General features: G+C 61.3%; 53 protein-coding genes (2 of these 53 running past the window's edge). 36 read left to right on the plus strand and 17 right to left on the minus strand.

What is annotated here, in order from left to right:
- The 10 genes from ACRESH_RS05740 to ACRESH_RS05785 form a co-directional block, all read left to right on the plus strand.
- Window positions 1–613: the end of a hybrid sensor histidine kinase/response regulator gene (locus ACRESH_RS05740; protein ID WP_431741054.1), read on the plus strand. It extends 1,679 nt beyond the left edge of the window; 613 of the gene's 2,292 nt are visible here — the last part of the coding sequence; its start codon lies beyond the left edge, outside the window; the stop codon is at window positions 611–613.
- Entirely contained in the window at window positions 610–1,623 is a 1,014-nt protein-coding gene (locus ACRESH_RS05745; RefSeq protein ID WP_431741055.1) for a chemotaxis response regulator protein-glutamate methylesterase, read from the plus strand. Before ACRESH_RS05740 ends, ACRESH_RS05745 begins: the two co-directional genes overlap by 4 nt.
- A gap of 51 nt (window positions 1,624–1,674) precedes the next feature.
- A complete protein-coding gene (locus ACRESH_RS05750) occupies window positions 1,675–2,679 on the plus strand; it encodes a diguanylate cyclase (RefSeq protein ID WP_431741056.1) in 1,005 nt (334 codons plus the stop codon).
- Window positions 2,680–2,834: 155 nt separating this feature from the next.
- Window positions 2,835–3,930 (plus strand): peptide chain release factor 2 gene (gene prfB, locus ACRESH_RS05755; protein ID WP_431741057.1). Its coding sequence is split into 2 segments (ribosomal slippage): window positions 2,835–2,906 and window positions 2,908–3,930, totalling 1,095 coding nucleotides; the frame shifts between segments, so codons are not numbered across the junction.
- Window positions 3,931–4,037: 107 nt separating this feature from the next.
- A complete protein-coding gene (gene lysS / locus ACRESH_RS05760) occupies window positions 4,038–5,540 on the plus strand; it encodes a lysine--tRNA ligase (RefSeq protein ID WP_431741058.1) in 1,503 nt (500 codons plus the stop codon).
- Window positions 5,541–5,640: 100 nt separating this feature from the next.
- Complete coding sequence (locus ACRESH_RS05765; RefSeq protein ID WP_431741059.1) at window positions 5,641–6,345, plus strand: TetR/AcrR family transcriptional regulator; 705 nt, start codon at window positions 5,641–5,643, stop codon at window positions 6,343–6,345.
- Window positions 6,346–6,373: 28 nt separating this feature from the next.
- On the plus strand, window positions 6,374–6,919 hold the full coding sequence (locus ACRESH_RS05770) for a hypothetical protein (RefSeq protein ID WP_431741060.1): 546 nt from the start codon (window positions 6,374–6,376) through the stop codon (window positions 6,917–6,919).
- Between the two features lie 24 nt (window positions 6,920–6,943).
- Window positions 6,944–8,221, plus strand: coding sequence for a flavohemoglobin expression-modulating QEGLA motif protein (locus ACRESH_RS05775; protein ID WP_431741061.1), 1,278 nt, complete (start codon window positions 6,944–6,946; stop codon window positions 8,219–8,221).
- Window positions 8,193–9,116 carry an alpha/beta hydrolase gene (locus ACRESH_RS05780; RefSeq protein WP_431741062.1) on the plus strand — a complete coding sequence of 308 codons (924 nt, stop codon included), beginning with the start codon at window positions 8,193–8,195 and terminating at the stop codon, window positions 9,114–9,116. The genes ACRESH_RS05775 and ACRESH_RS05780 overlap by 29 nt, the downstream gene beginning before the upstream one ends.
- A complete protein-coding gene (locus tag ACRESH_RS05785; RefSeq protein WP_107026051.1) occupies window positions 9,113–9,442 on the plus strand; it encodes a hypothetical protein in 330 nt (109 codons plus the stop codon). Before ACRESH_RS05780 ends, ACRESH_RS05785 begins: the two co-directional genes overlap by 4 nt.
- A gap of 11 nt (window positions 9,443–9,453) precedes the next feature.
- Here ACRESH_RS05785 and ACRESH_RS05790 read toward each other — a convergent pair whose 3' ends face one another.
- A complete protein-coding gene (locus ACRESH_RS05790) occupies window positions 9,454–9,798 on the minus strand; it encodes a pilin assembly protein (RefSeq protein WP_431741063.1) in 345 nt (114 codons plus the stop codon).
- Between the two features lie 135 nt (window positions 9,799–9,933).
- Here ACRESH_RS05790 and ppc point away from each other — a divergent pair, with 135 nt between their 5' ends.
- From ppc to ACRESH_RS05820, 6 genes are all read left to right on the plus strand, one after another.
- A complete protein-coding gene (ppc, locus tag ACRESH_RS05795; RefSeq protein WP_431741064.1) occupies window positions 9,934–12,561 on the plus strand; it encodes a phosphoenolpyruvate carboxylase in 2,628 nt (875 codons plus the stop codon).
- A 253-nt stretch (window positions 12,562–12,814) separates the two neighbouring features.
- Window positions 12,815–13,465 (plus strand): adenylate kinase, encoded by a 651-nt coding sequence (adk, locus tag ACRESH_RS05800; protein ID WP_431741065.1) that lies wholly within the window; start codon window positions 12,815–12,817, stop codon window positions 13,463–13,465.
- 87 nt (window positions 13,466–13,552) lie between these two features.
- The gene (gene tsaB, locus ACRESH_RS05805; protein ID WP_431741066.1) at window positions 13,553–14,227 is read left to right on the plus strand and encodes a tRNA (adenosine(37)-N6)-threonylcarbamoyltransferase complex dimerization subunit type 1 TsaB; all 675 of its coding nucleotides are present in this window, start codon (window positions 13,553–13,555) and stop codon (window positions 14,225–14,227) included.
- A 130-nt stretch (window positions 14,228–14,357) separates the two neighbouring features.
- Complete coding sequence (locus ACRESH_RS05810; RefSeq protein ID WP_431741067.1) at window positions 14,358–14,645, plus strand: hypothetical protein; 288 nt, start codon at window positions 14,358–14,360, stop codon at window positions 14,643–14,645.
- Between the two features lie 3 nt (window positions 14,646–14,648).
- Window positions 14,649–15,518, plus strand: coding sequence for a DUF72 domain-containing protein (locus tag ACRESH_RS05815; protein WP_431741068.1), 870 nt, complete (start codon window positions 14,649–14,651; stop codon window positions 15,516–15,518).
- Between the two features lie 33 nt (window positions 15,519–15,551).
- The gene (locus ACRESH_RS05820) at window positions 15,552–16,382 is read left to right on the plus strand and encodes an isocitrate lyase/PEP mutase family protein (protein ID WP_431741069.1); all 831 of its coding nucleotides are present in this window, start codon (window positions 15,552–15,554) and stop codon (window positions 16,380–16,382) included.
- Window positions 16,383–16,400: 18 nt separating this feature from the next.
- Here the strand turns inward: ACRESH_RS05820 and ACRESH_RS05825 are convergent, their stop codons facing one another.
- Entirely contained in the window at window positions 16,401–17,021 is a 621-nt protein-coding gene (locus ACRESH_RS05825) for an energy transducer TonB (protein ID WP_431741070.1), read from the minus strand.
- 95 nt (window positions 17,022–17,116) lie between these two features.
- Here ACRESH_RS05825 and ACRESH_RS05830 point away from each other — a divergent pair, with 95 nt between their 5' ends.
- The gene (locus ACRESH_RS05830; RefSeq protein WP_431741071.1) at window positions 17,117–17,899 is read left to right on the plus strand and encodes a class I SAM-dependent methyltransferase; all 783 of its coding nucleotides are present in this window, start codon (window positions 17,117–17,119) and stop codon (window positions 17,897–17,899) included.
- Here ACRESH_RS05830 and ACRESH_RS05835 read toward each other — a convergent pair whose 3' ends face one another.
- Window positions 17,900–18,535, minus strand: a complete 636-nt coding sequence (locus ACRESH_RS05835) for a TetR/AcrR family transcriptional regulator (RefSeq protein WP_431741120.1) — start codon at window positions 18,533–18,535, stop codon at window positions 17,900–17,902. It abuts the gene before it with no gap.
- Window positions 18,536–18,728: 193 nt separating this feature from the next.
- Here ACRESH_RS05835 and ACRESH_RS05840 point away from each other — a divergent pair, with 193 nt between their 5' ends.
- On the plus strand, window positions 18,729–19,829 hold the full coding sequence (locus tag ACRESH_RS05840) for an efflux RND transporter periplasmic adaptor subunit (protein WP_431741072.1): 1,101 nt from the start codon (window positions 18,729–18,731) through the stop codon (window positions 19,827–19,829).
- 6 nt (window positions 19,830–19,835) lie between these two features.
- On the plus strand, window positions 19,836–22,904 hold the full coding sequence (locus ACRESH_RS05845; protein ID WP_431741073.1) for an efflux RND transporter permease subunit: 3,069 nt from the start codon (window positions 19,836–19,838) through the stop codon (window positions 22,902–22,904).
- Between the two features lie 79 nt (window positions 22,905–22,983).
- Here ACRESH_RS05845 and ACRESH_RS05850 read toward each other — a convergent pair whose 3' ends face one another.
- Genes ACRESH_RS05850 through plsB form a run of 3 tightly spaced genes read right to left on the minus strand, consistent with a single transcriptional unit; the run spans window position 22,984 to window position 26,603 of the window.
- Window positions 22,984–23,673 (minus strand): DUF4197 domain-containing protein, encoded by a 690-nt coding sequence (locus tag ACRESH_RS05850; protein ID WP_431741074.1) that lies wholly within the window; start codon window positions 23,671–23,673, stop codon window positions 22,984–22,986.
- A 33-nt stretch (window positions 23,674–23,706) separates the two neighbouring features.
- The gene (locus tag ACRESH_RS05855) at window positions 23,707–24,105 is read right to left on the minus strand and encodes a YbaY family lipoprotein (protein ID WP_431741075.1); all 399 of its coding nucleotides are present in this window, start codon (window positions 24,103–24,105) and stop codon (window positions 23,707–23,709) included.
- An 11-nt stretch (window positions 24,106–24,116) separates the two neighbouring features.
- A complete protein-coding gene (gene plsB / locus ACRESH_RS05860; protein WP_431741076.1) occupies window positions 24,117–26,603 on the minus strand; it encodes a glycerol-3-phosphate 1-O-acyltransferase PlsB in 2,487 nt (828 codons plus the stop codon).
- A 221-nt stretch (window positions 26,604–26,824) separates the two neighbouring features.
- Between plsB and ACRESH_RS05865 the strand changes: the two genes are divergently transcribed.
- On the plus strand, window positions 26,825–27,034 hold the full coding sequence (locus tag ACRESH_RS05865; RefSeq protein ID WP_431741077.1) for a cold shock domain-containing protein: 210 nt from the start codon (window positions 26,825–26,827) through the stop codon (window positions 27,032–27,034).
- An 81-nt stretch (window positions 27,035–27,115) separates the two neighbouring features.
- Here ACRESH_RS05865 and ACRESH_RS05870 read toward each other — a convergent pair whose 3' ends face one another.
- The 4 genes from ACRESH_RS05870 to ACRESH_RS05885 all read right to left on the minus strand — a co-directional run bounded on the left by ACRESH_RS05870 (window position 27,116) and on the right by ACRESH_RS05885 (window position 32,168).
- On the minus strand, window positions 27,116–27,493 hold the full coding sequence (locus tag ACRESH_RS05870) for a hypothetical protein (RefSeq protein ID WP_431741078.1): 378 nt from the start codon (window positions 27,491–27,493) through the stop codon (window positions 27,116–27,118).
- A gap of 18 nt (window positions 27,494–27,511) precedes the next feature.
- Window positions 27,512–28,324 (minus strand): putative RNA methyltransferase, encoded by an 813-nt coding sequence (locus ACRESH_RS05875; RefSeq protein ID WP_431741079.1) that lies wholly within the window; start codon window positions 28,322–28,324, stop codon window positions 27,512–27,514.
- The gene (gene dapE, locus ACRESH_RS05880) at window positions 28,324–29,475 is read right to left on the minus strand and encodes a succinyl-diaminopimelate desuccinylase (RefSeq protein ID WP_431741080.1); all 1,152 of its coding nucleotides are present in this window, start codon (window positions 29,473–29,475) and stop codon (window positions 28,324–28,326) included. Before dapE ends, ACRESH_RS05875 begins: the two co-directional genes overlap by 1 nt.
- Window positions 29,476–29,576: 101 nt before the next feature.
- On the minus strand, window positions 29,577–32,168 hold the full coding sequence (locus ACRESH_RS05885) for a glycosyltransferase (RefSeq protein WP_431741081.1): 2,592 nt from the start codon (window positions 32,166–32,168) through the stop codon (window positions 29,577–29,579).
- A 289-nt stretch (window positions 32,169–32,457) separates the two neighbouring features.
- Here ACRESH_RS05885 and tcdA point away from each other — a divergent pair, with 289 nt between their 5' ends.
- The gene (gene tcdA / locus ACRESH_RS05890; protein ID WP_431741082.1) at window positions 32,458–33,279 is read left to right on the plus strand and encodes a tRNA cyclic N6-threonylcarbamoyladenosine(37) synthase TcdA; all 822 of its coding nucleotides are present in this window, start codon (window positions 32,458–32,460) and stop codon (window positions 33,277–33,279) included.
- Here the strand turns inward: tcdA and ACRESH_RS05895 are convergent.
- The 4 genes from ACRESH_RS05895 to ACRESH_RS05910 are packed head-to-tail and all read right to left on the minus strand — an operon-like array spanning window position 33,258 to window position 36,364.
- Window positions 33,258–33,668 carry a SufE family protein gene (locus tag ACRESH_RS05895; RefSeq protein ID WP_431741083.1) on the minus strand — a complete coding sequence of 137 codons (411 nt, stop codon included), beginning with the start codon at window positions 33,666–33,668 and terminating at the stop codon, window positions 33,258–33,260. The two genes, tcdA and ACRESH_RS05895, sit on opposite strands and share 22 nt — an antisense overlap.
- Window positions 33,665–34,870, minus strand: coding sequence for a cysteine desulfurase (locus ACRESH_RS05900; protein ID WP_431741084.1), 1,206 nt, complete (start codon window positions 34,868–34,870; stop codon window positions 33,665–33,667). The genes ACRESH_RS05895 and ACRESH_RS05900 overlap by 4 nt, the downstream gene beginning before the upstream one ends.
- 54 nt (window positions 34,871–34,924) lie before the next feature.
- Window positions 34,925–35,959: a 2,3,4,5-tetrahydropyridine-2,6-dicarboxylate N-succinyltransferase gene (gene dapD / locus ACRESH_RS05905; RefSeq protein WP_431741085.1), complete on the minus strand. Its 1,035-nt coding sequence runs from the start codon at window positions 35,957–35,959 to the stop codon at window positions 34,925–34,927.
- A 42-nt stretch (window positions 35,960–36,001) separates the two neighbouring features.
- Entirely contained in the window at window positions 36,002–36,364 is a 363-nt protein-coding gene (locus ACRESH_RS05910) for an ArsC family reductase (protein WP_431741086.1), read from the minus strand.
- Between the two features lie 230 nt (window positions 36,365–36,594).
- Here ACRESH_RS05910 and ACRESH_RS05915 point away from each other — a divergent pair, with 230 nt between their 5' ends.
- Window positions 36,595–38,241, plus strand: a complete 1,647-nt coding sequence (locus ACRESH_RS05915) for a Na+/H+ antiporter (RefSeq protein WP_431741087.1) — start codon at window positions 36,595–36,597, stop codon at window positions 38,239–38,241.
- 55 nt (window positions 38,242–38,296) lie between these two features.
- On the opposite strand, the gene dapC is transcribed toward ACRESH_RS05915, so the two are convergent.
- From dapC to map, 3 genes are read right to left on the minus strand one after another with little or no spacing between them, the layout of a single operon-like run.
- Window positions 38,297–39,490: a succinyldiaminopimelate transaminase gene (dapC, locus tag ACRESH_RS05920; RefSeq protein ID WP_431741088.1), complete on the minus strand. Its 1,194-nt coding sequence runs from the start codon at window positions 39,488–39,490 to the stop codon at window positions 38,297–38,299.
- Window positions 39,491–39,512: 22 nt separating this feature from the next.
- Complete coding sequence (locus ACRESH_RS05925; RefSeq protein ID WP_431741089.1) at window positions 39,513–42,212, minus strand: [protein-PII] uridylyltransferase; 2,700 nt, start codon at window positions 42,210–42,212, stop codon at window positions 39,513–39,515.
- 21 nt (window positions 42,213–42,233) lie between these two features.
- Window positions 42,234–43,016, minus strand: a complete 783-nt coding sequence (map, locus tag ACRESH_RS05930) for a type I methionyl aminopeptidase (RefSeq protein WP_431741090.1) — start codon at window positions 43,014–43,016, stop codon at window positions 42,234–42,236.
- Between the two features lie 342 nt (window positions 43,017–43,358).
- On the opposite strand from map, the gene rpsB reads away from it, so the two are divergent.
- The 14 genes from rpsB to lpxB form a co-directional block, all read left to right on the plus strand.
- Entirely contained in the window at window positions 43,359–44,093 is a 735-nt protein-coding gene (rpsB, locus tag ACRESH_RS05935) for a 30S ribosomal protein S2 (protein ID WP_431741091.1), read from the plus strand.
- 189 nt (window positions 44,094–44,282) lie between these two features.
- The gene (gene tsf / locus ACRESH_RS05940; protein WP_431741092.1) at window positions 44,283–45,146 is read left to right on the plus strand and encodes a translation elongation factor Ts; all 864 of its coding nucleotides are present in this window, start codon (window positions 44,283–44,285) and stop codon (window positions 45,144–45,146) included.
- 183 nt (window positions 45,147–45,329) lie between these two features.
- The gene (gene pyrH, locus ACRESH_RS05945) at window positions 45,330–46,073 is read left to right on the plus strand and encodes a UMP kinase (RefSeq protein ID WP_016392310.1); all 744 of its coding nucleotides are present in this window, start codon (window positions 45,330–45,332) and stop codon (window positions 46,071–46,073) included.
- Window positions 46,070–46,627: a ribosome recycling factor gene (frr, locus tag ACRESH_RS05950; RefSeq protein ID WP_431741093.1), complete on the plus strand. Its 558-nt coding sequence runs from the start codon at window positions 46,070–46,072 to the stop codon at window positions 46,625–46,627. The genes pyrH and frr overlap by 4 nt, the downstream gene beginning before the upstream one ends.
- A gap of 18 nt (window positions 46,628–46,645) precedes the next feature.
- Window positions 46,646–47,401 (plus strand): polyprenyl diphosphate synthase, encoded by a 756-nt coding sequence (gene uppS, locus ACRESH_RS05955; protein ID WP_431741094.1) that lies wholly within the window; start codon window positions 46,646–46,648, stop codon window positions 47,399–47,401.
- The gene (locus ACRESH_RS05960) at window positions 47,401–48,216 is read left to right on the plus strand and encodes a phosphatidate cytidylyltransferase (RefSeq protein ID WP_431741095.1); all 816 of its coding nucleotides are present in this window, start codon (window positions 47,401–47,403) and stop codon (window positions 48,214–48,216) included. The genes uppS and ACRESH_RS05960 overlap by 1 nt, the downstream gene beginning before the upstream one ends.
- A complete protein-coding gene (ispC, locus tag ACRESH_RS05965) occupies window positions 48,213–49,403 on the plus strand; it encodes a 1-deoxy-D-xylulose-5-phosphate reductoisomerase (protein WP_431741096.1) in 1,191 nt (396 codons plus the stop codon). The genes ACRESH_RS05960 and ispC overlap by 4 nt, the downstream gene beginning before the upstream one ends.
- 42 nt (window positions 49,404–49,445) lie before the next feature.
- On the plus strand, window positions 49,446–50,798 hold the full coding sequence (gene rseP, locus ACRESH_RS05970; RefSeq protein ID WP_431741097.1) for an RIP metalloprotease RseP: 1,353 nt from the start codon (window positions 49,446–49,448) through the stop codon (window positions 50,796–50,798).
- Window positions 50,799–50,872: 74 nt separating this feature from the next.
- Complete coding sequence (gene bamA / locus ACRESH_RS05975) at window positions 50,873–53,227, plus strand: outer membrane protein assembly factor BamA (RefSeq protein WP_431741098.1); 2,355 nt, start codon at window positions 50,873–50,875, stop codon at window positions 53,225–53,227.
- A 44-nt stretch (window positions 53,228–53,271) separates the two neighbouring features.
- Window positions 53,272–53,775: an OmpH family outer membrane protein gene (locus ACRESH_RS05980; RefSeq protein ID WP_045189677.1), complete on the plus strand. Its 504-nt coding sequence runs from the start codon at window positions 53,272–53,274 to the stop codon at window positions 53,773–53,775.
- Window positions 53,776–53,777: 2 nt separating this feature from the next.
- Window positions 53,778–54,833, plus strand: coding sequence for a UDP-3-O-(3-hydroxymyristoyl)glucosamine N-acyltransferase (gene lpxD / locus ACRESH_RS05985; protein WP_431741099.1), 1,056 nt, complete (start codon window positions 53,778–53,780; stop codon window positions 54,831–54,833).
- A 110-nt stretch (window positions 54,834–54,943) separates the two neighbouring features.
- Complete coding sequence (gene fabZ, locus ACRESH_RS05990; protein WP_038613986.1) at window positions 54,944–55,384, plus strand: 3-hydroxyacyl-ACP dehydratase FabZ; 441 nt, start codon at window positions 54,944–54,946, stop codon at window positions 55,382–55,384.
- A complete protein-coding gene (gene lpxA, locus ACRESH_RS05995) occupies window positions 55,381–56,157 on the plus strand; it encodes an acyl-ACP--UDP-N-acetylglucosamine O-acyltransferase (RefSeq protein WP_431741100.1) in 777 nt (258 codons plus the stop codon). Before fabZ ends, lpxA begins: the two co-directional genes overlap by 4 nt.
- Before the next feature lie 2 nt (window positions 56,158–56,159).
- Window positions 56,160–56,328, plus strand: the start of a protein-coding gene (gene lpxB, locus ACRESH_RS06000; protein ID WP_431741101.1) for a lipid-A-disaccharide synthase. 959 nt of this gene lie beyond the right edge of the window; the window shows 169 of its 1,128 coding nt (coding positions 1–169); its start codon is at window positions 56,160–56,162; its stop codon lies beyond the right edge, outside the window.

The following is a 56,328-nucleotide window of genomic DNA, read 5'->3' on the forward strand; positions in this document are numbered from 1 at the left end:
CATGCTCTATGGCGTGGCGGTCGAGCGCCTGATCGGCGAGCGCGTGCTGGTGGTGATGCCGCTCGACGCACGATTGGGCAAGATTCAGGATATTTCATCCGGCGCCCTGCTCGATGATGGCAGCGTGGTGCTGATCATCGACGTTGAAGACTTGCTGCGATCGGTCGATAAGCTACTCACTACCGGTCGTCTGGAGCGGATTGAGCGCGGCCAGCGCAACACCCGCGAGGCGGCGCGCAAGCGTGTCCTGGTGGTTGATGACTCGCTGACCGTGCGCGAACTGCAGCGCAAGCTGCTGAGCAATCGCGGTTACGAGGTGGCGGTCGCGGTCGATGGCATGGACGGTTGGAACGCCTTGCGCAGCGAGGATTTCGACCTGCTGATCACCGACATCGACATGCCGCGTATGGATGGTATCGAGCTGGTCACCTTGTTGCGTCGCGACAACCGCCTGCAGACACTGCCGGTCATGGTGGTCTCCTACAAGGACCGTGAAGAAGATCGCCGCCGTGGGCTGGACGCTGGAGCCGACTACTATTTGGCAAAGGCCAGTTTCCACGATGACGCCTTGCTGGATGCTGTGGTCGAGTTGATCGGGGGAGCCCAGGGATGAAGATCGCTATCGTCAACGACATGCCCATGGCCGTAGAGGCCTTGCGTCGAGCGTTGGCGTTCGAGCCGATGCACCGGGTGATCTGGGTGGCCGGCAACGGCGCCGAGGCGGTGAAGCTGTGCGCCGAGCAGAGGCCGGACCTGATCCTGATGGATCTGATCATGCCGGTCATGGATGGCGTCGAGGCGACCCGGCTGATCATGGCCGAGACACCCTGCGCAATCGTGATTGTCACGGTGGACCGTCAGCAGAACGTCCACCGTGTATTCGAAGCCATGGGCCATGGTGCGTTGGACGTGGTCGATACTCCAGCTCTGGGTGCTGGCGATCCCAAGGAGGCGGCCGCGCCATTGCTGCGCAAGATCCTCAATATTGGCTGGTTGATCGGCCAGCAGCAGAGCAACAACTCGCGTTCAATTGAGATGCCTTTGCGTAAGGTGGCACAGCGTCAGGGGCTGGTGGCCATCGGCTCGTCGGCGGGTGGTCCGGCAGCCCTGGAAGTCTTGCTCAAGGGCTTGCCTCGGGAGTTCCCTGCCGCCATTGTGCTGGTCCAGCACGTTGATCAGGTGTTTGCCGCAGGCATGGCTGAATGGCTCAGCAGTGCCTCGGGCTTATCGGTGCGACTGGCCTGTGAGGGTGAGCCGCCACAACCCGGACAGGTGTTGTTGGCAGGCACCAACCACCACATCCGCCTGCTCAAGAACGGCACCCTGGCTTACACCGCTGAACCTGTCAACGAGATCTACCGACCTTCGATCGACGTATTTTTTGAAAGCGTAGCCCGTTATTGGCGCGGAGACGCGGTTGGCGTGCTGTTGACCGGTATGGGCCGCGATGGCGCCCAGGGCCTGAAACTGATGCGCCAGCAGAACTTCCTGACCATTGCTCAGGACCAACACAGCAGCGCCGTTTACGGTATGCCCAAGGCTGCGGCGGCAATAGACGCCGCAAAGGAAATTCGCCCTCTGGAGCGGATCGCTGCACGATTGATGGAAATTTTTCCAAAATGACGATATGTATTGTGCCACGCCGGCCATCCGGCAGTGACCAGGTGACAGCGCATGAATGATTTACCTCTCGACGGGTTCCCGACCACGAATGAAAATTCGGCAATGGTCCTGTTGGTCGACGATCAGGCAATGATCGGTGAGGCGGTGCGACGTGGCCTGGCTCACGAAGAGAACATCGACTTCCACTTCTGTGCCGACCCGCACCAGGCAGTGGCCCAGGCGGTGCGGATCAAACCGACGGTGATCCTCCAGGACCTTATCATGCCCGGGCTCGACGGCCTGAGCCTGGTGCGCGAGTACCGTAGCAACCCGGCGACCCAGGACATCCCGATCATCGTCCTGTCGACCAAGGAAGACCCGCTGGTCAAGAGTGCCGCCTTTGCTGCCGGAGCCAATGACTATCTGGTCAAACTGCCGGACAACATCGAGCTGGTGGCGCGCATTCGCTATCACTCGCGTTCCTACCTGACCCTGCTGCAGCGCGACGAGGCCTACCGTGCCTTGCGCGTCAGTCAGCAGCAGTTGCTCGACACCAATCTGGTACTGCAGCGCCTGATGAACTCCGACGGCCTGACTGGGCTGTCGAATCGCCGTCATTTCGATGAGCACCTGGAGCTTGAATGGCGCCGGGCGATGCGCGAGCAAGCCCAGCTTTCGCTGCTGATGATCGATGTCGACTATTTCAAGGCGTTCAACGATACCTTCGGTCACCTGGCCGGCGACGAGGCGTTGCGCAAAGTTGCCGAGACCATTCGCGGCTCTTGTGCCCGTCCCAGCGACCTGCCGGCCCGTTATGGCGGCGAAGAGTTTGTTCTGGTACTGCCGAATACCTCGCCGGGCGGGGCGCGCCTGGTGGCGGAAAAGCTGCGCCAGAGCGTGGCCGCGATGAACATCGCTCACAACATGCCCGGCGCCGACTCCTGCCTGACTGTCAGCATCGGTCTGGCGACCCTCACGCCGGCCATCGGCAGCCATTGCCGACAGCTGATCTCGGCGGCGGACAAAGGCTTGTACCTGGCGAAGAATAATGGGCGTAATCAGGTCGGGGTGGATTGACCACAGCAACAAGCTGCAAGCTTCAAACGGTAAGATAAAACCGCAGGCGGCTGGTATTTCGCCGGCCTCTTGTCGCTTGTAGCTTGCCGCTTTCGGCCGTAACTCAGCTATACTCCCCGGCTTTTCTACAGATTACGCACGAGAGCTGCCCGACCATGGAAATCAACCCGATCCTGAATACCATCAAGGACCTGACCGAGCGTTCCGAGTCAATTCGGGGGTATCTTTGACTACGATCAAAAGCATGAGCGCCTGATCGAAGTCAACCGCGAGCTTGAAGACCCAAGCGTCTGGAACAAGCCCGAGTACGCCCAGGAGTTGGGCCGCGAGCGATCTGCCCTGGCGCAGATCGTCGAGACCCTGGACGAGTTGTCCGGTGGCCTGGGCGATTGCCGCGACCTGCTCGACATGGCCGTCGAAGAAGACGATGAAAGCGCTGTCGGCGACGTGGTCGCCGAGCTGGAGCGTCTCAACGAAAACCTTGCCAAGCTCGAGTTCCGCCGCATGTTCAGCGGCGAAATGGACATGAACAACGCCTACCTGGATATCCAGGCCGGCTCCGGCGGTACCGAAGCCCAGGACTGGGCCAACATCCTCCTGCGCATGTACCTGCGCTGGGCCGACAAACGCGGTTTCGATGCGACCATCATGGAGCTGTCGGCCGGTGAAGTCGCCGGGATCAAGGGTGCCACCGTGCACATCAAGGGCGAGTACGTCTTTGGCTGGCTGCGTACCGAGATCGGCGTGCACCGCCTGGTGCGCAAGAGCCCGTTCGACTCCGGCAACCGTCGCCACACTTCGTTCTCGGCGGTGTTCGTGTCCCCCGAGATCGACGACAAGGTGGAAATCGAGATCAACCCGGCCGACCTGCGCATCGACACCTACCGCTCCTCGGGCGCCGGTGGGCAACACGTAAACACCACCGACTCGGCGGTGCGTATCACCCACGTACCAAGCAACACCGTGGTCAGCTGCCAGAACGAACGTTCCCAGCACGCCAACAAGGACACCGCGATGAAAATGCTGCGGGCCAAGTTGTACGAGCAGGAGATGCAAAAGCGCAACGCGGCTTCCCAGGCCCTGGAAGACAGCAAGTCGGATATCGGCTGGGGTCACCAGATCCGTTCGTACGTGCTCGACGCTTCGCGGATCAAGGACCTGCGCACCAACATCGAGCGCAGCGACTGCGACAAGGTGCTCGACGGCGATATCGACGAATACCTGGAAGCCAGCCTCAAGCAGGGGCTGTAACGCGACACCGATGCCGCGGGTCAGCGCGCTCCTGTTGGAGCGGGCTTGCCCCGCGATCCCTTGCCCAAGGCAAGGGACAATGAACCCCTGATGGAAAATGTGACGACATGAGCGACCTACAACTCGACCCGCAAGACCTGCAACAGGAAGAAAACACCCTGATCGCCCTGCGCAAGGAAAAGCTTGCCGCCGAGCGCGTGAAGGGCAACGCCTTCCCCAACGACTTCCGCCGTGACAGCTACTGCAACGACCTGCAGAAACAGTATGTCGACAAGACCAAGGAAGAGCTGGAAGCTGCAGCGATTCCGGTCAAGGTTGCCGGCCGCATCATGCTCAACCGTGGCTCGTTCATGGTGATTCAGGACATGACCGGGCGCATCCAGGTCTACGTCAACCGCAAGACCCTGGCGGAAGAAACCCTGGCTGCGGTCAAGACCTGGGACCTGGGCGACATCATCGCCGCCGAAGGCACCCTGGCGCGTTCCGGCAAGGGCGACCTGTACGTCGAAATGACCAGCGTGCGCCTGCTGACCAAGTCGCTGCGCCCGCTGCCCGACAAACACCACGGCCTGACCGACACTGAGCAGCGCTATCGCCAGCGTTACGTCGACCTGATGGTCAACGAAGAAGTACGCGACACCTTCCGTGTGCGCTCCCAGGTCATCAACCATATTCGCAACTTCCTGATCAAGCGTGACTTCCTCGAAGTGGAAACGCCGATGCTGCAGACCATCCCCGGTGGTGCCGCAGCCAAGCCGTTCGAAACCCACCACAACGCTCTGGACATGGCGATGTTCCTGCGGATCGCGCCGGAGCTGTATCTCAAACGTCTGGTGGTCGGTGGCTTCGAGAAAGTCTTCGAGATCAACCGCAACTTCCGTAACGAAGGCGTTTCGACCCGGCACAACCCCGAGTTCACCATGCTCGAGTTCTACCAGGCCTACGCTGACTACGAAGACAACATGGACCTGACCGAAGAACTGTTCCGCGAGCTGGCGCAGCTGGTCCTGGGCAGCACCGACGTACCGTATGGCGACAAGGTGTTCCACTTCGGCGAGCCGTTCGTACGCCTGTCGGTGTTCGACTCGATCCTCAAGTACAACCCAGAGCTGACCGCTGACGACCTGAACGACATCGACAAGGCGCGCGCCATTGCCAAGAAAGTCGGTGCCAAGGTCCTCGGCTTCGAGGGTCTGGGCAAGCTGCAGGTGATGATTTTCGAAGAGTTGGTCGAGCATAAGCTGGAACAGCCGCACTTCATCACCCAGTACCCGTTCGAGGTCTCGCCGCTGGCCCGTCGCAACGACGAGAACCCGAACGTCACCGACCGCTTCGAGCTGTTTATCGGTGGCCGCGAGATCGCCAACGCCTACTCCGAGCTCAATGACGCGGAAGACCAGGCCGAGCGTTTCATGGCCCAGGTGGCTGACAAGGACGCTGGCGACGACGAAGCCATGCACTACGACGCTGACTTCGTCCGCGCGCTGGAATACGGCATGCCGCCAACCGCGGGTGAAGGTATCGGCATCGACCGTCTGGTGATGCTGCTGACCAACTCACCTTCGATTCGCGATGTGATCCTGTTCCCGCACATGCGTCCACAGGCCTGAGTGTTCTGAACAAGCCGCCTTCCGGGGCGGCTTTTTCATGCCTGTAGAAAATTCATCCATCGGATCCAACTCATGGGGTAGATCAGCAGTGACTCCTGCAATGGCTCAACAAGGTGCCGCTGGCGTTGCCACGACGGTCGCCGAAAGTGTTCAGTACCAAGGCCGCAAGGCCAGTCGCCAGGGCAGCGAGCAGCGCCGCCAGGACATTCTCGATGCCGCCATGCGCATTGTTGTTCGCGAGGGTGTGCGTGGTGTGCGTCACCGCGCGGTGGCGGCCGAGGCCGGGGTGCCGCTGTCGGCGACCACTTACTACTTCAAGGACATCGAAGACCTGCTCAGCGATACCTTCGCCCAGCATGTGGAGCGCAGTGCGGCCTACATGGCCAAGCTGTGGGAGCACACCGAGGTGCTGCTGCGCCAGCTGCTGTCTCAGGGTGATCAAAGCCCGCAGTGCCGGGCCCTTCTGGCCGATGAAGTGGCGAAGATGACGGCCGACTACGTGCAGCGTCAGTTGCACAACCGTCGTGACTTCCTTATGGCTGAGCAAGCCTTCCGCCAGGAGGCGTTGCTGTGTTCGCGTCTGGCCGAACTGGTCAAGCTGCACGAGCAGATTCTGCTGCGTGGCGCCTGCCAGATGCTTCAGGTCGTGGGCTCGCGTCAGCCACAGCAGGATGCGCTGGTGTTGACGGCGATTATCGAGCAGATGGAATATCAGGGCCTGCTCGACGGCTCACACGCCGATGCGCAAGCGCAGATGCTCGCTATCCTTACCCGGTACCTGCATCTGGTACTGGCCGCGGTGTGAGACGCGACCCTATTTCAAGGAGAACCTGATGAAAGCCAGAAATCTGCTGTTGGCGCTGTCGTTCTTGCTGCTTGGCGGTTGTCTGGTGACCTTCAACGAGCCGATCCCGGCCAATGAGGCGGCCCCCAAGGTCCTGCTCGGCAAATGGACCAGCAAGGACGCCTGGGGCGAACCGCTGACCCTGCAGATCAGCCGCAGCGGTGGCGACGCCTACAAGGCGGTGGCCATCGGTAAGGACAAGAAGCGTGAAGAGTATGCCTTTACCGTGTCCAGACACGGCAACCGCTGGTACCTCTCGGCCGGCGTTCCCAAGCGCCTGGGCGGCAACTTCCTGATCGGCGGCTTCGACGTTATCGACGGCAAGGAACTGGTGGTCTACAACCTCGACGTCGAACAGGTCAACCAGGCTGTGAAGAACAAAGAGCTCAGCGGTCGTACCTATGAGGTGCCGGAGGACAACGGCGAAGGTGTGCTGATCGACAGTCCGGCCGAGCGCGTCCTGGCCTATCTGGACGACCCGGCCAACTCCGACCTGTTCGTCGAAGTGGCGCGGTTCCAGCGGGCTGGCAAGTAATAGAGTCAATTCAAGGAGTGTAGGGTGGACGAGTACCAGCAGACGATACGTGCCCTGTCTGATCGCATTGTCCTGGCACAAACGCCCATTCGCGTGCTAGACGCGGTGAAGTGGGACGACAACATCCGCCAGGGCTTCCTCAAGACCAAGGGCAAGGAACCGCCGGCGGTCGACCGCGCCTATTACCAGAGCCGGCCGTTGTCGTTCGACTCGGCTGCGGTGAAGCTTGAGTTCCAGAACATCGAGCGCGACATCACCCGTCAGTTGGGCCAGTTCAACCCGGTCGGACAGATCATGCGGCGCATGTGCAAGGAATACCGCATGGTGGTGCGTATGCTTGAAGCGCGCGGCACCGAGGATTTCGGCCTGATCTCCCAGGAGTTGTATGGCGCGGCCTCCGATGCCTTCCATGCGGGTGATCCGACCCTGTCCGATCTTGGCCTGATGCTTTCCGACTACCTGAACAACATCGACGGCCGTGGCGACCTCAAGGACGAACCGAAGAACCTCACTGCCAAACAGGCTGTAGAGATGCTCCAGGGCCGCTTGAACAAGGTATTCAACGAAGCCGAGGATACAATTCGGGTATTCGAGTCCGATGGTATCGTCGCCGATGCCGCCGCAGGGGCCGACTACATCAAGATACGCGCCGATGCCATGTTCAACAGCCGCGATGTGCGCGCGCTGGAGGTGCATGAGGGACTGGTGCATGTCGGCACTACCCTCAACGGCCTGAACCAGCCGATCTGCACTTTCCTGGCCAAGGGCCCGCCTTCGTCGACTGTGACTCAGGAGGGCCTGGCGATTCTCATGGAGGTCATCGCCTTTGCGTCCTATCCGAGTCGCCTGCGCAAGTTGACCAACCGCACCCGGGCTATCCACATGGTCGAAGAGGGCGCCGACTTCATGCAGATCTACGAGTTTTTCCGCGCCCAGGGCTTCGGCATGCCGGAAAGCTACGGCAATGCCAGTCGGGTGTTCCGCGGTTCGGTGCCCAATGGTTTGCCATTTACCAAGGACTTGTCCTACCTCAAGGGCTTCATCATGGTTTACAACTATATTCAGTTGGCCGTGCGCAAGGGCAAGCTTGAACAGATCCCCTTGCTGTTCTGCGGCAAGACCACCCTTGAGGATATGCGCACCTTGCGCCAACTGGTCGATGAAGGCCTGGTGGAGCCACCCAAGTATCTGCCGGAGCAGTTTCGCGACCTCAACGCGCTGTCGGCCTGGATGTGTTTCTCCAACTTCCTCAACCACCTGAGCCTGGACCGGATTGAAGCCGATTATTCGAATATTCTCTGAAGCAGGGTGCAGGTTTTTCGGCCTGCTGCTGGTGCTGTTGAGTCTGGGTGGCTGCAGTTCGCTGTTGTTCTATCCCGAGCCCGGCCAGCCGTTCACCCCGCAGAAGGCCAAGCTTGAATATCGTGACGTAACCCTCACTGCGGCGGATGGCACGCGCCTGCACGGCTGGTGGCTGCCGGCCAAACCGGGCGTGGATGTCAAGGGCACGGTGCTGCACCTGCATGGCAACGGTGGCAACCTGGCCTGGCATCTTGGCGGTAGTTGGTGGCTGCCGGAGCAGGGCTATCAGGTGCTGTTGCTGGATTACCGGGGCTATGGGCTGTCCCAGGGCAAGCCGCAGTTGCCGGAGGTTTACCTGGATATTGCCGCGGCACTGGCGTGGCTGGACCAGGCGCCTGAAGTGCAGGGCAAGCCGCAAGTGCTGCTCGGGCAGAGCCTGGGGGGCGCCATGGCCATTCATTACCTGGCCCAGCGCCCTGAGCAGGCCAAGCGTTTCAAGGCCATGGTGTTTGATGGCGTACCGGCCAGCTACCGCCAGGTCGGGCGCTTTGCCCTGAGCAACTCGTGGATGACCTGGCCATTCCAGGTGCCGCTGTCGTGGCTGGTGCCCGATGGCGACAGCGCGATTCACTCGATTACTCAGCTCAAGACAACGCCGAAGCTGTTTTTCCACAGCATCGACGACCCTATCGTGCCGCTGGCCAACGGTATCCAGCTGTACCAGGCGGCGCCGCCTCCGCGGGTGCTGCAACTGACCCGCGGTGGCCATGTGCAGACTTTTGCCGAGCGCACCTGGCGCCAGGTGATGCTGCGTTTTCTCGATGACCCGGAACATTTCAATGGACTGCGGCGTTTGGCCGAGGTCGCCAATTACCCTGACGAGACGTCACAATGAGTGAAGAACGTAACGCTATTCCCCTGATCATCACCGGTGTCTGCAGCATCATCGGTACGGTTGGTGCCTTGTGGTACTACGGTTATCTGCACTTCGCCAAGCCGGAGGATGCGCTGTTGTTGTCGGATTTCACCATGCTCAAGACGGTGCCGGGAGAGGATTACAAGATTTCGCTGAAGCCGGCGAACCAGGTGGCCCAATGCGTCGATGGCGTGCTGGTGCTGTTCGACACCTCGCAGAAAGGCCTGACCGGGGTGCTGGTGGACAGCAAGAAGCAGGCGGTTCGCTGCCTGGGGCAGGAGACGCCGCAGCAGGTTCAGGAATAACCTCATCGCGATCAGTGGGTTGATTCGTCCTTATGACTGCTCATGTCCTGCAGGTAGCGACGTGACAGGGCAAGGAAGCGCGGGGTCGGACCGATGTCCTCGTAGAGTGGGTCGCCTTCTTCATCAATGGCAACCACCTGCTGGCCCTGGATGTAGGGAAAGCTCGCTTCCAGTTCTTCAAGGGCTGCTCCCAGCAGCTCGCCGAGCAGTTCTTCGGGGCGGCGCTTGGGGTACATTTCGGCCAGGGCGGCCAGACGCGCCGCCGACTCTACATCCAGATGCAGGACGTGGCCGGTGGGGCTGAGGCGGCCTTTGGCGTTCTGTTCCCAGTGCTGGGCAAGCTCACGAATTTTCATGATGACCTCATCAATCCTCAGGGATCTGATTTCAGCGTAGTCACTGTGCAGCCTTTGGTCTGCCTTGAAAGCATGACCGGTACTGGGGCACTCTGGGGCCAGAACGGTTTTCCAGGAATGCCGGAGACAAGGCAGATGACTGATATCGATGTGCGCTTGCGTGAAGATGTGCATGTGTTGGGCGAGTTGTTGGGGGACACCATTCGTGAGCAGTACGGCGAAGCGTTCCTGCAGAAAATCGAGGACATTCGGCGCAGCGCCAAGGCCGATCGCAGTGGGGGAGCCGAGCAGTTGAGTTCGACCCTCAACGATCTGGCCGAAGATGAGCTGCTGCCAGTGGCGCGGGCGTTCAACCAGTTTCTCAACCTGGCCAACATTGCCGAGCAGTATCAGTTGATTCGCCGCCGCGACGCAGGTCAGGCCGAGCCCTTCGAAGCCCGAGTGTTGCCCGAACTCCTGGCGCGGCTCAAGGCCGCCGGGCACAGTGACGATGCGCTGGCGCGTCAACTCGGCAAGCTCAACATCGAGCTGGTGCTGACCGCCCATCCCACCGAAGTGGCCCGCCGTACGCTGATCCAGAAGTACGATGCCATCGCTGCGCAATTGGCTGCTCAAGATCATCGCGACCTGATTCCCGCCGAACGCGTGCAGGTTCGTGAGCGCCTGCAGCGGCTGATCGCCGAAGCCTGGCACACCGAGGAAATTCGCCGTACCCGGCCAACCCCGGTGGACGAGGCCAAGTGGGGCTTTGCAGTGATCGAGCATTCGCTCTGGCACGCCATTCCTCATCATCTGCGCAAAGTCGACAAGGCACTGCATGCGGCCACCGGCTTGCACTTGCCACTGGAAGCCGCGCCCATCCGATTTGCTTCCTGGATGGGCGGTGATCGTGACGGCAACCCCAATGTCACTGCCCCGGTAACCCGCGAAGTGCTGTTGCTGGCGCGCTGGATGGCCGCTGACTTGTTTCTGCGTGATATCGATGCTCTGGCCGCCGAGTTGTCCATGCAGCAGGCCACTGAGGCGCTGAGGGCCAAGGTGGGCGACTCTGCCGAGCCTTACCGCGCGCTGCTCAAGCAACTGCGTGAGCGTTTGCGGGAAACCCGCGCCTGGGCGCAAAGCGCCTTGAAATCAGCGCAGACCCCTTCGCCTTTGGTGTTGCAGCACAACCATGACCTGTTCGAGCCCCTGCACCTGTGTTTCGAGTCGCTGCATGCTTGTGGCATGGGGGTGATCGCCAATGGTCCGTTGCTCGACTGCCTGCGCCGGGCAGTGACCTTTGGTCTGTTTCTGGTGCGTCTGGACGTGCGTCAGGACGCCGCCCGGCACACCGCAGCGCTCAGTGAGATCACCGAGTACCTGGGGCTGGGGCGTTACGCTGACTGGGACGAAGACGCGCGTATCGCCTTCCTTGTGCAGGAACTCAACAACCGTCGCCCGCTGCTGCCGGGTTACTTCAAGCCACAGGCTGATACCGCCGAGGTGCTCGCCACCTGTCGCGAGATCGCCGCTGCACCTGCCGCGTCCCTGGGCTCTTATGTGATTTCCATGGCCGGTGCCGCTTCCGATGTGCTGGCTGTACAGCTGCTGCTCAAGGAGTCCGGTGTACTGCGCCCCATGCGCGTGGTGCCGCTGTTTGAAACCCTCGCAGATCTTGATAACGCCGGCCCGGTAATGGAGCGCCTGCTTGGTTTGCCGGGCTACCGCAGCGCCCTGCATGGCCCCCAAGAGGTGATGATTGGCTACTCCGATTCGGCCAAGGACGCTGGCACCACGGCGGCCGCCTGGGCCCAGTACCGGGCCCAGGAGACGCTGGTGCGGATCTGTCGTGAGCAGCAGGTCGAGCTGTTGCTGTTTCATGGTCGCGGCGGCACCGTTGGGCGTGGCGGCGGCCCGGCCCACGCGGCGATCCTGTCGCAACCACCGGGATCGGTCGCTGGACGTTTCCGTACCACTGAACAGGGTGAGATGATCCGCTTCAAGTTCGGTCTGCCGGACATCGCCGAACAGAACCTGAACCTGTACCTGGCAGCCGTACTCGAAGCGACCTTGTTGCCGCCACCGCCGCCGCAGCCTGGCTGGCGCGCATTGATGGACGAGTTGGCTGCCGACGGGGTCAAGGCCTACCGTGGCGTGGTGCGCGACAATCCTGAGTTCGTCGAGTACTTCCGCCAGTCCACTCCGGAACAGGAACTGGGGCGTTTGCCCCTGGGCAGCCGTCCGGCCAAGCGCGGTACCGGTGGTATCGAAAGCCTGCGGGCGATACCGTGGATCTTCGGCTGGACCCAGACCCGCCTGATGCTCCCGGCCTGGCTGGGCTGGGAAGCGGCGCTGAGCAACGCCTTGAGCCGCGGGGAGGGCGAGCTGCTGGCCGAGATGCGCGAGCAATGGCCATTCTTTCGCACCCGCATCGACATGCTGGAGATGGTCCTGGCCAAGGCCGATGCTGAAATCGCCCGCTCCTACGACGAACGTCTGGTGCAACCACAACTGCGACCTTTGGGTGCACATTTGCGCGACCTATTGTCGCAGGCGTGCCAAGTGGTGCTGGGCCTGACGGGGCAGCCGGTGCTACTGGCACACAGCCCTGAGACCCTGGAATTCATCCGTCTGCGCAACACCTACCTCGACCCGCTACATCTATTGCAGGCCGAGTTACTGGCGCGTTCACGCAAGCGTCAAGCCGCTCTGGACAGCCCGCTGGAGCAGGCTCTGCTGGTCACTGTGGCGGGCATCGCGGCAGGCTTGCGCAATACCGGTTGAGTTAAAGCACTACGATGCCAATCGTCTCAAAAGGGCGGGGAGAATGCTTGCAAAGCAATAGGTTGCGCTCAGCGCAACCTGTGCTTTGCAACGCTGGTGTGTGTGGTTTTTTCCGACTTTCGAGCGCTTGTGTGGCTTGCAGGCGCTGTGTATCTTGAGCAGCCTTTTGACCGATTTGTGGTCATGACCCAATTCCGGACTTGGCCCTCTGCGCCGACTCCATTGATTTGCTTACAAAAATGAGGAGCACAATATGCGCGTGATTCTGCTGGGAGCTCCCGGGGCCGGTAAAGGTACTCAGGCAAAGTTCATCACCGAAAAATTCGCCATTCCACAGATCTCCACCGGTGACATGCTGCGCGCCGCTGTCAAGGCCGGCACTGCGCTGGGTCTGGAAGCCAAGGCGATCATGGACGCTGGCAAGCTGGTTTCCGACGAGCTGATCATCAACCTGGTCAAGGACCGCATCGCTCAGCCTGACTGCGCGAACGGCTTCCTGTTCGACGGTTTCCCGCGCACCATTCCCCAGGCTGAAGCCCTAGTGACTGCCGGTGTCGAGCTGGATGCCGTGGTTGAAATCGCCGTCGCTGACGAAGAAATCGTTCAGCGTATTGCCGGTCGCCGCGTTCACGAAGGTTCGGGCCGTGTTTACCACGTGGTTTACAACCCGCCGAAAGTGGAAGGTCAGGACGACGAAACCGGCGAGCCGCTGGTGCAGCGTAAAGACGACACCGAAGAAACCGTGCGTCATCGTCTGGCGGTCTACCACGAGCAGACCAAGCCGCTGGTAAACTTCTACCAGCAGCTGTCGGCTGCCAATGGTGGCAAACCGAAGTACGCCCATATCGAAGGTGTGGGTTCGGTTGACGCGATCACTGCCAAGGTACTGGCCACGCTCGGCTGATCTGTGCTCGCTGGTGCAGACAACGGCCCGCTTGCGGGCCGTTGTTGTTTATAATACCGCTCTTTTTTCTCTCGCCTGGATACACCGATGACCACCTTGCTGGCCCTGGATACCGCCACTGAAGCCTGCTCCGTTGCCTTGCTGCATGACGGCAAGGTTACCAGCCATTACGAGGTGATCCCGCGCCTGCACGCGCAGAAGCTGCTGCCAATGATCCAGCAGTTGCTGGCCGATGCCGGCACCACCCTGGCGGCGGTCGATGCCATTGCCTTCGGTCGTGGGCCGGGCGCCTTCACTGGCGTGCGCATTGCCATCGGCGTGGTTCAAGGCCTGGCCTTTGCCCTGGAGCGTCCGGTGCTGCCGGTGTCCAATCTGGCGGTGCTGGCCCAGCGCGCTTTGCGCGAGCAGGGTGTGAGTCAGGTTGCGGCGGCCATCGATGCGCGCATGGACGAGGTGTATTGGGGTTGTTATCAGGAGGTCGACGGAGAAATGCGTCTGCTGGGCAGCGAAGCGGTATTGCCACCCGAGCGCGCTGTTCTGCCTGCGGGGGCCACTGGTGAGTGGTTTGGCGCTGGTACCGGCTGGGGCTACGCCGAGCGTATACCGGTGACTCTGAGCGGCCAGGATGCCGGTCTCTTGCCGCATGCCCAGGACCTGCTGACCCTGGCCACCTATGCCTGGCAGCGAGGTGAGGCCATCGCCGCCGACCAAGCCCAGCCGGTATACCTGCGCGACAATGTGGCGACCCCCAAAGCGCGTTGAGTGCTGTTCGTCGGCTATTCCCAGGCCACATAAAACCTTTTGCCCGAACTGTGGTCCAGTTATCAGTCGGGCATTAGCGCAGGCATACTGATGCTGCTAAATTGCCATCATTGCTCCTGAGAAGATCGCCATGCGTATCGACGGTTTTTCCTCACAGTCCTATCCGATCAAACGGGCCCCGCGCAGAGCGCCGGTTCGCAGCGATGATGTGGACGAGGATCTGCCTGGCGAGTTCGAGGTGCAGCCCCAGGCCAGCACCGGCCAGGCGCGTACCGGTGGGCTGCCTGCGCGTCAGCAGGACATGATCTTTCCCCGGGCTCGCAATAAGCGCACCGCTCAGGCCCTGACCAGCTACCTGACCACCGCAGGTTTCGTTGACTGGGAGATGGAAGTGCTGGGGTTGGACCTGTACATTTGACGGATGAGTCTGTCCACGCTTCCCTATTTTCTCGGTTGTCCTTCCTGGAGTGAAAACGCCTGGCGCGAGTACCTCTACCCGGCAGACGCTAAAACCGGCGAGTTTCTCGGTCTCTACAGCCAGGTCTTCAATGCGGTAGAAGGCAACACCACCTTTTATGCCCGGCCGGCCCCGGCGACCATCGAACGCTGGGCTCAGGTCATGCCCGCGCACTTTCGTTTCACTGCCAAGTTTCCCGGCGACATCAGCCACGGCGGTGACTTGCGCGAGCAGTTGGTTGCGGCGCAGACCTTCATTGAACTGCTCAAGCCACTCGGCGCACGGGTTGCACCCTACTGGCTGCAATTGCCGGCGACGTTTGGTCCGGCACGGATCGGCGAGCTGGTTGCTTTTCTAGACGAGATCGACGTGCCTGTCGCCGTGGAGGTGCGCAATCGCGCGTTCTTCGCCAAGGGCGATGAAGAACGCTTGCTCAATCGCTTGCTGCAGGGGCGCGGTGTCGAGCGCATCTGCCTGGACCCGCGGGCCCTGTTCAGTTGTACCTCGCGCGATCCGGGCGTGCTCCATGCCCAGTCGAAAAAGCCGCGGGTGCCGCCGCGCCCGGCCGCCTTCAGCCAGCATCCGCAGGTGCGCTTCATTGGCCACCCGCAACTGGCGGCCAATGAACCGTTTCTACTGCCCTGGCTGGACAAGGTTGCGGCCTGGATCGAGGAAGGGCGCAGCCCCTATGTTTTCCTGCATACTGCCGATAATCGCCTGGCCGCTGCCCTGGCGCAGCGTTTTCATCGGGGTCTGATGGAGCGCTTGCCCGGGTTGCCGGCTTTGCCTGAATTGGACAGGGCGCCTGAGGCCGAACAACTCGGCCTGCTCTGAGCGCGTCCTGCCGCCTGCCCGGGAGCCGTGACCATGGATGTACAAACCCTGCGTGCCGAAGCCTTCAAAGCCCTGCATGAGCGCGATGGCGCGTTCGTCATTCCCAACCCTTGGGATGCCGGCTCCGCCAAGTTGCTGGCCAGCCTGGGCTTCGAGGCGCTGGCCACCACCAGTGCTGGCCTGGCATTCTCTCTGGGACGTGCGGATGCCGAAGGCGCGATGAGCCTGGAAGAAACCCTGGGCAATGCTCGCGCTATTGTCGATGCCACGGCGTTGCCGGTAGCGGCGGATCTGGAAAATTGTTTCAGCGATGGCCCCAAAGGTTGCGCCGAAGCCATTTTGCAGGCGGCACAAGCAGGACTGGTGGGTGGCTCCATCGAGGATGCCAGTGGCAATGCAGAGGAGCCGATCTACAGCTTCCACCATGCAGTCGAGCGGGTCGAAGCAGCGGTGGCTGCTGCCCGTAGTCTGGACTTTCCCTTCATGCTCTGTGCCCGCGCCGAAAACCTGCTGCATGGGCGCATGGATCTGGACGATACCATCGCTCGCCTGCAGGCCTTTGCCGAAGCCGGGGCGGATGTCCTGTATGCCCCGGGATTGCGCACGGCAGATGAAATTCGTGCAGTGGTCCAGGCCGTCGCCCCCAAACCCGTGAACGTGCTGATGGGCATGAGCGGCGTGCAATTGGGCGTCAACCAGTTGCAGGACCTGGGCGTACGGCGCATCAGTGTCGGCTCGTCGCTGGCGCGTGCAGCCTATGGCGCGTTTTACCGTGGCGCCGAAGAAATCCTGCGTCAGGGCACTTTCACCTATGGCGAACAGGCAATGTCTTTTGATCAGTTGAACCGGCTGTTCCGGCGTTGACCTGGCCTGTCGCTGAGGTCAGGCAGCGATGCGCACGTTGTTCAGCACTACCGGGCGGGCCCAGCGGGTGTCGAAGTCGAGGGCCGATTGCTGGGCCACCAGGGTCGGTTCGTCGAAAGGTTCAGGCGCCTTGTCCAATAGCTCCATCTCGAATTCGGCGATTGGCAGGTACAGTGCTTTTGGCGCCGGCCCTGGTCTTGGTTCAGGATGCGGATGGCCCTGGCTCATGACCACTGGGCGAACCCAGGTATTGCTGATGTCCAGCTGACGTTGCTGTTCGATCAGTTCGACTGCGCTGAAGGGCGGGGCGAGCTTTTCCAACAGTCCTGGTTCGAACTCGGCAATTGGCAGGAACAAGGGTTTGGGCGGGGCGAGCTCGGTGTCCTGGACATTGCACAGGCGTTGCGTATGGATCTGCGCCAGGACCTGGCCGCCACCCAGGGGTTCACCAGTGGCCTTGTCGAAGCGTTCGGCCGCGACGCTTTGTGGTTGAGCACCTTCAGCCTGCTGCTCGGCCAGGGCACGGGCAAAAAAATCCTGCCACAGGTGGCTGACGCCGCCCAGTGCCTGGGTATTGTGCCGGCCAAAATCGCCAACGGGCGATAAGTAACCTGAGCTGAGCTGAAGAATGTCGGTCATGGCAGTCGCGGGCCGTGAAGGTCTGGCAAAATAGCGAATACTTCGTATATCGGCCGTGGCCGACGATCATTTAATTTTTTTGAGTACAGGATTTGATGGTGGAGCAACTGGTGGACGGCGGTATCCGGGTCGAGGCACTGACAGCCGATTATCAGGCCATGGCCCAAGAGTGGGCACAGCGCCTGGACCTGCCGCTGGCGGACGACAACGCCGCTTTCGCCGTGCAGGTTGGCGCCAGTGGCCTGCAGATCCAGCAGCTCGGCCCGCAGGCACCAGGTCCGGTGCGCGTCGACTTTGTCGAGGGCGCGGCGGCGCACCGGCGGGTGTTCGGTGGCGGTAGCGGGCAGATGATTGCCAAGGCCGTGGGTATTGCTCAGGGCGTGCGACCGCAGGTGCTCGATGCCACGGCGGGGCTCGGCAAGGATGCCTTCGTATTGGCGAGTCTGGGCTGCCAGATGACCCTGATCGAGCGCCAGCCACTGGTTGCCGCGCTGCTCGAAGATGGTCTGGCCCGGGCCGCCGGTGACGCCGAGGTCGGCCCCATCGTAGCGCGCATGCAGTTGCTCAGCGGCAACGCGATCGAACGCATGCGCAACTGGCAGGGGGATCCGCCACAGGTGATCTATCTTGACCCGATGTTCCCGCACCGGGACAAGAGCGCCCTGGTGAAAAAGGAAATGCGCGTGTTCCGCCCCTTGGTCGGCGATGACCTGGATGCGCCAGCGTTGCTCGAAGCTGCCCTGGCCCTGGCCAGTCACCGGGTAGTGGTCAAGCGCCCGCGCAAGGCGCCGATCATCGATGGGCCGAAGCCGAGCCACAGCCTGGAAGGCAAGTCGAGCCGCTACGACATCTACCCGAAAAAAGCCCTCAAGGCCTGATCAAGGGCGATAAGCGCGCAGGAACATGCTCACCACTTCTTGCACGTGGGCCTGGGCGGCCTCAGCGTCCAGGGGAGGGGCATAGCCGAGCAGCAGGCGATAGTTCGGCGCGCCCTTGAGCAGGCAGAAGAAGTGTTCCGCCGCCTTGTCCGGATGTTCGATACGCAGCAGGCCGCGCTGGTTGACACGCTGCAGCAGCGCCTCCATCTCGCGCAGGACCCGCAACGGGCCGGCTTCGAAGAAAATCTGGCTAAGCTTGGGGTCCTGGGTGCCCAGGGTCATGATCAGCCGGGTCAGTTGCACTGACTGCTCGCTGCTGATCAGCGCCTGGAAACCACAGCCGATATTGAGCAGCACCTGCTCCAGCGGCACGCCGTCGGGCAGCTCGAAGATCAGCTCCGGCAACTGCGCTGTGCAGGTGGCGGAGATCGCCGCGGTGAACAGCGTCTCCTTGTCATTGAAGTGGCTGTAGACCGTCAATTTTGAAACACCTGCCGCTGTCGCGACCGCATCCATGCTAGTGCTGGCATAGCCAAGGGTAAGAAACAGCTGCTTGGCCGCCTCGAGAATGGCCTGGCGTTTTGCCAGGTCCTTGGGGCGGCCGGGGCCGACAGGAGCGGTGAGATCGTTGGGCATGAGTGACTTGTACAGATTCCAGTAAGTGGACATGGTACATCGCCAGCCCGACCCGGGCAGGCAGATATCGTCATAACGAATGTCTGTTAATGCGTTTTTTCTCTTGGGCTGACGCTTCCCCGGTGGGGCTCCCTGATTTAATATACTCGCCAGTATAAATATTCAAAGCGTTACTCGCGAAAGGTCATTCATCATGTTGCGTCATGCCTTGCCCCTCGCTCTGCCTGTCGGCCTTGTCTTGCTGCTCACTGCTTGCGGGCAGCAGAGTGCACCGCAGACTTCCCTGCGCCCCGCCATGGTGGTGCAGCCGCAACCGGCCAGCGCCGCTGCCGACAGCTACCCGGGCGAGGTGCGTGCGCGTTTCGAACCGGAGTTGGCGTTCCGCATCGGCGGCAAGGTCAGTAAACGCCTGGTGGAGGAAGGGCAGCGGGTCAAGGCCGAGCAGTCGTTGGCCGAGCTCGACCCGCAGGATGTGCGCCTGCAACTGGAGGCCAGCCGCGCCCAACTGGCCGCCGCCGAAGCCAACCTGAACCTGGTCAAGGCCGAGCGTGACCGCTACAAGACTTTGCTTGAGCGGCAGATGGTCAGCCGTTCCCAGTACGACAATGCTGAAAACCTCTATCGCGCCGGTCTTGCCCGGCTCAAGCAGGTACGCGCCGAGTTTGACGTAGCCGGAAACCAGGCTGAATACGCAGTGCTGCGCGCCTCGCAGGACGGGGTGATCGCCAAGCGCCAGGTCGAGGTGGGCCAAGTGGTTTCCGCCGGCCAGACCGTATTCACCCTGGCCACCGATGGCGAACGCGAGGTGCTGATCGGCCTGCCGGAGCAGCATTTCGGTCGTTTCAAGGTCGGCCAGCCGGTGTCGGTCGAGCTGTGGTCGCAACCGGATCAACGCTTCAACGGCCGTATTCGTGAACTGTCACCGTCGGCCGATCCACGCTCGCGGACCTTCGCCGCGCGTATCGCCTTTAGCGCTGGCAAGGTACCGGCGGAGCTTGGCCAGAGCGCCCGGGTATTCATTCAGCATGCTGAACAGGTACCCCTGGCGGTGCCGCTGTCGGCGCTGACCGCCGAGGACGGCCAGACCTACGTCTGGCGCGTGGATGCCAACAACACCCTCAAGCGTGTTCCGGTGCGCGTGGGAGCCTATGGCGAAAGCAGTGTCCCGGTGCTCGAAGGCCTCAACGCTTCTGACTGGGTGGTAGCGTCCGGCGTGCATGTGCTCCAGGAGGGGCAACAGGTGCGACCGGTGGATCGTTCCAATCGTGTGGTGAATCTGGCGGCCAAGGAGTAAGTCCCGATGGGTTTCAACCTTTCCGCCTGGGCCCTGCGCAATCGGCAGATCGTGCTGTTCCTGATGATATTGCTGGCTGTGGTCGGCGCGTTGTCCTACACCAAGTTGGGGCAGAGCGAAGACCCGCCCTTCACCTTCAAGGCCATGGTGATTCGTACCATCTGGCCGGGAGCCAGTGCCGAGGAGGTCTCGCGCCAGGTCACCGAACGCATCGAAAAGAAGCTGATGGAGACTGGTGAGTACGAGAAGATCGTTTCGTTCTCCCGCCCGGGTGAGTCGCAGGTCACCTTCATGGCACGCGACTCGATGCACTCGGCCGATATCCCCGAACTGTGGTACCAGATCCGCAAGAAAGTCGCCGATATCCGGCACACCCTGCCGCCCGGTATCCAGGGTCCGTTCTTCAATGACGAGTTTGGCACGACCTTCGGCAACATTTACGCATTGACCGGTGAAGGGTTCGACTATGCCGTGCTCAAGGACTACGCCGACCGCGTGCAGATCCAGCTGCAGCGGGTCAAGGACGTGGGCAAGGTCGAGCTGCTCGGGCTGCAGGACGAAAAGATCTGGATCGAGCTGTCCAACCTCAAGCTGGCCACCCTCGGGTTACCGCTGGCCGCCGTGCAGCAGGCCCTGGAGGAACAGAACGCAGTCAGCACTGCGGGTTTCTTCGAAACCCCCAGCGAGCGCTTGCAACTACGGGTAAGCGGGCGCTTCGATACGGTCGAGCAGATCGAGCAGTTCCCGATCCGCGTCGGCGACCGCACTTTCCGTATAGGTGATGTGGCTCAGGTGCGCCGCGGCTTTAACGATCCACCCGCACCGCGTATGCGTTTCATGGGCCAGGACGCCCTTGGTCTTGCCGTTTCGATGAAACCCGGTGGCGACATCCTGGTGCTGGGCAAGGCCCTGGAGGCGGAATTCGCGCGCATTGCCAATAATCTTCCGGCCGGCATGGAGTTGCGCAAGGTATCCGATCAGCCCGCAGCGGTGAAGACTGGGGTCGGTGAGTTCGTCCAGGTGCTGGTCGAAGCCTTGGCGATTGTGTTGCTGGTGAGTTTCTTCTCACTCGGTATGCGTACCGGCCTGGTGGTGGCCCTGGCCATTCCACTGGTGCTGGCGATGACCTTCGCCACCATGTATTACCTTGGCATCGGTCTGCACAAGATCTCCCTGGGGGCGCTGGTACTGGCCCTGGGGTTGCTGGTGGATGACGCGATCATTGCTGTCGAGATGATGGCGATCAAGATGGAGCAGGGCTTCGACCGCATCAAGGCCGCGAGCTACGCCTGGACCAGCACGGCGTTCCCGATGCTCACCGGGACCCTGATCACAGCAGCGGGCTTTTTGCCGATCGCCACGGCCCAGTCCAGCACTGGTGAGTACACCCGTTCGATCTTCCAGGTGGTGACCATCGCGCTGATTGCTTCGTGGATTGCCGCTGTGGTGTTTGTACCGTATCTGGGCCAGCGCCTGCTGCCGGACCTGGCCAAGCTGCATGCGGCCAAGCACGGCACTGCCGAAGGCGGCCCTGATCCCTACGGTACGCCGTTCTACCAGCGTGTGCGGCGTCTGGTCGGGTGGTGCGTGGAACAGCGCAAGACCGTGATCGTGGCGACCATCGCGCTGTTCATCGGCAGCATCCTGTTGTTCCGCTTCGTGCCCCAGCAGTTCTTCCCGGCTTCCGGGCGCCTGGAGTTGATGGTCGACTTGAAACTGGCCGAAGGCGCGTCGCTGAGCAACACGGCCGAGCAGGTCAAGCGCCTGGAGGCAATGCTCAAGGAACGTGCAGGTATTGATAACTATGTGGCCTATGTCGGCACTGGTTCGCCGCGCTTCTACCTGCCGCTGGACCAGCAACTGCCGGCGGCCAGCTTTGCCCAGTTCGTGGTGCTGGCAAACACCATCGAAGAGCGTGAAGTGCTGCGAAGCTGGCTGATCGCCACCCTCGATGAGCAGTTCCCTGATCTGCGCTCGCGGGTCACCCGCCTGGAGAACGGCCCGCCTGTGGGCTATCCGGTGCAGTTCCGGGTCACCGGTGAGCACATCGAGCAAGTGCGTGCCCTGGCGCGCAAGGTGGCGGCCAAGGTGCGCGAGAACCCCCATGTGGTCAACGTGCACCTGGACTGGGAGGAACCGAGCAAGGTGGTCTACCTCAACATCGACCAGGACCGCGCCCGTGCCCTTGGGGTGAGCACGGCCAACCTTGCCAGGTTCCTGCAGAGCTCGCTGACCGGCTCCTCTGTCAGCCAGTTCCGTGAAGACAACGAACTGATCGAGATCCTGCTGCGCGGTACCCAACAGGAACGCACCGAGCTTGCCAACCTGCCAAGCCTGGCGGTGCCGACCGACAATGGTCGCAGTGTGGCCCTGTCGCAGGTGGCTACGCTTGAGTACGGCTTCGAGGAAGGCATCATCTGGCACCGCAACCGTTTGCCGAACGTTACGGTGCGTGCCGATATCTATGGCAAAGAGCAGCCGGTAACCCTGGTTAAGCAGATCCTGCCAACCCTGGATTCGGTGCGCGCTGAGCTACCGGATGGCTATCTGCTGGAAGTCGGTGGCACGGTGGAAGATTCCACCCGTGGGCAGAAGTCGGTGAACGCCGGTGTACCGTTGTTCATCGTCGTCGTGTTGACCTTGCTGATGCTGCAACTGCGCAGCTTCTCGCGCACGGTGATGGTGTTTCTCACCGCACCGCTGGGGTTGATCGGGGTGACCCTGTTCCTGCTGGTGTTCCGACAGCCATTCGGCTTTGTGGCCATGCTCGGGACTATCGCGCTGTCGGGGATGATCATGCGTAACTCGGTGATCCTGGTCGATCAGATCGAGCAGGACATTGCTGCCGGGCTGGACCGTTGGCAGGCGATTATCGAGGCGACGGTACGGCGCTTCCGCCCCATCGTGCTGACCGCGCTGGCCGCGGTGTTGGCGATGATTCCGCTGTCGCGCAGCGTGTTCTTCGGGCCGATGGCGGTGGCGATCATGGGCGGGCTGATTGTGGCGACGGCGTTGACGCTGTTGTTCTTGCCGGCGCTGTATGCGGCGTGGTTCAGGGTTAGAAAGAGCAGTTGAAAGCTGCAAGCGGCAAGCTGCAAGAGGTGGTGTTCACCCTACTTGTGGCTTGCCGTTTGAAGCTTGCCGCCTTGCGCGCTTAAAGCGCGCCAAACACCTTCTTGGCCAAACCGGTCGCTGCCGCAGCCGGATTCTGGCGAATGCTTTCTTCCTGCTTCGCGATCATTTCGAACAAACCATTGAGTGCTTGCTCGGTCACGTAGCCTTCGACATTGGCGTTCTTGGCATCAAGTACGCCCAAGGTCGCCGCTTGCCCGGCGAAGCTGTTGTATTGCTGGGCCAAGCCGACCTGGTCGGTGGCCTTCTTGACGATCGGCAGGAACTTGGCGCGGATCTGCTCACGGCTGGTCTTGCTCAGGTACTGGGTGGCCGAATCGTTGCCGCCGGCGAGAATGCCCTTGGCATCATCGACGGTCATTTTCTTCACGGCATCGACCAGCAGCGCCTGGGCCTGTGGCACGGCGGCCTCAGCGGCCTGGTTCATGCTGGCCTCTAGTGCGTCGACCTGGGCACCCATGCCGAACTGCTTCATTTTCTTCGCTACTTTGCCGAGGTTACCCGGCAATTCGATGCGCACATCAGGGTTGTTACTGAAGCCGCCGGGCGTACCCAGTTGTTTCACGGCAACCTGGGCACCTTGGGTCAGGGCGTCTTTCAGGCCGCCTGAGGCGTCTTTTTGCGACAGATCGCTGAGCGACAACGCCAGCGCGCTGGCCGACAGCAGCAGGCCGGCGCACAGGCCGGTGAAGGTGAGAGCAGGGCGGAACATGGCAGCATCCTTATCAGTAGTCAGAACGGGCTATCAGCGAACAGCATCGACCTTGATGCGCAGCGGTTGCGGATCGTTGCCATCAAGCTGTACGCCATGGTGCTCGGTGTTGATGAACAGCAGCTTGCCGTCCAGTTCGATCCGCGCGCTGACCGCGTAGCGATGGCCAGGCTTGACCTGGGCCGGGTCGTAGCTCAAGTGGAAGGGCAGCGGAACGTTGCCCTTTACCGGACCGTTCTGGCTGGCCAGCGTTACTGCCGGGGCATCCATCAGCGAAACGTCCTGCAGGCTGACACTCAGGGTGGCGGCAGGCGGCAGGGCGATGCGCTGCAGGTAGTAGACTTCGCCGTCGAGGCTGGCCTTGGGCGCTTGCGGGGTGCTACTGCAGGCGGCCAGCAGGCTACCGAGAAGGATCAGGGACAGCTTTTTCATTTGTAACTCCTTTATGCCGGGGTATCGGTGGTGTCTTCACTACGGTGCAAGGCCACTTGGCGGATCGACAAACGTACTTCCGCCGACAGTACCCGCTTGGCCGCCCCTTCGGCCAGTTCACTGAGTTTTTCGTGGTAGCCCAGCTTGCCGTTACTGTCAGGACGCAGCACGTCCTGTTCGATCTGGGTCTGGATGAAGTGGCGGAACAGGGTCTTGTCGAAGAATTCCGGGGCGTTGAGCCCATGCAGGATCGACAGGCGCTGGGCCATGATCACACACAGGTCTTCCAGCTCTTCGGCGCTTAGGGTGTGCTGGCCGCTGTTGAGCAGCAGGGCGGTGGCCATGTAGAAACGCTGCAGGGTCTGGGTGATGGCCCGCGCCAGCAGGGTCAGCAGCACGAATTGGCGTGAGCTCGGTGCCGGGCGCAGGTACACGCCATTCTCGTAGCGCAGCAGGCCCTGCTCGACAAAGGCCTCCAGCCACTGGTCAATGACAGCGTCCAGCTCTTCCAGCTCCCAGCGAATGAACAGCTCCGATTGCAGATAGGGGTACAGCGCTCGGGTGTACTGCAGGATCAGCTCGCGGCTCATGCGTGAACTGCTCTGGAAGAAGCTTGCCAGCAATGCCGGCAGGGCAAAGATATGCAGGACGTTGTTGCGGTAATAGGTCATCAGTACCGCATTCTGTTCGTCCAGGTAGAGAATCCTGCCCAGCGCATCGCTCTGCTCGGCCAGCAGGCCCATGCCTTTGACGTGGCTGATCAGGGCCAGGCCGTCACCCTCTGGCAGCGTGGTGTGCGGCGAATAGGGCACCGTGCGCAGCAACGCCAGGTACAGGTCCAGAACCCGCGCCAGGGCACGTTCGTCCAGGGCCAGGCGGCTGGTCGAGAGCAAGGCCAGGGCTACCAGGTTGACCGGGTTGATCGCCGCCGCTTCATTGAGATGGCGAGCGACCTTTTCACCCAAACGCGAGGTGGTTTCGTTGAGCCAGGCCGGGCGGAACTGCGGGGCGTGGGTCTGTTCACGCCAGCCAGGTTGCTGCTGGTCGAGGAAGGCGCCGAGGCGGATCGGTTCGCCGAAGTTCACCGCCACTTGGCCGAAACGCTGTTTGAGTGCACCGATGACCTTGAAAATATCGAAGATCGACTCTTTTTTCTTGCTCGCACCACGCAGCTCACCCAGGTAGGTGCGGCCTTCGAGTACGCGTTCATAGCCGATGTACACCGGTACGAAGACGATCGGCGTGCGTGACGAGCGCAAGTAGCTGCGCAGAGTGATGGCCAGCATGCCGGTCTTGGGCTGCAGCATGCGCCCGGTGCGCGAGCGGCCACCTTCGACGAAGTACTCCACTGGAAAGCCCTTGGTGAACAGGGTGTGCAGGTATTCATTGAACACTGCGGTGTACAGCGGATTGCCCTTGAAGGTGCGACGCATGAAAAATGCCCCGCCGCGGCGCAGCAGACCGCCAATCACCGGCATGTTCAGGTTGATCCCGGCAGCGATGTGCGGTGGGGTCAGGCCATTGCGAAACAGCAGATAGGAGAGCAGCAGGTAGTCGATATGGCTACGGTGGCAGGGCACGTAGATGACTTCGTGGCCCGGGGCGATGCCTTGTACCTGCTCGATATGGTTGACCTTGATACCGTCGTAGATCTTGTTCCAGAACCAGCTGAGCACCACTTCGAAGAAGCGGATAGCGGTATAGGTGTAGTCCGAGGCGATTTCGTTGCCATAGCGCAGGGCCTGGGCCTCGGCCTTGGCCAGGGGGATGTTCTCGCGCTCGGCCTCGTCGGCGATGGCTTGGCGCACCAGCGGGTCGTGGACCAGGCCTTTGACCAGATTGCGGCGGTGCGAGATGTCCGGGCCGATGACCGCGGTCTTGAGGTTGCGAAAGTGTACCCGCAGCATGCGTTGGGCCATGCGCATGGTGCGTTCGTGGCCCTTGTTGTGCAGAACCAGCTCACGCAGGTGAATCGGCGCGGAGAACTGTACACGGGTCTTGCGCCCGAGAATCAGGACAGTCAGTAGCCGACGCAAACGACCGGTAACGGCCCAGCTGTCGGCAAATAGCAATTTCCACGGGCTGGACTCACTGGCAGGCGACTGGCCCCAGAACACGCTGACCGGAATGATCTGCGCGTCTTCTTCGGCATGCAGGCTGATGGCATTGACCAGCCGCGACAGCGTCGGCGGGGCGCCGCGTTTGTCCTGGCGGCCGAGCCAGTCAGGCTCGGGGGTCAGGTAGAAAAACGCTGCCGGCTCCTCCAGGGTGCCAACGGCCACGGGTAACACCGGACGCGGTAGCCCGGCTTTGCTGCACTCGCGGTCAAGAACGGCCAGATCGGTCAACGACGGCGACTGCAGGGCATAGAACACCGGCCGGCTACGATCCAGGTTCAGGGTGAAGGACGACTGGTTGATGGTCTCGGAGCGAACCCACAGGTACAACAGGCGACGCAGGGCGCCAAAGATCAGGCGGCGCAAGGGGGAACGGGTCATACAGTGTGTGCTCTGGGTGAATTTTTCGAGTGATTGCTCAGTCGGTTAGTGTGACGTATCTGCGCAAGTTCAGCAAAAAGCTGGGCCGTCATAAAAAATCTTTCGAGCCTGTCATATACTCGGTCCGCAGCTTGCAGGAGTAATCCTCAAGCTGTGTCAGCGGAGGAGGGTGATCTTCCGCTTGCAAGGCGATTCCAAAATAAAAACCCGGAGTAGTTCAGATGTCGTCTCGTGAGACTGGAAATGTAAAGTGGTTCAATGACGCCAAAGGTTATGGCTTCATTCAGCGTGGAGATGGTGCGGACGTGTTCGTTCACTACCGTGCCATTCGCGGTGAGGGGCATCGCACCCTGATCGAGGGGCAGCAGGTCGAATACAGTCTGACTCAGGGCCAGAAAGGCCTGCAGGCAGAAGACGTAATCGGACTGTAAGCGCCGGGCCTTGAGCCTGGGTCCACAAGCGAAAAGGCCCGCCGCCGGACGACCGGGACGGGCCTTTTCGTAGAGCCAGCCTCAGCTGGTACGCCAGGTGATTTCCTCTTCACCGTCGGCGCTGATGCGGATCCAGCGATCGGCATCCTCTTCACCTTCTTCCTCGACCCAGGTGCCCGGTGCACAGCGCACTTCGACGTTCAGTGCAGCGAAGGCGGCGCGAGCGCAGGCGATGTCGTCATCCCAGGGCGTCTGGTCGCTTTCCAGGTAGAGGCTGTTCCATTTGCCTACAGCTTTCGGTAACCAGGTAACTGGAATGTTACCGGCCTTGCACTTGTACGTCTGACCTTTCTGCTGCCATTCGCTGCAGGGCCCCAGTGCCTCGGCGAGCCAGGCAGCGATCTGTTTGTGGTCGACGTCGGCGTCTTTGAGGTAAATCTCGATATCGGGTTGGCGCATGGGGGGCTCCGGGTGTGCTCAGTCTTGGCGCACGAAGTAGTCGTAACGCATCGATACCGTGACCTCGAAAGGCTCGGCCTGCTCGATGACGCGGGCTCGTTTTTCCGCGCTGGCGCGCCAGCCATGAGGGGTCATGGCCAGCAGATCGGCGCGGGACTTGCCATCGACAAGGCTCAGGCGGAATGTCAGGGTTTCGCTGTGGGCGTGCTGCATACCCGCCGGGACCAGCGCCAGGTGCTTGTCGTCGGCATAATCACGCACTTCATCATAGAGCTTGTGGCGCAGTTCGATCAGGTGCTCGTTGGTCGGGCCGACACGCATCAGGCCGCCGCCTGGGGCGAGCAGGCGCAGTGCCTCCTGCCAGTCGAGTGGGCTGAACACGCTGGCCAGGAACTGGCAGCTGGCATCGGCCAGGGGCACACGTGCCATGCTCGCCACCAGCCAGGTCAGTGCCGGGTTGCGTTTGCAGGCACGTTTGACCGCTTCGCGGGAGATGTCCAGGGCATAGCCGTCGGCCTCGGGCAGTGCCTGGGCGATTTGCGCGGTGTAATAGCCCTCGCCACAACCGATATCCAGCCAGCGCGCCGGTGCGCGCTCGGCGGCCAGCTCCGCCAGGCGGCGGGCGACCGGGGCATAGTGCCCGGCATTGAGAAAGTCGCGGCGTGCCTCGACCATGGCCTGGTTGTCGCCCGGGTCGCGGCTGTTCTTGTGCTGCACCGGCAACAGGTTCAGGTAGCCCTGGCGGGCACGATCGAAACGGTGGCCAGCCGGGCAGGCGACACCGTTGTCGAGGGTGCTCAACGGGGCACTGCAGAGGGGGCAGGTGAGCATCAGGCAAGCAACCGGGTCAGGGTCTGGTAGTAGATTTCGGTCAGTACATCGAGGTCGCTGGCCAGGATCCGCTCGTTGACCTGGTGAATGGTGGCGTTGACCGGGCCCAGTTCAACTACCTGGGTACCGAGGGTGGCAATGAAGCGCCCATCGGAGGTGCCGCCGCTGGTCGAAGCCTTGGTTTCGCGGCCGGTAACCGCTTTGATGCTGGCCGACACCGCATCGAGCAGGTCGCCCGGCTCAGTCAGGAACGGCAGGCCAGACAGCGCCCAGTCGACGTGCCAATCCAGCTGGTGCTTGTCGAGGATCGCCGCTACACGGGCCTGCAGGCCTTCGACCGTCGACTCGGTGGAGAAACGGAAGTTGAACAGCGCCGTCAGTTCACCCGGCACCACGTTGGTAGCGCCAGTGCCGGAGTTGAGGTTGGAGATCTGGAAGCTGGTCGGCGGGAAGAAGGCATTGCCTTCGTCCCAATGTTCGGCTGCCAGTTCTGCCAACGCCGGGGTGGCCAGGTGGATCGGGTTCTTGGCTAGGTGCGGGTAGGCCACATGGCCCTGCACGCCACGCACGGTCAGCTTGGCGCCGAGTGAGCCGCGACGACCGTTCTTGACCACGTCGCCGACCAGGCTGGTGCTCGACGGCTCGCCGACGATGCACCAGTCCAGGCGCTCCTTGCGCGCAGCCAGGCGTTCGATCACCGCCTTGGTGCCGTGGTGGGCCGGGCCTTCCTCGTCACTGGTGATCAGGAAGGCGACCTTGCCGCGGTGGTTCGGGTAGTCGGCGACGAAGCGTTCGGTGGCCACGACCATGGCTGCCAGGCTGCCTTTCATGTCGGCAGCGCCACGGCCACAGAGCATGCCGTCGGCATCGATCAGGGCATCGAACGGATCGTTCTGCCAGGCCTGCACGGGGCCGGTCGGCACTACGTCCGTGTGACCGGCAAAGCACAACACCGGACCTTCCTGGGTGCCATGGGTGGCCCAGAAATTGTCGACGTCTTCGATGCGCATCGGCTCCAGCAGGAAACCGGCATCGCCCAGGCGCTGCATCATCTGTTTCTGGCAGTCGAAGTCCTGGGGGGTTACCGAAGGACGACGGATCAGGTCGCAGGCCAGTTCTAGGGTAGGTGAGAGGTCGGCTGGGGCCGTCATTGAAGGAACTCCGGGGGCAAGGCAGGGCACGAATTCGAGGGGCGTTATCTTATAGCAATTCGGGGGGCTGTAGGAGCGGGCTTGCCCGCTCCTACAGGTGGTCAGGAAGCCTGCGCGGGTTGGGCGGCATCCACAGGCTTGGGCAGCGACGACAACATCGCCATGATCAACGCCGCCAGGTACGGCAGCGACTGCACCAGTAGCATGGTCACCCAGAAGCGCATGTCATTGCTCGGCAGACCCTGGACCAGGTAGATGCCGGCGGCGGCACCCCACAGCAGCAACATGATGAACAGCTCTTCGCGGGCTTCGGAAAGCGCCACCAGCAAACCATGGCTGTCGGCATTTTTTGGCGTGCGGAAGAACGGAATGCTGCTGGTGAAGAAACCGTACAGCACCGCCTTGGCAATGGTGTGCGACAGGGCAAGGCCGGCCAGTGCCGCGGCGAAGGCGTCCTTGAGGTTGACCCCGACCGCACGGCGGTAGAGGAACACAATCTTGCCGACCTTGAACACAAACAGCGCCAGCGGCGGAATGGCGAAGATCAGCAGCGGCGGATCGACCCGCTGCGGCACGATGATCATCGCCGCAGACCAGAGCAGGGCACCGACGGTGAAGAAGATGTTCATGCCATCGGCGATCCACGGCAACCAGCCCGCCAGGAAGTGATAGCGCTGGCCGCGGGTGAGCTCCGAGTCCTTGCCGCGCAACAGGCTGGCAGCATGGCGTTTGATAATCTGGATCGCACCATAGGCCCAGCGGAAGCGTTGCTTTTTGAAGTCGATGAAGGTATCGGGCATCAGGCCCTTGCCATAACTCTCGTGGGAATACGCCGCCGAATAGCCCTTCTCGAACACGCGCAGGCCGAGCTCGGCGTCTTCACAGATACACCAGTCAGCCCAGCCCAGTTCTTCAAGTACCGAACGCCGGGTCATGGTCATGGTGCCGTGCTGGATGATCGCGTCACGATCATTGCGGGTCACCATGCCAATATGGAAGAAGCCCTTGTACTCGCTGTAGCACAGCTTCTTGAAGGTGCTTTCGTTCTGGTCGCGATAGTCTTGGGGCGATTGCACCACGGCAATTTTCGGGTCGCTGAAGTGCGGCACCATGTGCTTGAGCCAGTTACGGCTCACGCAGTAGTCCGAGTCGATCACTGCGATGACTTCGGCATCCTTGGCCGTGTGCGGGATCAGGTAGTTCAGTGCGCCACCCTTGAATCCAGCCAGAGGGGAGACGTGGAAGAACTTGAAACGCTCGCCGAGCATTTCGCAATGGGCCTTGATCGGCTCCCAGACAGCCGGGTCCTTGGTGTTGTTGTCGATAATCAACACTTCGTAGTCCGGATAATCCAGCGCAGCCAGGGCGTTGAGGGTCTGTTTGACCATCTCCGGCGGCTCGTTGTAGCACGGCACATGCACCGAGACCTTCGGTCGGTAGGCACTGTCTGCCTGCACCGGCAGGAACTCGCGGCGGCGTTTGTGAATCCACACCGCCTCCGCCAGCTCATGGGCTTCGGTCAGCAATACAATAAACACCCCGAGCGCACCGAGTGCGAGCAAAAAGCCCACCGTCAGGCTGAACCAGGTGCTGTACTGCTGGCTGTAGTCGTAGCCGATCCACACCAGCACCGAGCCGCAGAGGAAGGCGATAAAGGTCAGGAACGTGCGACCGCGCTGACGCAGGGCCGAGCCGTCGATCAGCAGCAAGGTCAGCGAGAGCATCGCCAACACCACCGAACCCACCGCCAGCACGCGCCACTGCGGAATGGCCACTACCGGGCCTTCGAAGTTGAACTTTTGCTGGCGGGCGGCGTTGAACACGCCCCAGTAGGCACCGACCGAACCTTCGTCGCTGGCCTTCCAGGGCTGGTCATAGGCTTCGATGACGAAGTAGTTGTAGCCCTGACGGTTGAGCTTGTTGACCAGGGTGCGCAGGTAAATGGCCTGGTCGGCCTGAGTGGCGTCGGCACCGCCACGCATGCGCCCGTTGCTCGGCCAGCCGACTTCGGACAGCAGCAGTGGTTTGCGCGGGAATAGCTGTTTGAGGTCGCGGGCACGGTCCAGCACGAACTGGCCGGCGTCCTTCATCGGGATGAATTCCCAGTACGGCAGGATATGCGCGGCCACCAGGTCGACGTGCTTGGCCAGCTCCGGGTGCTCTTTCCAGACGTGCCACTGTTCGCTGGTGGTCACCGGTACTTTCACGGCAGCGCGTACCCGGTCCAGGTACTGGATCAGGGCTTGGGGGGTGATTTCTTTGCGGAACAGGGCTTCGTTGCCGACCATCACCCGCACTACGCTGCGCGAGCTGTTGGCCAGTTCGATGGCTTTCTGGATTTCCCGCTCGTTACGCTCAAGGTCCGGGCTGATCCACACTCCGAGGGTTACCCGCAGGCCGAATTCTTCGGCCAGGCGTGGAATCTCGGCCTGGCTGCCTTCGACGGTATAGATACGAATACTGTCGGTCAGCTTGCTCAGTTGTTCGAGGTCCTGGCGCAGCTCGTCCTCACTAGGGTATTGGCCCTTTTGCGGGCTTTCTCCGAGGCGGAACGGCGAGTAGGAGAAGCCGGAAATCTGCTCCGGCCAGTTGGGGGCGGAAACCGGGCGGTTGATCAGCGCCCAGAACCCGGTGAATAGCGCGGCGATGGCCATGACTATCACCAGGTTGATACCAAATTTACGCGATGACATAGATAGTTCGGGTTCCGAAAGGTGGAACGGGCGAGCGCCACAGGGCGCAGATTCTGCTCTTTGTCCGCCTATGCTGTGTAGGAGCAGGTTAGCGGCAATGGTTAGATTGACTTCAAGCGTTGAAGTTCTGAGGCCCGTGCAGTTGTCGTCCTAGACTCGGGATTGCCTGGGACATTAAAGCAGGATTACCGCTGACTTTACTAATTCCCACATCGGTGATTGGTCCGAAGCGGATGGCATCGGGCCTCAAGAGGCCTATAATGCGCGCCGGTTTTTTCGGGGTTTGGCCATGAGTACAGATGATCCACGCTTTGCCGGTGTTGCCCGGTTATACGGTGACAGCGGCCTGCAGCGCCTGCGCGAGGCCCATGTGGCGATCGTCGGCATTGGTGGTGTCGGCTCCTGGGCGGCTGAAGCCATGGCGCGTAGTGGTGTCGGCGAAATCTCGCTGTTCGACCTCGATGACGTCTGCGTCAGCAACACCAACCGTCAGTTGCATGCCATGGAGGGTAGTATCGGTCGCGCCAAGGCCGAGGTCATGGCTGAACGCCTGCGGGCGATCAATCCGGCGTGCAAGGTGCATGCGGTGGTTGATTTCGTGACCAAAGAAACCCTGCCCGAATACATCGGCGAGCACATCGACTGTGTGATCGACTGCATTGACAGCGTCATGGCCAAAGCCGCGCTGATCGGCTGGTGCAAGCGGCATAAGGTCACCATCATCAGTACCGGTGGTGCTGGCGGGCAGATCGACCCGACGCAGATCCGCGTGGCCGATCTGAACAAGACCTTCAACGATCCGCTGGCTTCGCGGGTGCGTTCGACCTTGCGGCGTGACTATGGCTTTTCCCGCACGGTCACCCGTAACTACAGCGTGCCTTGCGTGTTCTCTACCGAACAGCTGCGCTATCCCAAGGGTGACGGCAGCGTCTGCCTGCAGAAGAGTTTTGTCGGTGAGGGTGTCAAGCTCGACTGCTCGGGTGGTTTTGGCGCAGTGATGATGGTGACGGCGACCTTTGGCATGGTCGCCGCCAGCAAGGCGGTGGAAAAACTGGTGGCCGGCGCCCGTCGGCCAGCCGAACGCAAGGCTCAGGTGCCGGCGGCCAGCTGAGCCATACGCTGCAGCACGGCGTTCAGGCCGTTGCTGCGGGAGGGCGAGAGTTGGCGGCCCAGGCCCAACTGGTTGAACCAGCCGGGCAGGTCCAGTTGCTGGAGCTCGGCACTGGACAGACCTTCTACCCGTATCAGCAGCAGCGCCAGCAGGCCGCGAATGATCCGCGCATCGCTGGCGCCCTTGAAGCGCCACTGGCCATCCTGCTGCTCGGCCACCAGCCAGACCTGGCTTTCACAACCATGAACGCGGTTGGCTTCGGACTTTTCTGCGTCGCTCAAGGGCGCCAGACGCTCACCCCATTGCATCAACAAGCGTGCCCGCTGCTCCCAGCCGGCCGCCTGTTCGAAGATGCTGAGCGCGTCCTGGGCATTATTGGGCAGGCTCATCGCAGCAGCTCCAGGGCTTGATCGAGCGCCGCGAAGAAGCGTTGCAGGTCGTCGGAATCGTTGTACAGGGCCAGGGAAACCCGAATCGCCCCGTCCAGCCCGAAGCTTTTCAGCAGTGGCATGGCGCAGTGGTGCCCGGCACGCACGGCGATCCCCTGCTCGGTCAGCAGGTGGGCCAGGTCGGCATTGTGCACGCCGTCGACCACGAAGCTGGCCAGGGCGATTTGCGGTTGACCGAGCAGGCGAATGCCTTCGCGGTCATTCAGGCCGCGCATCAGACTGCGGTGCAGGCCGGCTTCGTGCTCGGCGACAGCGTTCGAGTCGAGCCCTGCCAGGTAGTCGAGGCTGGCGCCCAGGCCGATCACGCTGGCGATTGGCGGGGTGCCAGCTTCGTACCCCAGGGGCGCCGGGCGGAAGCTGGCATGCTGGTAGTCGGCCACCTGGACCATCTCGCCACCGAACTGCCAATGGCGCAATCGTGCCAGCGCTTCGGTGCGGCCGTAGAGCACGCCGACACCGTCGGGGCCATACAGCTTGTGACTGGAGAATACGTAGAAGTCGCAGCCCAGTTGCTGCATGTCCTGGCGACCATGCACCACACCCTGGGCACCGTCGACCACGGTCAGCGCACCCTGGGCATAAGCGTGGTCCAGCAAGGGTGCTAAAGGCTGCCAGGCGCCAAGCACGTTGGACAACTGGCTGACTGCCAGCAGGCGGGTGCGCGGGCCGATCAACTGCAGGGAAGTATCAAGGTCAATCAGGCCGCGGTGGTCCAAGGGCAGAATCACCAACCTGAGCCCACGACGCTGGGCCAGTTGTTGCCAGGGCAGCAGGTTGGCGTGGTGCTCCAGGGCACTGATGGCGATTTCATCACCGGCTTCGAACAGGCCTTCAAGGCCATAGGCCAGCAAGTTCAAGGCCGAGGTGGCGCCATGGGTGAAGATGATCTGGTGGCTATCGCTGGCGTTCAGCCAGCCGGCAACCTTTTCCCGGCTACGCTCGAAGGCCTGGGTGGCCAGGGCGCCGGGAAGGTGTTGGGCACGGTGCACATTGGCAGCGCCGTGGCCGTAATAATGGCTCAAGGCATCGAGCAGGCATTGCGGTTTTTGCGTGGTAGCAGCGTTGTCCAGGTAGGTCTGGTGCTGGCGTTGCAGAGCGGCGATGGCTGGGAAATCAGTACGCCACGGAGAGGGCTGGAACATGATGATCGGACCTGAATATCGGGCCTGGCGTTAGGCCAGACCCGATGGTACCACTTAGTTGTGGGCGTGCAGCGCTTCGTTCAGCTCGATCGCCGACTTGTGGGTCTTGCACTCCACGGCGCCGCTCAGCGAGTTGCGGCGGAACAGCAGGTCGGTCTGGCCGGCCAAGTCGCGGGCCTTGACGACCTTGACCAGTTGGTTGTTCTCGTCCAGCAGGTTCACCTTGGTGCCAGCAGTGATGTACAGGCCGGCTTCGACCGTATTGCGGTCGCCCAGCGGAATGCCGATACCGGCGTTGGCGCCGATCAGGCAGCCTTCGCCAACCTTGATGACGATGTTGCCGCCGCCCGACAGGGTACCCATGGTCGAGCAACCGCCACCCAGGTCCGAGCCCTTGCCGACAAACACGCCAGCCGAGACGCGGCCTTCGATCATGCCTGGGCCTTCGGTGCCAGCGTTAAAGTTGACGAAGCCTTCGTGCATGATGGTGGTGCCTTCGCCGATGTAGGCACCCAGGCGCACACGCGCGCTGTCGGCGATACGCACGCCGGCAGGTACGACGTAGTCGGTCATTTTCGGGAACTTGTCCACCGAGAACACTTCCAGCAGCTCGCCCTTCAGGCGCGCTTCCAGTTGCTGCCCAGCCAGTTCAGTCAGGTCTACTGCGCCCTGGCTGGTCCAGGCCACGTTCGGCAGCAGTGGGAAGATCCCGGCCAGGCTCAGGCCGTGCGGCTTGACCAGACGATGCGAGAGCAGGTGCAGCTTAAGGTAGGCTTCCGGCGTGGAGCTCAGAGCGGTGTCTTCGGCCAGCAGGGTGGCGACCAGTGGTTTGTTGCTTTCGGCCAGGCGAGTCAACAGGGCGGCCTGGGTGGCGTCTACACCCTTGAGGGCATCGGCCAGTTGTGCGGCTTGGGCATTGGTGAAGGCGATGGCCTGGTTGCCACCTTGGTAACCCAGCACTGGGGTGATCGCTGCGACCAGTTCGGCGCTCGGGTTGATCAGCGGTTGTGCGTAGAAAACTTCTAACCAGGCGCCTTGGCGGTTCTGGGTGCCGACACCGAAAGCCAGGCTGAACAGGGTAGTGGACATGCAGTTACCTCTTGCGAATTTGAATGAAAGCTTGGCGCCGCGTTATTGCAGGGCGGCCGCGTACAGATCCGGCTTGAAGCCGACCAGGGTCCGCTCGCCGAGGTCGAGCAACGGGCGCTTGATCATCGACGGTTGGGCCAGCATCAGTTCGATGGCCTTGGCCTGGTCGAGATCGGCCTTCTGGGCGTCTTCGAGCTTGCGGAAGGTAGTGCCAGCACGGTTGAGCAGCGTTTCCCAGCCGTGCTCGTCGCACCAACGGGTCAGGCTCGCACTGTCGATGCCTTGGGTCTTGTAGTCGTGAAAGTCGTAGCCTAGGCCTTTGTCTTCCAGCCAGGTACGGGCTTTCTTCATGGTGTCGCAGGCCTTGATTCCATAAAGGTGCAATGGCGTGTCGCGGTTGGTCATGTCTTGCCCCTCCTGGGAAAAAATGGTGAAGGATTATGCCACGGTCAACCGGTTTGAGTTGGCCTTGCCGAGGCACTTTGTAGCATTGTGTTACGGGTTTTAGCAGGCTCTGCGACTTTTGTGCAGCGGTGCGTCAGCAGCCTGAACGGCTACTATGTCGTTTCAATGGCACTGTCCAGAATGGGCAAAGAGTGCGCTGTTGACTGTTTGAATTGAAAGGACCACGCCGTATGCAATCAGCCTACACCGTTCTCATCCTGCTGATGCTGGTGAGTGTCTCCAAGCTTGTCGGTCGGGTAATCCCGTTGCCATTGCCGCTGCTGCAGATCGCTGCCGGGGCCTTGCTGGCCTGGCCGACCCTGGGGCTGCATGTGGCCCTGGACCCGGAACTGTTTCTGTTTTTATTCCTGCCACCCTTGCTCTTTGCCGATGGTTGGCGCATGCCCAAACGCGACCTCTGGCGCTTGCGTGGTCCGATCCTGACCCTGGCCGTGGGCCTGGTGCTGTTCACTGTAGTGGGGGCGGGTTACTTCATTCACTGGATCCTGCCGAGCATCCCGTTGCCGGTGGCCTTTGCCCTGGCCGCCGTACTGTCGCCGACCGACGCTGTGGCAGTGTCGGCAATTACCCAGGATCGCCTGCCAACCCCCTTGATGCATATGCTTCAGGGGGAAGCGTTGATGAACGACGCAAGCGGTCTGGTGACCTTCAAGTTTGCCTTGGTAGCCGCCATTACCGGGGCGTTCTCTTTAGCTGAAGCCAGCGTTACTTTCGTCCTGGTGGCGCTCGGTGGCCTGGCCATCGGTGTGGCCCTGAGCTGGCTGGTAGGGCGCCTGCGGGCCTGGATGATTGCCCGTGGCTGGGATGATCCGGCCACCCATGTGGTGTTCATGTTGCTGCTGCCATTTGCCGCCTATGTCCTGGCCGAACGCCTGGGGGCTTCCGGGATCCTCTCGGCGGTGGCTGCCGGCATGATGCAGAGCTGGCTTGACCTGCTTCCGCGTCAGACCAGTACCCGCTTGCTCAATCGCAGTGTCTGGTCGCTGCTGGAGTTCAGCTTCAATGGCCTGATCTTCCTGCTACTGGGGCTGCAATTGCCCGACATTATCAAGGCGGTCACCAGTCATGAGGTGTCGTTGTGGCCGAGCCTGCTGTGGCGATGTCTGGATGTAGTGGCGATCTTTGCGGTGTTGGTGGTGTTGCGTTTCGTCTGGGTGCAGAGCATCTGGCGTTTGATCGGAGTGATCCGCCGCTGGCGCGGCAAGGAAGACCTGGTGCTGGTGCCCAACGCCCGTTCCTGCTGGCTGCTGACCATCGGCGGGGTGCGTGGGGCGGTGACCCTGGCTGGTGTCATGTCGGTGCCTTTGTTGATCAGTGCCGGCAAGGCCTTTCCTGAGCGTGACTTGCTGATCTTCATCGCAGCCGGGGTGATCCTGCTGTCGCTGGTGTCGGCCTGCATCGCCTTGCCACTGCTGCTGCGCGGGGTGGCCAAGAGTCCCGACGACACTTTGCGCCAGGAAGCCAAGCAGGCCTGGCGACGGACGGCGGAGGCGGCCATTCATGCCTTGGAAGCCGAAGACTTGGCCGAGCCTGGTGCGCCACAGGATGCGTCCCAGGCGGCCCTGGCAGCGGAACTCAAGGCGCGGTTGATGGCCGAATACCGGCATCAGCTGGATAGTTTCAATGACAGTGCGGAAGCCCAAGCTCTGGCCGAGCAGATGGATCAACTGGAGCGGCGCTTGCGTCTGCGTGCATTGCGGGCTCAGCGCCTGGAGCTGTACAAGCTCCACCGGCACCACCAGGTGGGTGATGACGTGGTGCGTCAGGTGCTGGGTGAGCTGGATATGAGCGAGGCGAATCTGGGGGCAGTGAAATAAGCCATATGACCGCATCGCGGGGCAAGTCTAGTCGTCGCCCCGCGATGGGCTGCGCTTACTTTTGCAGGAACGCGCGGATCCGCTCGGCGGCTTCCACACATTCGGCCAGCGGAGCCACCAGGGCCATGCGCACGCGCCCGGCGCCGGGGTTGACGCCATCCACCTCACGGGACAGATAGGAGCCCGGCACCACGGTTACGTGCTGGGTTTCGAACAGGCCACGGCAGAACTCGGCGTCATCACCGGGCACCTTGGCCCAGAGGTAGAAGCCACCGTCCGGGCGCTGAACATCAAGGACCGGCGCAAGGATTTCCAGTACAGCATCGAACTTCTCACGGTACAGGTCGCGGTTTGCCAGTACGTGTTCTTCGTCGTTCCAGGCGGCGATGCTCGCCAATTGGGTCTGCACCGGCATAGCGCAGCCGTGGTAGGTGCGGTACAGCAGGAACGGCTTGATGATCTCGGCGTCACCGGCGACAAAGCCCGAACGCAGGCCCGGCAGGTTGGAACGCTTGGACAGGCTATGGAACACCATGCAACGCTTGAAGTCGCTGCGGCCCAGTTCCACACAAGCACTGAGCAGGCCCGGTGGCGGGCTTTGTTCGTCGAAGTAGAGTTCGCTGTAGCACTCGTCGGCGGCAATCACGAAATCGTATTCATCGGCCAGGGCGATGAGTTTTTTCAGGGTTTGCATCGGTACCAGCGCGCCAGTGGGGTTGCCGGGTGAGCAGATGAACAGGATCTGGCAGCGTTTCCAGGTTTCGGCCGAGACCGCGTCGAAGTCCGGATTGAAGCCGTTGCTGTCCAGGCACGGCAGGTAGTGCGGAGTAGCACCGGCCAGCAAGGCTGCGCCTTCATAGATCTGGTAGAACGGATTGGGGCTGATGACCAGGCCGTCGGCGCTACGGTTGACCACCGCCTGGGTGAAGGCGAACAGCGCTTCGCGGGTGCCATTGACCGGCAGCACGTGTTTGTCGGCATCCAGCCAACCGCTCGGCACACCAAAACGACGCTCGCACCAGCGGGTGATGGCCTGGCGCAGGGCTGGCAGGCCAACGGTGGTCGGGTACACGGCCATCTGCTGGAGATTGTCGGCCAGGGCCTGGGCGACGAACGCTGGCGATTCATGCTTGGGCTCACCGATCGACAAGGCAATGGCGCGTTTGTCGGCGGCCGGCTGGACGCTGCCGAGCAAGGCGCGGAGTTTCTCGAACGGGTAGGGCTGAAGCTGAAGCAAATCGGTGTTCATCGGCGCTGGGTCTCGTCAAACGTTAAATGGTCAGGCGGGAAACGGTTGTCGCGGCGGCCTGGTCGACGCGCAATTGCTCGACAATGGCATCCTGCAGGCGGCTGCACAGCTGTGGATCGGACAGCGGTTGGTTGTCGGCATCGGTGATGAAGAACACGTCTTCGACCCGCTCGCCGAGGGTAGCAATCTTGGCATTTTGCAGCGACAGGTCGAACTCCAGGAAAATCTTGCCGATCCGCGCCAGCAGGCCCGGGCGGTCGGGGGCGCTGAGTTCGAGGATGGTCACCGGTCGCTGGGCGTCGTTGTGAATGGTCACCTGCGGGGCAAAGGTGAAGTGCTTGAGCTGGCGCGGCACCCGGCGTTTGATGATGGTCGGGTAATCGTCCGGGTTGCGCAGGGCGTCGGTCAGGCCGTCGCGGATCTCTTTGACCCGTTGTGGGTTGTCGCCGATCGAGCCGCCGTCGTTATCGAGCACGATATAGGTGTCGAGGGTGAACTGGCTGCTGGAGGTGATGATCCGTGCGTCATGGATATTCAGGTTGAGCTGGTCCATGGCCGCTACGGTCACGGCGAAGAAGTCGTGCTGGTCAGGCGCATAGATGAAAATCTGGGTGCCGCCCTCGAATTCGCGCTGGGTGGTTTCCTTGATCAGTACCAGCGGGCCGCCATCGGCCGGTTGCTGGAGGATCGCGTCGCTGTGCCAGGCCACGTCGGCAGCGGTATGGCGCAGGAAGTAGTCGTCACCCAGTTGCGCCCAGAGTTGCTCGACGTCGTCCGGGTCGGTGCCCTCGCGGATCAGAATGTCCAGTGCCGCGCTTTGCGTTTGGCGGATCTGCTCTTCGCGGTCCAGGGGGTTTTCCAGGCCACGGCGCAGGGCGCGCTTGGTCTCGGTGTAGAGCTGGCGCAAGAGGCTTGCGCGCCAGGAGTTCCACAGGCTGGGGTTGGTGGCGTTGATATCGGCCACGGTCAGCACATAGAGGTAGTCCAGGCGGGTTTCGTCGCCCACCAATTGCGCGAAGTCGTGGATCACCTGCGGGTCGGAGAGGTCCTTGCGCTGGGCGGTGGTCGACATCACCAGGTGATGCTGAACCAGCCAGACGATCAGGCGGCTGTCCCAGATCGGTAATTGGTGACGCAGGCAGAACGCCTGGGCATCCACGGCGCCCAGCTCCGAGTGGTCGCCCTGACGGCCTTTGCCGATGTCGTGATAAAGGCCGGCCAGGTAGATCAATTCGGGTTTGGGCAGTCGGCCCATGAGCTTGCTGGCCAGCGGGAATTTCTCTGACACCGGGGTGTACTGCAGTTTGCGCAGGTGCTTGATCAGGTTCAGGGTGTGGGCATCGACCGTATAGATATGGAACAGGTCGTGCTGCATCTGCCCGACGATCAGGCCGAACTCCGGCAGGTAGCGACCCAGAATGCCGTAGCGGTTCATGCGCCGCAGGTTGCGATGGATGCCGATTTCGCACTTGAACAGCTCGATGAACAGGCTGGTGTTGCGGATATCGTTGCGAAACTCGTCGTCGATCAGGTGCCGGTGTTCGCGCAGCAGGCGAATGGTGTCGGCGCGCACCCCCTTGATCTCCGGATGCTGGGCCATCAGTACAAAAATTTCCAGCATGGCAAAGGGCGTGCGCTTGAACACGTTCGGGCGTACCGCTTCGATATAGCCGTCGTGCAAGCGGAAGCGCGCATTGAGTGGCTGGGTATTGCCGCTGTCGTCGTCGAGGATGATCTCTTCGAAGTGCTGGATGATCAGGTCGCTGAGCTCGGCGATGCTCATTACCACCCGGTAGTACTGCTGCATGAACTGCTCGATGGCCCGCTTGGGGTTCTCGTCGCCAAAACCGAGCAGGGCCGCGATGCTGCGCTGATGGTCGAACAGCAGGCGGTCTTCGGCGCGGCCTGCGAGCATGTGCAAGGCGTAGCGGACTTTCCACAGGAACTCCTGGGAGGAGGCCAGCAGGGCGTTCTCGCTCTCCAGCAGGAAGCCTTCGCCAGCCAGGGCGTGCAGGTTCAGGGTGCCGTACTGGCGACGGGCGATCCACAGTACGGTCTGGATGTCCCGCAGGCCGCCAGGCGAGCCTTTGACGTTGGGCTCAAGGTTGTATTCGGTGTCGTTGTACTTGTGGTGCCGGGCCTTCTGCTCGGCGCGCTTGGCCAGGAAGAACTCCTTGCTTGGCCACATGTGGGCAGTGCTGGTGACCTCCAGCATGCGCTGGCGCAGGCGCTCGGGGCCAGCAATGGTGCGGCTTTCCATCAGGTTGGTGACGACCGTCAGGTCGGCGCGGGCCTGTTCGGCGCACTCATCGATCGAACGCACGCTCTGCCCCACTTCCAGGCCGATGTCCCAGAGCAGGGTCAGGAGGCGTTCGATCGAGTCGCGAAACACCTCGTGATTGGCGCTGTCGAGCAGGATCAGCAGGTCGATGTCGGAGTAAGGGTGCAACTCGCCCCGGCCGTAGCCACCGACCGCCACCAGGGCGATGTCGGCCTCATCGTTCCAGCCGAACTGGTTCCAGGCCTGTTGCAGGATGTTGTCGACGAACCAGGCGCGGTCCTCAATCAGCCGGCGGATCTCGCGGCCGTCGCGGAAACGCTTGTCGAGCACTTCGCCAGCCTGGCGGATAGCCTTCTTGAAGGCCGCGATAGGGCTAGCCTTGAGGGCCAGTTCCGCCTGGAACTGGCCGCGGTCGAACAGCTCTGGATCCACCTGGGGCATCGAGTCACTTTCCTGTTTTGATCAGGCCGACGTGCGGGGAATGGTGTCGTCTTTACGCAGGGTGAAGATCTCGTAGCCAGTCGCAGTCACCACCAGTGTGTGTTCCCACTGGGCCGAGAGCTTGCGGTCCTTGGTGATGGCGGTCCAGCCGTCGCCCAGCACCTTGGTGTCGGCGCGGCCCTGGTTGATCATCGGCTCGATGGTGAAGGTCATGCCTTCCTTGAGTTCCATGCCGGTGCCCGCACGGCCGTAGTGCAGGATCTGCGGCTCTTCGTGGAACACCTTGCCGATGCCGTGGCCGCAGAACTCGCGGACCACCGAGAAGCCGTTCTTCTCTGCGTGCTTCTGGATCACTTCGCCGATGTCGCCCAGGCGGCAGCCCGGCTTGACCAGCTCAATGGCCTTGTACATGCATTCCTGAGTGACCTGGGACAGACGCTCGGCCCAGACCGGCACGCTACCGACGTGGAACATGCGGCTGGTGTCGCCGTGGTAGCCATCTTTGATGACCGTCACGTCGATGTTCAGGGTGTCACCGTCCTTGAGCGGCTTGTCGCCCGGGATGCCATGGCATACCACGTGGTTGACCGAGGTGCAGATCGACTTGGGAAAACCCTTGTAGTTGAGCGGTGCCGGGACCGCCTGCTGGACGTTGACGATGTAGTCGTGGCACAGGCGGTCGAGCTCTTCGGTGGTGACACCAGGCTTGACGTGCTCCTCGATCATCTCCAGGACTTCGGCGGCCAGGCGGCCGGCGATGCGCATCTTTTCGATGTCTTCGGCGGTTTTGATGGTGACGGTCATTGCAGGCTCTCTACGGCGCAATTGATGCGCAAATATTCTGAGGAAAGGCCGGATTCTACCAGAGCGGCGCCTGCTCAGGCGGCTATGGCAGCGATAGAACCTTTATATAGAGGTATTCTGGCGCGATTAGCGTGCCGGTGCAAAAGCCGCTGGCGGGCGATGCTAATTCGGGTTCCGTTTGCTGCGCTTGTGTGATATAAAATGCGCCGCTTTACGGGGATAGCCCCGCAAGCTTAAACCCACACACGTGTCGACACGATGACCTGGGTGCCTTCGATCTACGGATCCTGGGTTGGTCATTGGGATACGTGGAGGCCCAACCCGACTTATCAAGGAACTATCATGTCCCAAGTCAATATGCGCGATATGCTGAAGGCCGGTGTGCACTTCGGTCACCAAACCCGTTACTGGAATCCGAAAATGGGTAAATACATTTTCGGCGCGCGCAACAAGATTCACATCATCAACCTTGAAAAAACCCTGCCAATGTTCAACGAAGCGCTGACTTTCGTCGAGCGTCTGGCCCAGGGCAAAAACAAGATTCTGTTCGTCGGCACCAAGCGTTCCGCTGGCAAGATCGTTGCTGAAGAAGCAGCACGTTGCGGTTCGCCGTACGTCGATCACCGCTGGTTGGGCGGCATGCTGACCAACTACAAAACCATCCGCGCTTCGATCAAGCGCCTGCGCGACCTGGAAACCCAGGCCGAAGACGGCACTTTCACCAAGCTGACCAAGAAAGAAGCGCTGATGCGTTCGCGCGATCTGGAAAAGCTGGATCGCAGCCTGGGTGGTATCAAGGACATGGGCGGCCTGCCTGATGCCCTGTTCGTGATCGACGTTGACCACGAGCGCATCGCTATCACCGAAGCCAACAAGCTGGGCATCCCGGTCATCGGCGTTGTCGATACCAACAGCAGCCCAGAGGGCGTTGACTACATCATCCCAGGTAACGATGACGCCATCCGCGCTATCCAGCTGTACATGGGTTCGATGGCTGACGCCGTTATCCGTGGTCGCAACAACGTTGCCGGTGGCACCGAAGTTTACGCTGAAGACGCAGCACCAGCTGCTGAGTAATTGACGCCTGGCGTCTACTCGGCACGCAAAAAGGGGGCTAGGCCCCCTTTTTGCCACCTTGAAATCCTCTTGTCAGCATCGCCGTTGCAAGCTTGTTCGGGCATGAGTGCTGAGGAGTGGATTTACAGAATTGAACGCCCGTCAAGTATCGGGTGGAATGGTTGAAAACCTATCCAAGAGGAATTTGAAATGGCAGCAATTACTGCAGCGCTGGTCAAAGAACTGCGTGAGCGTACCGGCGAAGGCATGATGGATTGCAAAAAGGCCTTGGAAAAGGCTGGCGGCGACATCGAAAAAGCCATTGATGACATGCGTGCTTCGGGCGCCATCAAGGCCGCTAAAAAGGCTGGCAACGTTGCCGCTGAAGGCGCTATCGCCATCAAGGCTGACGACAAGTCTGCCGTCCTGCTGGAAGTCAACTCGCAGACCGACTTCCTGGCCCTGCAAGACGACTTCAAAACTTTCGTAGCCGAAAGCGTTGAGCAAGCCTTCGCCGAGAAACTGACCGACGCGGCTCCGCTGATCGCTTCGCGTGAGTCGGCTCGTGAAGCCCTGGTTGCCAAAGTTGGCGAGAACGTCAATATCCGCCGTCTGGTGCGTGTTGAAGGTGACGTCGTTGGTACCTACCTGCACGGTAACAAGATCGGTGTTGCTGTTGTCCTGAAGGGCGGCGACGTCCAGCTGGCCAAAGAAATCGCCATGCACGTAGCTGCAAGCAACCCAGAGTTCCTGCTGCCATCGCAGGTTTCGGCGGAAGCCATCGAGCGCGAAAAAGCTGTGTTCCTGCAGCTGAACGAAGACAAGATGAAAGGCAAGCCAGCCGAAATCGTCGAGAAGATGATTGCCGGCCGCATCACCAAGTTCCTGGCCGAAGCCAGCCTGGTCGAGCAAGCTTTCGTCATGAACCCAGAGGTCACCGTTGGTGCTCTGGCCAAGAAAGCTGGCGCTGAAATCGTTTCCTTCACCTACTTCAAAGTAGGCGAAGGTATCGAGAAGCCAGTCGACAACTTCGCTGAAGAAGTTGCCGCACAGCTGGCTGCTGCCAAGCAATAAGACAGACTTACATCTGTCGCCCCGAAGAGGCTGCCCGCTCACGCGCGCAGCCTCTTTGTCAAAGCGGGGGCGGTTTACCAGACCGTTGCTCGCTGGCGCAGTAGCTGCGCCACACTAGAGTTACGCGCAGGCTGAAAACAGCCCGCCAGATTTTTTTTACAAACGCCGCAGGAGAGATTCGCAATGGCTCAGCAGGGCAGTGGTTATCAAGCTCGCTATAAACGCATTCTACTCAAGCTTAGCGGCGAGGCCCTGATGGGCTCGGAAGAGTTCGGGATCGACCCCAAGGTCCTGGATCGCATGGCGCTGGAAGTTGGCCAACTGGTCGGAATCGGTGTTCAGGTAGGCCTGGTGATCGGTGGTGGTAACCTGTTCCGTGGCGCGGCGCTCAGTGCCGCCGGCATGGATCGCGTCACTGGCGACCATATGGGCATGCTGGCCACGGTGATGAACGCTCTGGCTATGCGTGATGCGCTGGAGCGGGCGAATATTACCGCTATCGTCATGTCGGCCATCTCCATGGTTGGTGTGACCGATCACTATGACCGCCGCAAAGCCATGCGCCACCTGAACGCGAAAGAAGTTGTAATCTTCGCTGCCGGTACCGGTAACCCGTTCTTCACCACCGACTCCGCCGCTTGCCTGCGCGCCATCGAAATCGATGCCGACGTGGTATTGAAGGCAACCAAGGTCGATGGTGTATACACTGCAGATCCATTCAAAGACCCGCATGCCGAGAAGTTCGATCATCTGACCTACGATGAAGTGCTGGATCGCAAGCTGGGCGTGATGGACCTGACGGCAATCTGCCTGTGCCGCGACCACAAGATGCCGCTGCGCGTCTTCAACATGAACAAGCCCGGCGCCCTGCTGAATATCGTGCATGGTGGCGCTGAAGGAACTCTGATCGAGGAAGTTCAAAAATGATCAACGAAATCAAGAAAGACGCTCAGGAACGCATGGGCAAGTCCCTGGAATCGCTGGCGCACGCGTTCAGCCGGATTCGTACCGGTCAAGCGCATCCAAGTGTGCTGGAAGGCGTAATGGTGCCGTACTACGGCGCTGACACCCCGATCAAGCAAGTCGCAAGCATCACCGTTAAAGATGCTCGCACCCTGCAAGTTGTTGCTTTTGAGCGCAACATGCTCGGGGCTGTCGACAAGGCTATCGGTAGCGCGGGTCTGAACCTGAACCCTACCAACCTTGGTGAACTGCTGCTGATCACCATGCCAGCGCTGACTGAAGAAACCCGTAAGGGCTTCACCAAGCAGGCGCGTGACGCCGCTGAAGATGCTCGCGTTGCCGTGCGCAACATCCGCCGCGATGCATTGAGCCAGCTCAAAGACCTGGTCAAAGAGAAAGAGATCAGCGAAGACGAAGAGCGTCGCGCTGCTGACGATGTGCAGAAGCTGACCGACAAGTTCGTGGCTGACATCGAAGTTGCCGTGAAGCAGAAAGAAAAGGACCTGATGGCCGTTTAAAGGTCAGGACTTTTTTCAATGGAAAAGACCAAACAGGGTGTATCCCCATCGGTGCCGCGCCATGTCGCGATCATCATGGATGGGAATAATCGCTGGGCGAAGAAGCGCCTGTTGCCTGGTGTTGCCGGGCACAAGGCGGGCGTCGACGCAGTGCGCGCAGTCATCGAGGTGTGCGCCGAGGCCAAGGTCGAGGTCTTGACCCTGTTCGCCTTCTCCAGCGAAAACTGGCAGCGTCCGGCCGATGAGGTCGGGGCGTTGATGGAGCTGTTCTTCTCGGCCTTGCGCCGGGAGGCCAAGCGCCTCAACGACAACAACATCAGCCTGCGCATCATCGGTGACCGTTCGCGCTTTCACCCTGAGCTGCAGGCCGCCATGCGTGAAGCTGAGGCGCTGACCGCTGGCAGCAACCGCTTCATCCTGCAGGTTGCCGCCAACTATGGCGGTCAGTGGGATATCGCCCAGGCCGCCCAGCGCCTGGCGCGCGAGGTTCAGGCCGGTCACTTGCGTGCGGACGACATCACACCCGAGCTGCTGCAGACCTGCCTGGCAACAGGTGATCTGCCGCTGCCCGATCTGTGCATCCGTACCGGTGGCGAGCATCGCATCAGCAACTTCCTGTTGTGGCAGCTGGCCTACGCCGAACTGTACTTCTCCGACCTGTTCTGGCCGGACTTCAAACACGAGGCCATGCGCACTGCGCTGGCCGATTACGCTTCGCGCCAGCGCCGCTTCGGGAAAACCAGCGAGCAGGTCGAGGCTGGAGCCCGTGCTTAATGCTTAAACAACGCATCATCACTGCGCTGATCCTGTTGCCGATCGCCCTGGGTGGCTTCTTCCTGCTCGATGGCGGGGACTTCGCCCTGTTCATCGGTCTGGTGGTGACCCTGGGCGCCTGGGAGTGGGCGCGTCTGGCAGGCCTGGTTGCGCAAATTGTGCGCCTGGCCTATGCCGCCGTGGTGGCTGGCCTGCTGATGCTGCTCTATCTCATGCCGGACCTTGCGCCCTGGGTGCTCGGCGCTTCGGTGCTGTGGTGGGGCCTGGCGAGCTGGCTGGTGTTGACCTATCCGCGTAGCAGCGAGCTCTGGTCCAGCGTCGCTTGCCGTTTGCTGATCGGCCTGCTGATCCTGTTGCCGGCCTGGCAAGGCTTGGTGCTGCTCAAACACTGGCCTTTGGGCAACTGGCTGATCATGGCGGTCATGCTGCTGGTCTGGAGTGCGGACATCGGGGCTTATTTCTCCGGACGTGCCTTCGGCAAGCGCAAATTGGCGCCGCAGGTGAGCCCGGGCAAGAGCTGGGAAGGTGTCTACGGTGGCCTGGCACTGAGCCTGGTGATTACCCTTGTCGTCGGCCTCAACCGCGACTGGAGCATCGCAGAGCTGTTGCTGGGCCTGTTGGGTGCTGCCATCGTGGTGCTGGTGTCGGTGGTTGGTGACTTGACCGAAAGCATGTTCAAGCGTCGCTCCGGGATCAAGGACAGCAGCAACCTGCTGCCAGGTCATGGCGGCGTGCTGGACCGTATCGACAGCCTGACTGCCGCCATTCCGCTGTTTGCCGTGCTGCTCTGGGCAGCCAATTGGGGCGTGATGTGAGCCGCGTGCAACGTATTACCGTGCTGGGCGCTACCGGGTCCATCGGTTTGAGCACCCTGGATGTGATCGCGCGTCATCCGGACCGTTACCAGGTGTTCGCCCTGAGCGGCTACTCACGATTGCAGGAACTGCTCGCGCTGTGCCTGCGCCATGCGCCGGTGTTTGCCGTGGTGCCGTCGGCCGAGGCAGCAGGGCAATTGCGCGCCGGTCTGGCAGCGGCAGGTTCGGCTACCGAAGTTCTGGAAGGCGAGGCCGGTTTGAGCCAGGTGGCGGCAGCCCCTGAGGTCGACGCGGTGATGGCAGCAATTGTCGGTGCGGCGGGCTTGCGTCCTACCCTGGCGGCGGTTGAAGCTGGCAAGAAGGTCCTGTTGGCCAACAAAGAGGCGCTGGTGATGTCCGGCGCCCTGTTCATGCAGGCCGTGCAGCGCAGCGGTGCGGTGCTGCTGCCGATCGACAGCGAACACAATGCGATCTTCCAGTGCTTGCCTGGCGACTATGCCCGCGGCCTGTCCCAGGTGGGAGTGCGGCGTATTCTGCTGACTGCCTCCGGTGGGCCGTTTCGCGAAACACCGCTGCTCGAACTGGCCGAGGTTAGCCCAGAGCAGGCCTGTGCCCATCCGAACTGGTCCATGGGCCGCAAGATCTCGGTCGATTCGGCGAGCATGATGAACAAGGGGCTTGAGCTGATCGAGGCATGCTGGTTGTTCGATGCGCGGCCGAGTCAGGTCGAAGTGGTCGTGCATCCGCAGAGTGTGATCCATTCGCTGGTCGACTATGTCGATGGTTCGGTGCTGGCCCAGTTGGGCAATCCGGACATGCGTACGCCGATTGCCAATGCCCTGGCCTGGCCGCAGCGCATCGATTCCGGCGTCGCGCCGCTTGATCTGTTCGCGGTTGCGCGTCTGGACTTTCAGGCGCCCGATGAGCGGCGCTTTCCCTGTCTGCGCCTGGCGCGTCAGGCAGCCGAGGCGGGCAACAGTGCGCCAGCGATGCTCAATGCGGTCAATGAAGTGGCGGTGGAGGCATTTCTTCAGCGGCGCATTCGCTTCCCGCAGATCGCGAGTATGATCGAACAAGTGCTCGACCAGGAACCGGTCGTAGCGGTGCAGACGCTCGACGCGGTGTTTGCCGCTGATCAGCGCGCCCGGCAACTGGCCGGGCAGTGGTTGAACCATCACGGGTGCTGAGGTCAGGCGCCTGGCTGGGCTGAACGTCATTCGGAGAAAGATATGAGTGCGCTCTACATGATTATCGGCACCCTGGTGGCATTGGGTGTGCTGGTCACCTTTCACGAATTCGGTCACTTCTGGGTGGCCCGGCGTTGTGGTGTCAAGGTTCTGCGTTTTTCCGTCGGTTTCGGTATGCCGTTGCTGCGCTGGCACGACCGCCATGGCACCGAGTTCGTGGTGGCGGCCATCCCGCTGGGTGGCTACGTCAAGATGCTTGATGAGCGTGAGGGTGAAGTTCCGCTTGATCAGATCGAGCAATCCTTCAATCGCAAGTCGGTACGCCAGCGTATTGCAATCGTCGCGGCGGGGCCTGTGGCCAACTTTCTTCTGGCCATCCTGTTTTTCTGGGTGCTGGCCATGCTCGGTACTCAGCAAGAACGCCCGGTCATCGGCGCGGTCGAGGTGGGCAGTGTGGCAGAGGCCGCTGGCCTGAAAGCCGGCCAGGAAATTGTTTCCATTGATGGCAAAGCGACCAGCGGTTGGTCCGCAGTCAACTTGCAATTGATTCGCCGTCTGGGCGAAAGCGGTCAGTTACATATCAGTGTGCGTGAAGAGGGTGCGACCGTCGACAGCCCTCACGTGCTAACCCTGGATAACTGGCTCAAAGGCGCCGACGAGCCTGATCCTATTCGTTCCCTGGGGTTGCGTCTGTGGCGTCCGTCGTTGCCGCCGGTGTTGGCCGAACTGGATCCCAAGGGGCCGGCCAAGACCGCCGGCCTGCAAACTGGCGATCGCCTGCTGAGCCTTGATGGCAAGGCCCTGGATGACTGGCAGCAGGTCGTTGATACCGTGCGTGGGCGTGCCGGCAGCAAGGTCGTGCTGCGGGTCGAGCGTGACGGTGCGACCCTGGATGTACCGGTGACCCTGGCCAGTCGTGGCGAGGGCAAGTCGGCCAGCGGTTACCTCGGGGCTGGTGTGAAGCCGGTGAAGTGGCCGGATGCCATGCTTCGGGAGGTCAGCTATGGGCCGTTGGAGGCCGTAGGCGAGGGGCTTTCACGGACCTGGGACATGAGCGTCCTGACCCTCGAATCGTTGAAGAAAATGCTGTTCGGCGAGCTCTCGGTAAAAAACTTGAGCGGACCGATAACCATTGCTAAAGTGGCGGGCGCTTCAGCCCAGTCAGGCGTTGGGGATTTCCTGAATTTCCTCGCCTACCTGAGCATTAGCCTGGGGGTTCTTAATTTGCTGCCCATTCCAGTACTGGATGGGGGGCATTTGCTGTTCTACCTGATCGAGTGGGCGCGTGGTCGTCCGCTTTCGGATCGGGTGCAAGGTTGGGGGATCCAGATCGGTATCAGTTTGGTAGTCGGGGTGATGTTGCTTGCCTTGATCAACGATTTGGGTCGACTGTAAAGCTTCGCTCAATTGCGAACCTGCCGCGTCCCGCGGCGGGTCGTTTATTGCCAGTTGGAATAAGAAAGGACTTCATGAAACGTCTGCTGCTAACTGCGGTTCTCGCCGTACTGATGATCGCTGAAGTTCACGCCGAGTCCTTCACCATCTCCGATATTCGTGTCAATGGTCTGCAGCGGGTTTCCGCGGGCAGCGTTTTCGGTGCTCTGCCATTGAACGTCGGCGATGAGGCCGATGACCGTCGCCTGGTGGATTCCACCCGTGCACTGTTCAAGACCGGTTTCTTCCAGGACATCCAACTGGGCCGTGACGGCAACGTCCTGATCATTACCGTGGTCGAACGTCCTTCGGTGTCCAGCATCGAGATCGAAGGCAACAAGGCCATCAGCACTGAAGACCTGATGAAAGGTCTGAAACAGTCTGGCCTGTCCGAAGGCGAGATCTTCCAGCGTGCCACCCTCGAAGGTGTGCGTAACGAGCTGCAACGCCAGTACGTTGCCCAGGGTCGTTACTCGGCGGAGGTCGACACTGAAGTCGTACCGCAACCGCGCAACCGCGTCGGCCTGAAGATCAAGATCAACGAAGGCACCGTTGCCGCTATCCAGCACATCAACGTGGTCGGCAACACCGTCTTCGCAGAAGAAGACCTGGTTGGCCTGTTCGAGCTCAAGACCACCAACTGGCTGTCGTTCTTCAGGAACGATGACAAATATGCCCGTGAAAAGCTCTCCGGTGACCTGGAGCGTCTGCGCTCCTACTACCTGGACCGCGGCTACATCAACATGGACATCGCTTCCACCCAGGTGTCGATCACCCCGGACAAGAAGCACGTCTACATTACCGTTAACGTCAATGAAGGCGAGAAGTACACCGTTCGTGACGTGAAGCTGTCCGGTGACCTCAAGGTGCCGGAAGACCAGATCAAGTCGCTGATGCTGGTGCAGCCGGGCCAGGTGTTCTCGCGCAAGGTAATGACCACCACCTCCGAGCTGATCACCCGCCGTCTGGGTAACGAAGGCTACACCTTCGCCAACGTCAACGGCGTGCCGCAACCCAACGACCAGGATCACACCGTCGACATCATGTTCGTGGTCGATCCGGGCAAGCGCGCCTACGTCAACCGTATCAACTTTCGTGGCAACACCAAGTCCGAAGACGAAGTGCTGCGTCGTGAAATGCGCCAGATGGAAGGCGGCTGGGCCTCGACCTACCTGATCGACCAGTCCAAGACCCGCCTGGAGCGCCTGGGCTTCTTCAAGGAAGTCAACGTCGAGACCCCGGCTGTTCCGGGTACCGATGACCAGGTCGACGTCAACTACAGCGTAGAAGAACAAGCTTCCGGTTCGATCACCGCCAGCGTCGGTTTCGCCCAGAGCGCCGGTCTGATCCTCGGCGGCTCGATCAGCCAGAGCAACTTCCTCGGTACCGGTAACAAGGTGTCCCTGGGTCTGACCCGTAGTGAATACCAGAGCCGCTACAACTTCGGCTTCGTCGACCCCTACTGGACTGCCGACGGCGTCAGCCTGGGCTACAACGCCTTCTATCGCACCACCGACTACGACGACCTCGACGTCGACGTCGCCAGCTATGCGGTCGACAGCTTGGGTGCAGGTGTCAGCGTTGGTTACCCGATCAGCGAAACTTCGCGTCTGACCTTCGGCCTGACCGCACAGCAGGACGAAATCAAGACCGGCAAGTACACCGTCGACGAGATCTTCGACTTCGTTAACGAAGAAGGTGACAAGTACCTGAACTTCAAGGCTTCGGCCGGTTGGTCCGAGTCGACCCTGAACAAGGGCGTGCTGGCCACCCGTGGTCACTCCCAGAGCCTGGTGCTCGAGGCCACCACGCCAGGCAGCGACCTGTCGTTCTTCAAGCTCGACTACCGTGGCCAGCTGTTCAAGCCGATCACCAACGACTACACCCTGCGCCTGCACACCGAACTGGGCTATGGTGATGGTTTCGGTGGCACTTCGGGCCTGCCGTTCTACGAGAACTACTATGCCGGTGGTTTCAACTCGGTGCGTGGTTTCAAGGACAGCAGCCTGGGGCCGCGCAGTACGCCGAGTACTGGCAAGCCGGAGAACGAGGGAACTGTGCTGGACCCGGACCAGGACCCACTGCCGTTTGGTGGTAACGTCCTCGTCCAGGGTGGTGTAGAACTCCTGTTCCCACTGCCGTTCGTCAAGGACCAACGTTCGCTGCGTACCTCGGTATTCTGGGATGTGGGTAACGTGTTCGATACCAACTGCGGTTCCAAGCCTGATTGCGAGAAGGTTGGCCTGTCGGGCCTGGCCAGCTCCGTCGGCCTGGGCGTGACCTGGATTACCGCACTCGGTCCGTTGAGCTTCAGCCTGGCCATGCCGGTGAAGAAACCGGACGAAGCCGATACCCAGGTGTTCCAATTCTCTCTGGGTCAGACCTTCTAAGGTTTGCCCCTTGCTAACGACAACGGATTCTGTAGGAGTGCATCGTGCGTAAGTTGACCCAACTGGCAGTACTGGCTGCGACCCTGATCGCAACCCCGGCTTTCGCCGAAATGAAAATTGCCGTCCTGAACTATCAGATGGCCCTGCTCGAATCGGACGCAGCGAAGAAGTACGCCGTCGATGCCGAGAAGAAGTTCGGTCCGCAGCTGACCAAACTGAAGAATCTGGAAAGCAGCGCCAAGGGCATTGCCGACCGTATCCGTGCCGGTGGCGACAAGATGGCCCAGCCAGAGCGCGAGCGCCTGGAGCTTGAATACAAGCAGAAAGCCCGTGACTTCCAGTTCCAGTCCAAGGAGCTGAACGAGTCCAAAGCCGTGGCCGACCGCGAAATGCTCAAGCAACTGAAGCCGAAGCTCGATGGCGCCGTTGAAGAAGTGATCAAGAAGGGCGGTTTTGACCTGGTGCTCGAGCGTGGTGCGGTGATTGATGTCAAACCTCAGTACGACATCACTCGCCAAGTCATCGAGCGCATGAACCAGTCCCGTTGAACATGACTGTGACCATGAAACTCGGCCAGTTGGCCGAGTTCCTCGGCGCCACCCTGAGTGGCCCCGAGGAGCTGGAAATCACCGGCCTGGCAACCCTTCAGGAAGCCGGGCCGGGGCAGTTGAGCTTCCTTGCCAACCCGCAGTACCGCAAGTACCTCGGTGACAGCCACGCGGCTGCGATCCTGCTCAAGCCGGCCGACGCCGAAGGCTTCAGCGGCAATGCGCTGATCGTCCCCGATCCGTACCTCGCCTACGCTCGCATCTCCCACCTGTTCGATCCTAAGCCCAAGGCTGTAGCGGGAATTCATCCCAGCGCCGTGGTTGCCGCCGATGCCCAGGTCGATGCCAGTGCCAGCGTCGGTGCTTGTGCGGTGATCGAGAGTGGTGCGCAGATCGGCCCGGGTGTGACCATCGGTGCGCAGTGCTTCATCGGCGCTCGTTGCGTGATCGGCGAGGGCGGCTGGCTGGCCCCGCGGGTGACTCTGTACCACGACGTGCGTATTGGTAAGCGTGTGGTGATCCAGTCGGGTGCGGTGATCGGTGGTGAAGGCTTCGGTTTTGCCAACGAGAAGGGTGTCTGGCAGAAGATCGCCCAGATTGGTGGTGTCAGCATCGGTGACGATGTCGAGATCGGTGTGAACACCGCGGTCGATCGTGGCGCCTTGGCAGACACCCGGATCGGCGATGGTGTCAAGCTCGACAACCAGATCCAGATCGCCCATAACGTGCAGATTGGTGATCATACGGCGATGGCGGCCTGCGTCGGCATTTCCGGCAGTACCAAAATCGGCAAGCATTGCACCATCGCCGGCGGTGTCGGCATGGTCGGGCACATCGATGTCTGCGACGGCGTTTTCGTGTCCGGCATGACCATGGTTACGCGCTCGATCACCGAGCCTGGGGCCTATTCTTCCGGTACGGCGATGCAGCCGCTGGGCGAGTGGCGTAAAAGTGCCGCACGGATTCGCCAGCTCGACGAGATGGCGAAACGCCTTCAACAGTTGGAAAAGCGTGTCGAGGTCGTGACCTCAGGCGGCCAGCCTTCATCAGATGGCTGATACCATTTCCTGATCGAGAGTAAAAAGCCGCAGGCTGACTCTTTGATTTGCAAAAGGAGCGTCTGGCAAAAGCGGACGCTCCCTATCTTTACTACAGGCTTCCCCCCGAAATGATGGACATCAACGAGATTCGCGAATACCTGCCTCACCGTTACCCGTTCCTGTTGGTGGACCGGGTAGTGGACCTGGACGTCGAGGCCCAGCGCATTCGTGCCTACAAGAATGTCAGCATCAACGAACCTTTCTTCAATGGTCACTTCCCCGCGCACCCGATCATGCCGGGCGTGCTAATCATCGAAGCCATGGCCCAGGCGGCCGGTATCCTTGGCTTCAAGATGCTCGACGTGAAACCTGCGGACGGTACGCTGTACTACTTCGTCGGTTCCGACAAGCTGCGTTTCCGTCAGCCGGTGCTGCCGGGTGACCAACTGATCCTTGAAGCCAAGTTCATCAGCTGCAAGCGCCAGATCTGGAAGTTCGAGTGCCAGGCGTCGGTCGACGGTAAGCCGGTGTGCTCGGCCGAGATCATCTGTGCGGAACGCAAACTATGAGTTTGATTGACCCTCGGGCAATCATCGATCCGTCGGCGAAGCTCGCCGACGGCGTCGAGGTCGGCCCTTGGTCTATCGTCGGTGCCGGGGTCGAGATCGGGGAGGGGACCGTCATCGGTCCGCATGTGATCCTCAAGGGGCCGACCCGTATCGGTCGGCACAATCGCATCTACCAGTTTTCCTCGGTAGGTGAGGATACCCCTGACCTCAAGTACAAGGGTGAGCCTACGCGCCTGGTAATCGGTGATCACAATGTCATCCGCGAAGGCGTGACTATCCACCGTGGCACCGTGCAGGATCGCTCGGAAACCACCCTGGGCGATCACAACCTGATCATGGCCTATGCCCACATCGGTCACGACAGTGTCATCGGCAACCACTGCATCCTGGTCAACAATACGGCGCTGGCCGGGCATGTTCACGTTGACGATTGGGCGATCCTCTCCGGATTCACCCTGGTGCATCAGTTCTGCCATATCGGCGCCCACAGCTTTTCCGGCATGGGTACCGCCATCGGCAAGGATGTCCCGGCTTATGTAACGGTTTTCGGCAATCCGGCCGAGGCGCGTAGCATGAACTTCGAGGGCATGCGCCGTCGGGGCTTCAGCGAAGACGCCATTCACGCCCTGCGTCGCGCCTACAAGGTAGTCTATCGCCAGGGGCTGACGGTCGAGCAGGCGATTGCCGAACTGACCGAGCCTGCTTCCCAGTTCCCTGAAGTCGACGTGTTCCTCAAGTCGATCCAGAACTCCACCCGCGGCATCACCCGCTGATCATGGCTGAGTTCTGTGTAGCGCTGGTGGCGGGTGAGGCCAGCGGCGATATTCTTGGCGCCGGATTGATGCGTGCGCTCAAGGAGCGCCACCCTCAGGTACGTTTCATTGGTGTCGGTGGGCCGCTGATGCAGGCTGAAGGCCTGGTGTCTTACTTTCCCATGGAGCGCC

The organism is Pseudomonas sp. (assembly GCF_050739775.1).
Taxonomy (GTDB): Bacteria; Pseudomonadota; Gammaproteobacteria; order Pseudomonadales; family Pseudomonadaceae; genus Aquipseudomonas.

Bases quoted from the DNA above. Each gene is read 5' to 3' on its own strand.
- ACRESH_RS05745 (WP_431741055.1), top strand. From the start codon at position 610: ATGAAGATCGCTATCGTCAACGACATGCCCATGGCCGTAGAGGCCTTG.
- ACRESH_RS05750 (WP_431741056.1), top strand. From the start codon at position 1,675: ATGAATGATTTACCTCTCGACGGGTTCCCGACCACGAATGAAAATTCG.
- lysS (WP_431741058.1), top strand. From the start codon at position 4,038: ATGAGCGACCTACAACTCGACCCGCAAGACCTGCAACAGGAAGAAAAC.
- ACRESH_RS05765 (WP_431741059.1), top strand. From the start codon at position 5,641: ATGGCTCAACAAGGTGCCGCTGGCGTTGCCACGACGGTCGCCGAAAGT.
- ACRESH_RS05770 (WP_431741060.1), top strand. From the start codon at position 6,374: ATGAAAGCCAGAAATCTGCTGTTGGCGCTGTCGTTCTTGCTGCTTGGC.
- ACRESH_RS05785 (WP_107026051.1), top strand. From the start codon at position 9,113: ATGAGTGAAGAACGTAACGCTATTCCCCTGATCATCACCGGTGTCTGC.
- ACRESH_RS05790 (WP_431741063.1), bottom strand. From the start codon at position 9,798: ATGAAAATTCGTGAGCTTGCCCAGCACTGGGAACAGAACGCCAAAGGC.
- ppc (WP_431741064.1), top strand. From the start codon at position 9,934: ATGACTGATATCGATGTGCGCTTGCGTGAAGATGTGCATGTGTTGGGC.
- adk (WP_431741065.1), top strand. From the start codon at position 12,815: ATGCGCGTGATTCTGCTGGGAGCTCCCGGGGCCGGTAAAGGTACTCAG.
- tsaB (WP_431741066.1), top strand. From the start codon at position 13,553: ATGACCACCTTGCTGGCCCTGGATACCGCCACTGAAGCCTGCTCCGTT.
- ACRESH_RS05810 (WP_431741067.1), top strand. From the start codon at position 14,358: ATGCGTATCGACGGTTTTTCCTCACAGTCCTATCCGATCAAACGGGCC.
- ACRESH_RS05815 (WP_431741068.1), top strand. From the start codon at position 14,649: ATGAGTCTGTCCACGCTTCCCTATTTTCTCGGTTGTCCTTCCTGGAGT.
- ACRESH_RS05820 (WP_431741069.1), top strand. From the start codon at position 15,552: ATGGATGTACAAACCCTGCGTGCCGAAGCCTTCAAAGCCCTGCATGAG.
- ACRESH_RS05825 (WP_431741070.1), bottom strand. From the start codon at position 17,021: ATGACCGACATTCTTCAGCTCAGCTCAGGTTACTTATCGCCCGTTGGC.
- ACRESH_RS05830 (WP_431741071.1), top strand. From the start codon at position 17,117: ATGGTGGAGCAACTGGTGGACGGCGGTATCCGGGTCGAGGCACTGACA.
- ACRESH_RS05835 (WP_431741120.1), bottom strand. From the start codon at position 18,535: ATGCCCAACGATCTCACCGCTCCTGTCGGCCCCGGCCGCCCCAAGGAC.
- ACRESH_RS05840 (WP_431741072.1), top strand. From the start codon at position 18,729: ATGTTGCGTCATGCCTTGCCCCTCGCTCTGCCTGTCGGCCTTGTCTTG.
- ACRESH_RS05845 (WP_431741073.1), top strand. From the start codon at position 19,836: ATGGGTTTCAACCTTTCCGCCTGGGCCCTGCGCAATCGGCAGATCGTG.
- ACRESH_RS05850 (WP_431741074.1), bottom strand. From the start codon at position 23,673: ATGTTCCGCCCTGCTCTCACCTTCACCGGCCTGTGCGCCGGCCTGCTG.
- ACRESH_RS05855 (WP_431741075.1), bottom strand. From the start codon at position 24,105: ATGAAAAAGCTGTCCCTGATCCTTCTCGGTAGCCTGCTGGCCGCCTGC.
- plsB (WP_431741076.1), bottom strand. From the start codon at position 26,603: ATGACCCGTTCCCCCTTGCGCCGCCTGATCTTTGGCGCCCTGCGTCGC.
- ACRESH_RS05865 (WP_431741077.1), top strand. From the start codon at position 26,825: ATGTCGTCTCGTGAGACTGGAAATGTAAAGTGGTTCAATGACGCCAAA.
- ACRESH_RS05870 (WP_431741078.1), bottom strand. From the start codon at position 27,493: ATGCGCCAACCCGATATCGAGATTTACCTCAAAGACGCCGACGTCGAC.
- ACRESH_RS05875 (WP_431741079.1), bottom strand. From the start codon at position 28,324: ATGCTCACCTGCCCCCTCTGCAGTGCCCCGTTGAGCACCCTCGACAAC.
- dapE (WP_431741080.1), bottom strand. From the start codon at position 29,475: ATGACGGCCCCAGCCGACCTCTCACCTACCCTAGAACTGGCCTGCGAC.
- ACRESH_RS05885 (WP_431741081.1), bottom strand. From the start codon at position 32,168: ATGTCATCGCGTAAATTTGGTATCAACCTGGTGATAGTCATGGCCATC.
- tcdA (WP_431741082.1), top strand. From the start codon at position 32,458: ATGAGTACAGATGATCCACGCTTTGCCGGTGTTGCCCGGTTATACGGT.
- ACRESH_RS05895 (WP_431741083.1), bottom strand. From the start codon at position 33,668: ATGAGCCTGCCCAATAATGCCCAGGACGCGCTCAGCATCTTCGAACAG.
- ACRESH_RS05900 (WP_431741084.1), bottom strand. From the start codon at position 34,870: ATGTTCCAGCCCTCTCCGTGGCGTACTGATTTCCCAGCCATCGCCGCT.
- dapD (WP_431741085.1), bottom strand. From the start codon at position 35,959: ATGTCCACTACCCTGTTCAGCCTGGCTTTCGGTGTCGGCACCCAGAAC.
- ACRESH_RS05910 (WP_431741086.1), bottom strand. From the start codon at position 36,364: ATGACCAACCGCGACACGCCATTGCACCTTTATGGAATCAAGGCCTGC.
- ACRESH_RS05915 (WP_431741087.1), top strand. From the start codon at position 36,595: ATGCAATCAGCCTACACCGTTCTCATCCTGCTGATGCTGGTGAGTGTC.
- dapC (WP_431741088.1), bottom strand. From the start codon at position 39,490: ATGAACACCGATTTGCTTCAGCTTCAGCCCTACCCGTTCGAGAAACTC.
- ACRESH_RS05925 (WP_431741089.1), bottom strand. From the start codon at position 42,212: ATGCCCCAGGTGGATCCAGAGCTGTTCGACCGCGGCCAGTTCCAGGCG.
- map (WP_431741090.1), bottom strand. From the start codon at position 43,016: ATGACCGTCACCATCAAAACCGCCGAAGACATCGAAAAGATGCGCATC.
- rpsB (WP_431741091.1), top strand. From the start codon at position 43,359: ATGTCCCAAGTCAATATGCGCGATATGCTGAAGGCCGGTGTGCACTTC.
- tsf (WP_431741092.1), top strand. From the start codon at position 44,283: ATGGCAGCAATTACTGCAGCGCTGGTCAAAGAACTGCGTGAGCGTACC.
- pyrH (WP_016392310.1), top strand. From the start codon at position 45,330: ATGGCTCAGCAGGGCAGTGGTTATCAAGCTCGCTATAAACGCATTCTA.
- frr (WP_431741093.1), top strand. From the start codon at position 46,070: ATGATCAACGAAATCAAGAAAGACGCTCAGGAACGCATGGGCAAGTCC.
- uppS (WP_431741094.1), top strand. From the start codon at position 46,646: ATGGAAAAGACCAAACAGGGTGTATCCCCATCGGTGCCGCGCCATGTC.
- ACRESH_RS05960 (WP_431741095.1), top strand. From the start codon at position 47,401: ATGCTTAAACAACGCATCATCACTGCGCTGATCCTGTTGCCGATCGCC.
- rseP (WP_431741097.1), top strand. From the start codon at position 49,446: ATGAGTGCGCTCTACATGATTATCGGCACCCTGGTGGCATTGGGTGTG.
- bamA (WP_431741098.1), top strand. From the start codon at position 50,873: ATGAAACGTCTGCTGCTAACTGCGGTTCTCGCCGTACTGATGATCGCT.
- lpxD (WP_431741099.1), top strand. From the start codon at position 53,778: ATGACTGTGACCATGAAACTCGGCCAGTTGGCCGAGTTCCTCGGCGCC.
- fabZ (WP_038613986.1), top strand. From the start codon at position 54,944: ATGATGGACATCAACGAGATTCGCGAATACCTGCCTCACCGTTACCCG.
- lpxA (WP_431741100.1), top strand. From the start codon at position 55,381: ATGAGTTTGATTGACCCTCGGGCAATCATCGATCCGTCGGCGAAGCTC.